Below are 44,983 nucleotides of genomic sequence, written 5' to 3' on the forward strand. Positions count from 1 at the left end.
TTTTGCTTCAAGGTAATGTTCCTATTTGGATGCTCAAGCTCACTCTGCTGGAACATCAACCAATCACCCAACTCAACACCCCTAAAATCAACACTCAACGACCTACATGACTCGTAGATGCTCATTATAAGGGTTACGGCACCATCAGCATACCTACGATTCGGAACAATTCCATAGGCTATTCCCCTAAACATATTCACCCAACCAATCTTGTTACCAGGCAAGACCTGCTGCTGTTTCGCCAAAGACAAAACCTAACTGTATCCCTGGAGTCCCGAGACCCGCAGGGCGAGGAACCCCTGGCGACAGGTGGGGAGCTGCTGCGGTGAGGGGGCTCAGGGAGACCGTCGAGAAGCAGCCGGTGGCAAAACCACCGACTGCGGAGAGACGGTCCCCGCTATATTACAGATGAGGTTAAGAGGTTAATGAGGGAGGCAATTAGGCAGATTAAGAATGGTGAATTTGCCAGGGAGTGGGCTCTTGAGAAAATGCTTGGTTATCCCGTGTTCAATAGGTTATGGGATGAGGTTATGAAGAGTAGGGCTTGGCAGGATGAAGACAAACTTTATAGATTGCTAGGCCGACGTAAGTGATCGCTAGTTTCACGTGATTATCGGCATTCCCAGTGCCATGGCTATTAATGATGTGGCGATCGGTATCGCCAGGTTATCCTCTAGGCCGTAAGCCTCGGCTAATGCGGCGGTTACTGTTATTGCTAAGGTGCCTATTAATTGTCCCGTGATTACGTACAATACCAGGGCTAGTGATAACATGCCAATAAGTGTTCCCTCCATGGTTGCATTGGTAAATGGCAACCTAACCCTACCTACCAGCACACCACCAAGTGCGCTCATTGTATCGTACACTATTATCGATATTATACCATATACGACGTAATTACCAGTCAATAATTGGCTTATTAACACGCCCAGGGCTCCCATGAGTATGCCTAAGTAACCGCCCCTCCTCTCGTAATCCCTCTCCACACTCTCGAGTAGGTCCTTAACCATCCTCTCAAGCCTTATTAATCCATCATCCAGTATTTCGAAGGGTATTGCGGAACTGATTGGTGACTTCATCATTTGTTGGAGTATTGATCTCCTTGCGCTGGTGAGTGCGTCAAGGAGCATTATTGTTATTATGGGTCTTTTGACCTGGATTACGTATATTACCGAAACTCCCAGGGTTATTATTGTGAAGTACAGCGTGTTTGTTAATCCGTATGTGCTTAGGTTAATTATGAATGGTATTACTAGGAATACGGATAATACCACGTGGATTAACTTCCTAAGGGCCATAGCCTTAAGTGCCTCTATCCTGCTCAAGGTCAACACCTACGATATAAACTAGTAAAGGTTCCCCCCTCTTTAACCTATCTACGAGCTCTCTACTTAAGCCCGCGGCAGCCTTACTGGCCCTTATCATCAGTGTTGCATCATCAACATACTCACTCCTCCTAATTATCAACTTCTCATCGCTACTCAACGTCAACCTTGAAGAACCCATGCCAACAACATAGTCGAAGTAATCACCAACAGAGAAAATCACAATCACAATAGACCCATCCTTACTGATAATACTTCTAAGTCCAGGATCGAGTTCTGACAATGCCTTGTCGGCTCTAATACCTACGATACAATCACCCCTCGGCGTTAGGTACTCATCCTTAGTTACCTCAATCGTAGTCTTATGCGTAGCCCTGACATTAGCATGACCCCATGCCTTTATTAAATCCACGGCGACATTAACCATCACTGCCCGCTTAATGTAAAATAAATTAAACCTTATTACGTTACTTACCGAAGCACGTTGTTTCGATAAATTCATGGTCTGCATCACAATAAAACTTATTATTTTAACCCTAATAGTGTTGGTGATGGATGTTGAGGAGAGGCTATCGTTAATAATGAGGTACCCCACGGAGGAGGTCCTCACGGTCGATGAGCTGAGGCAGTACCTGGAGAGCGGGGCTAAGTTGAGGCATTACATTGGCTTCGAAATAAGTGGTTATATACACATTGGTACTGGCATAGTGAGTTTATCCAAGGTTGTTGACCTACAAAGGGCTGGTGTGGAAGTATCAATACTCCTTGCCGACATTCACTCCTGGCTGAATAATAAGCTTGGTGGTGATTTAGACACGATAAGGAAGGTCGCCAACACATACTATGTAGAGACCTTCAAGAGGGTCATCGAATTACTTGGTGGAGATCCAGGCAGTGTTAGGTTCCTAATGGCCAGCGACTTATACCATAATAATGATGAGTATTGGTACTTAATACTCGACCTGGCCAGGATTACGAACCTGTCAGATATTAGGCATAGCCTAACCATACTGGGTAGAAAGATGGGTGAGTCGGTGCCGATGTCCTGGCTTGTGTACCCGCTGCTTCAGGTTGCTGATGTGTTCGTGATAGGGTCCCACATAGCCCATGGAGGTATTGATCAAAGGAAGGCCTATGTGTTGGCTAGGGAGGTTGCGCTAAAGACTAAGTTTTACCCATTGATGCTTAATGGTGAGAGGGTGAAGCCAATAGCACTATTCCACAGCCTAATCCCAGCGCTCAACATAACCGGCAGGGAGTCCAAGGAGGAATTGAGTGAGATGAAGATGAGCAAGTCCTTACCTGACACGGCAATTTTCCTACACGATGCGGCGGAGGAGATCAGGCAAAAGATACTGAAGGCCTACTGCCCACCAAGGGAGGTCACCATGAACCCAGTCATGGAGTTAGCCCACCTATTCGCATTTAGGGAGCGCAGGAGTAAACCGTTTGTGATAGAGAGACCGCAGCAGTACGGTGGTGGTCGTATGGAGTTCTGGACCTTTGAGGAGCTAACGAAAGCCTATAGCGAAGGTAAGGTTCACCCACTGGACTTGAAGAATGCGGTTGCTGAGGAGGTGATTAACTACCTAGACCCAATAATTAAGTGGTTTCATGGAGGTCCAGGAACTCGCCTACTAGAGGATATGAGTAACATTATGAGGATCACAAGGTAACCTTATTTCATTAACGACTTAAGCAACTCATTAATTCTACCAGGCTCTATCAAGGATAACTCCTGCGCAATACCAATCACGGCCTTAACGAAGGCCCCTGGTCTCTTAAGGGCTGCGGTCATTATGGCGTCTATATGGTTATCATAATCGTTCACAGTAACACCTAACCCACCTAATAGATTTAATGCGTAATCTAGGCTTTTGTCGATCATCATGTGTAGAATGTGCGATGCAGCACTCAAGGCCTTAACCTTACCTTTAACGTACCTTCTATATGCTTCGTCGTAAATCAGTAAAGCATCACTTATTGTTAAGCCCTCCCTAATTGCTTCGTATATGCTCTCCGAAAGCATTTTTGCGCTAAGCATGCCCATTACTATCCCACCACCTGTCATTGGTTTCACAAAACCCGCCGCGTCACCGATCACTGCTACATTGCCTGCAACAACATGTTCGGGGGAGCCGCCAATTATTATCCTGCCCCCAAATGGTTTATAGTGCTCTGCACCAACCATTTTTAGTAGCTCTGTGAACTTAACCCACGTGTTTGAGCTATCTGCAATGCCTACCCTGAACTCGTGGTAATCCCTCGGTACTATCCACGCAAAGAAATGCTCACTCAACTTCCTATCAAAAATAACCACGATCTCATCATCACCCCTAGGCATCAGGTCACTCGTAATGTATGATTTAGTGTCGGTTTGCACACCATAAACATAGCTGGGATTCCATGGAATTAACCCTCTACCTAATCTACCACTGGCTCCCTCTGCGATCACGGCGAGTTCATAGGGTAACTGCCTCGATTTGGTCCTTATATTCTTCGAATTAATTTCAACAACACCTTCACCAAGTACTAATGATGAACTACCCAACTCATCGGCAAGGTTATGCTCAAGACCGGGTCTATCGACCATGGCTATCACCCTCCTCTTAAAATCAAAGGTTATGCTATGGTTTTCAAGATCCGTTATTCTCACGTACCTATAGGTATTTATGATTGGCGGCGAAACATTAAGCACCTTTAGCGAATCGGTATTAACGAGGCCTGTGCAGTGCGGTGGTAATCCGAGCGCCTTATCCTCCTCAAAAACCGTCACGTTAATTACCCTACTTAATTCACGGGCTAGGTAGAGGCCGCTAGGTCCTGCACCGATTATGATTGCGTCGCTTATGCTCACTGGGCTTTGCCTAAGAATTAACAATTTAATAATAGTTTAGCCTTTAATCTCGAAATGACCCTCAACTATACAAAGGCCATTGCGGATCCGGTGCTTGGGTGGATTAGGCTTACTGATGATGAGGCTAGGTTTGTGGACTCCTGCAAGTACATACAACGACTAAGGTATGTGCATCAACTCGGGTTTACGTACATGGTATACCCATCAGCGCGTTATAGCAGGTTTGAGCACTCACTCGGTGCCCTGCAGGTTGTTACACTCATGTTTGAGAGGTTGATGAGGCAGGAAAATGTTCGTGGAATATTGATGGATCTTGGTAAGCGCGTGGGTCTTGACACAGAGGATGAGTTATTACTTCACATGAGGATCACGGCACTACTCCATGACCTCGGTCATCTACCATTCTCACACGTGTTCGAGGGCGTGTTTGGGCAGGGCATTGACCCATTAATAAGCAATTGCAGTGGGGATGCTCACGAGGCATCCCTGGGTATGGTCCTTAAGGGTCCCTTTAAGGAGCATGAGGTTATAACTTACTTCATACTCACGAATAATGACGAGTTTAGGAAGGTAACTAAGGAGATAATGCCCCATATAGACCTGCGCATCGTGAAGGCGTTACTACATATGGATATTGTGGGTAAATTGATGAAGGTGATGCCCCAATACGTAGAGGTAATTGGTCAGGAGGATAGGGAATTTCTTAAATCACTGGGTGAGGATGCGTTAAAGCCACTTAACATACTAAAGAGCCTAGTCTCAGGTGACTTAGATGCCGATAGGGTTGAGTACATACTCAGGGATTCATACATGACAGGGGCGAGTGTTGGTTCAACAATTAGTATTGGTGATGTGGAGAGGATATTCGATAATATGAAGATTGTGGCCAATGACGGTAATTACACAATAGCATTCGATGAGAAGGCTAGGGCTAACCTTGAAGGTTTCGTAATAGCTAGGTTCAACACGTACAAGCTCGTTTACCTGCATCATAAGGTTGTACTCTTTAATACGCTGGCTAGGAATTTAATGAGTGAGCTTCTGAGGCATTATGAGGAGCTTAATGATGAAATCAAAAACTACCTATGCCTCCTCTACCGTTTCTCCGTAGGGCTATTGAAGGGTTACGATGTTATGTACATAATAGATGATTACCTAATATCGTTATTACTGAGGAATAGGGAGTACCTGACTAATAAGATAAGGGGTATTTCCAAGTACCTAGAGCCCCTGGTTACTAGGAGCACCGTTTATAAGGCATTGTGGAAGAGGGACTTCGAGTTCATAGACCTGGTCAGTAGGCAAGGTATTAATCTCGAGTTAATAAACGATGTCCTTCCCTACCTACTAAGTAAGGGTGAGGTCAGGGATAAGGTTCTCCAGGCATTTTATGAAAAGCTACGTGAAAAATTGCGCGAAGCATCAATACCCTGCTTAAGCGGGTTCATCAATGATGATCTAACCTCCTCAATAATAATAGGCTATAGAACCTTCGAACCAGAAACCAGGTTGCACATAATGCATGGTAATAAATTGGTTAATATAAATAAGTTATCGCCATTGGCCGCATCCGTTACAGAAGCATGGAAGAGATCGCCACACATATTCGCGTTCATTGATGTAACAAGGATGAGAAATTGCATCAATAGTTATGATAGCACGGTCTTTGATAGCATTAAGAGTATAGTCATTGTCTCACTTAATGAATCGTTAAGGGAGCTTGGTGATGTCGTTAATAAGTATCTCGAAGGCTCTCAGGTAGCGAATACCATCCTCACTTAAGGTTATCTTATCTCCGTCAATAGCTACTATGTCAAGTAAGTAAATCATGTAGTTGTTTGCGTTGTTGGGGTAATTAACGGCATGTGTGTATTGCATAACCTTAGTGATTAAGTTGGGAAATTCCATTACGTTGATGCCTCCAGTCCTTTGGAGCTCTTTTGCGATCATGGCCTTGAGAATAAATAGGCTGGGTACGTTGTCTAGGCCCATCATTAGTAGATCACGGTAACCTGCTTATTAAGCTAATGATTAAGTAAGTGAACTAGTATTAGCCAAAGCTTTCATTTAATTAAAATAGATATACTGGATACTTACTAATTAGCCTTGGACCGCTCTCCGTGACCAATATCGTGTCTTCAATCCTAACACCACCAACACCCTTAATGTAAACGCCAGGCTCTATCGTTATTACAAAATTGGTTCTTAACTCTTCATTACTAGATGGTCCTATGACAGGTTTCTCATGAACTTCGATACCAACTCCATGCCCCGTACTATGTATATAATACGAGCTATACCCATACTCAGAAAGTACCTTCCTAGCTACTGAATCAACCTCGCTGGCCTTAACGCCAGGTTTCACATAATTAACAGCCTTCCTATAGGCCTCAAGTACCGCGAGGGCCATGTCTCTCAATTCCTTACTAACCTGACCAACAGCTATTGTTCGAGTCATGTCAGTACAGTACAGGTGGTACCTGGCGCCAACATCTATTGTCACAAATTCACTCCTCCTAATGACCCTATTCGTAAACACGTGATGCGGGTAGGCCCCATTAGGTCCTGAGGCCACTATGGGTTTAAAGGCGACATCATCAGCACCACCATCTATCATTTCCCTGTAGAGCATAGCCGCAATCTCATTCTCTCTCCTTCCCTCAAGGCCGACCTTAAGGACCTTATCGAGGGAGTCCTCGGTTATTTTGCTCGCCTCCTCAATAAGCCTTATCTCATCCTCATCCTTGACCTCCCTAACACCCAAAACCCTATCATTAATATTGATGGTCTTAATGCCAACGGACCCAAGCTCCTTAGCCACGGGCGAGTCAGTATTGTCAATACCAACAATATTATTAGGCTTAAGTCCAAGCTCCTTAAGCAAGTAATCACCTAATCCCTTCGATACAAACAACACCTCATCACTCCTTCTCTGTGGCACTTCAACAGTCGAGTAACCAATAAGTCTAGCCTCATTACCCACGATATCCTGAACCCTTTGGAAATCGAGCCTTGGAACTATCAATGTTGTATCCAGCGATCTATCAATCACAAGCATCAATCCACTATCAATCCCTGTGAAGTACGAAATATTGGTTCCGTCTAGTACTACGATGATGTCCAGACTTAACTCGTCAAATAAATTTGCTATTTTTCTAACCCTATTGTTGATCAAGCCCACGGCATAATTAAAAGTTACACATTTTTAAATTGCTTCCTTAAACTTAAAACCAATGATTAACTGGAGCCTTGAGTCTGAGGATGCTGTATTAAGCACGTATGTATATAGGTACTCAGTGCTTGGTAAGACTATAGAGGTTCGGGCGGTTCTTGATAAGGCAATTAATAAATTTAAGTTGAGGTTCGTATCAATAAAGCCATCGGATGAGAATGAGGTGTCGCTACTCACAATACTCACATCACACTTTAGGTTCACGATAGATTACATACCCAGTGATAAAATCGTAATGATATATCCAAGCCCAGAGACTGAGCTATTTGATGATCTTAGGTCAATAAGCACGTATATTGATTCGTTAATAGCGCTGATAATCGAGGTACTGAGTTACTCAAGTAATCCATTATTAAAATCAGAAATTAACTATGAATTACTATCGAGGGGTTGGATACTTGACCTAGGCGAATCGGCAACGAGCATGTTTAAGGTCTATGATACTAAGGTTGGGATAATGAGGGTTAATGTTGAACTTGAGCATCACCAATTAGAGCTTGGCAAGGTCAAGGTGGATATACTAATCAGAGCAATAACGGCGTTGAACTGCATAGTTAATTCCCTAGCTAATAAGGGGTTTACTGAATCTATAATTTACGATGATCTCGGTATCGCGCACCTTATCGGGGAGTTTCCAAGCCTTGGTATATTAACCCTGATAGCCGATAAGATTGACGGTATAATCAATGACGTTGTTAAATCCTGCTCTCAATGAGTAACCAGGATCTATATTATATGGCTAGGTATTATGTGCAGTGTAACTTATAAATAGTCTGGGTTCATTACTGTTAGGTATGGTTTTTGCAGGTTCCTATGATTACTACGTGGTGATCGCGATAGCCTTCATCCAATTAACAGTGCTGGCATCATTGATTTATCAAATATTCAGCGAATCGAGAAAACATATGGAGAAGGAGCAGGAATACCCTAAAAGCCCTGGGTCATCATCCGTGAGACAATTAGAATTTGATACACCCAATAATAAACTACAAAGGATCATAGACGTTAATACATCAATAAAGAACATAAATGAAGACGAGGTTAAGGTATTATCATTCTTACTAAGTAAGGGTGGTGAGGCGTATCAGGCGGAGATCGCTAGGGAGCTTGGGCTTCCTAAGAGCACGGTCTCTAGGATAATTAGGAGACTTTACGAGAAGGGCTTGATCACGGTTAGGAGGGTTAGTAGGTTTAGTTATGTCCAAGTTACGGACATAGATTATGTAAATGACATAGTCAGTAAACTACGTTACGATCAATCTTGAGCGTAGTCTATCAACGATATTGTCGACAACATCCCTACTTATGGAGCCATAAGGTCCTTCACCCATGGTCTTTGCCACAGCAACAGCGTTAGAGTAAATAAAGGACCAGGTTAAATCATCCCCCTTACCCATTAGGTGCGTCATTGTGCATGTAAGCACATCACCAGCGCCAGTGGGATCCTTAGCATCAACAATGCCACTAGTTAGAACCTGGATCTTTTTACCGTTATGCATCATTATTGAGCCACGGTGACCCATCGACAGTATAATCACCTTATTTGGAAATTTACTAACTATGGAGTTAAGTACCTGAAGGTCTGCATCGTCAATACTGATTTTAAGTAGGTCGGCATTTTCTAGTATTCTAATTAAATCATCCATGTTTATTGCCGTACTTACATAACCATCACTATCAAACACCCTAGTAAAACCCTGTAAATCAACACCCAGAGTGTCCACGTGCTCCCTGATATGTCTAAGCATGTCAATACTAACCTCCCTGGCAATCGGATTCACAGTCACAATGCTGGGTAAATCATCCAAATCCTCAAGCGTGAAATCCCTACACCTGGATAATAACCTCAATACTCTCTTACCATCATCGAGATACGTTATTTCATACGAGGTAGTATTGCAGTCATTGGTAATGCGAATTCTATGGGTAGGTATTTCCCTCTCGATATACTGGTTTATGTACTCATTGAAGTCCATGCCAGCAACGGTTATGGGCAGCACATCAATACCCACCTGCCTTAAATAAAATGAGCAGTATGTCGGAGCTCCGCCTGGCGATCGCCAGGACTTTAAACCCTTCCTTATCAAATCGATCGCCACATGCCCAATGACGCCAAGCACATTACGATTACAGCACTATATTAATAAGCATTAATATTGATGAAGCCCTAACGCACAGCGTTAGATGTGGCTATTCTTTACACCTAATGCTAGGTTGCTTGGTATGAAGATATCGAGTATGGTCTTCACAGAATGACCAATTCTACCTAGCCTAACATCATTTATAATCCTCGACATCCTCAATAATGACATTATCATCCCAACGAACTGCTCAACGGCCTCTATGGTCGAGATTAGGGAAATCCTAACCTCATCACCGCTAGTCTCCCTAATAATTACAATACCATCCCTAACATAGACTCTTACCCTACCTCTAACGTACTCCCTATACCCGGGTAACTTGATATTACCACTAACCACAAGCTTTAGATATGCAGTATAGATCATGAAGCTTGATCTAATGTAATTCCTCAACACAGACTCAGCCACACTCAACACGTCGCTAATCCCATTACCAGAAAGACTTATGCCTCTCAGGAATTCCTCATTAACACGATACCTAACATACGATGCCCTACCATCCCTAATACTTAATTCATAAAGTGCCAACTCATCACCAAGTAGGGCATATACGTCCATACTCAAGGTACCACCCCAGGTTATTGGTTCAATGGGCTTGTCACTCACATAAGCACCTTGGTGGGGGAGAATAATTACGTAATTATTCCCGCCCTCGCAAGACGCTAAAAAATCCAAATACTTACCCCTATGTACAATACATAAAGCATCATTACCCAACCTAAGAGTCAATAATGGATGCCTCCTTGTTAACAATAACTTAGGTAGCACGTATTATCATCTATACGATAAATAAATACTTAATACTTATAATCTAAGGAATTAGCCACTCGCGTAGAGACGGTGGAGAGGTCGATAATTTAAGCGATGGTTATTGGCCATGGAGTATAAGTCCTGGGTTATCAATTACGTGACCCGCTTAAGAAAAACTAATGATCCATACCTCTCGAGGATATCAGCTATTAGACCGAGGTAACCATCACTCCTGCTGGAAAAACCCACCACCCTAACGTCCTTATCACTCAATCTAATGTAATGATCAAGGTCAAACCTAATTATGACCTCCCTGGGCCCAAAGACCACCTTAAACTTGACCCTATTCTCAACAAGTCTCCTCACGGCATCCGCGGTCACGGATAACTGCTTAGGCGTTGGTTTACCCTTAGGGCTTCTTTTGCGTAGCTCGCTGAGCTCCTTCTTAGTCTCCTCATCCTTAATTTTCACGATACCTTTAACATCATCAACTAGTATGTAATCGCCCTGATAATCAACAACCTCGAAATTCTCTACATTATTAACCATACTTATCAACTCATTAATAGACACTTGCCTAGTCATTATTATTACGGGGAGGTGATAGGGTTTATATGCATTTCATTAACCTACTCCGACTTAATCAACGATAAGTAGCGCTTATACCTACTGTCATGAGTTGCCAAATGCCTAATCGCATCCTCCAAACTAAAGAATAGGGCGCCGCACTCCTTACCATCCTTACCCCTATACTTACACCTTATATGTGCAGCTTCGCCCTCATACACAATCTCAAGAACAGACCTTAAATCTCCAGGTATTTCTGGGAATGTACCACTCATACTAACCTGGATAATTACGATTTAGAACCTACTTATAAATGGTGTGTCTCGGTATTTACGGCCTTACATGCCTTTAATGATGTGATGTACGTGATTGGTTATCGTGCGTTGTTAGTTAAACATTTATTAATTAGTTACTTAATGATGTGATGACCTAGATGGTTAGCCAGAGGGATGTTAGGGATGTATTATTATCGGTACCCCATTATAGCCTAAATCCCTACATAAATAAGTGCCCTAGTTGTGGATCAATAATGCTAATTGACGGCGAGTGGGTTAGGGAGGATAATAGGCACAGGGTTAAGCTTATTGAGAGGTCACTAACATGCCCAAACTGCAAGGTTAGGATAAGGCAATACGTGTACCTACAGTAACGAGGGCACGCCCCTATGTACCCCGACGAGATACAACGATTAATGGATAGGGCCTCGTTGTACATGTTCATATCAGCCATGACGGCCTTAGTATCGGTAATACTAGTGGTTACGGCGGCAAATTTCCTATCAAATGAATTACCACCATCAATAGCCGTTAAGTACTTTCAAATACTCTCATTCCCCGGGTTGAATGCGGTGACGGGTCTCATAGCCCTATCCTCAATAATGGCCGTGATTGGCGGGTTCGTGGTTTACATGGCAAGGTCAAGCCTGAATAGGAGGGAGTTCAGAGGTTTAGTATCGATAATAACCACTGGACTTATCTTCCTGGCAATAGCGCTTCTCTCGTCAGTCGGCATTTACTTTGTTTATCAGTACTACGTAGGTTCACCTGTGATGCTAGGACCATTACTACTAGGTACCTCATCGCTATTCACATCAATAATACTACTAGCCACATCATTAGTACTGACGTACTTATCATTAACGATGTCCAAGGAGTTAGGAAGGAGGTATAAACCACGTGGGGTTAGGAGACAACGCCCACCACCTCCACCACCTCCAACCTAACTTATCCCTATATCAATATCAAGTAATAATTTAGTAAAGTGTTGCGTACGTACTCCGACGTTAAAAGATTTATATATCAATTTAAATTGGGCACGGTGTATGCCGAAATCCGTAGTTGTAATAGGTGATTCGCCAATACCAGATAGGCCGAGCAGGGACTTGGTTATTTACGCAAGAGACGCTGGTTTAAATGCAACCTATATGCCGATCTCGCGAATATCGGTCAAGGTTGACAAGGAGGGGTCATTCACCGTAATTAGAGATAAGCCGTTTAAGGTCGATGGGGTTTTCCTTAGGAGCCTGGGCGTACTTATCGACGTTGAGACATTCTTCAGGAGAGCCATAACAATCAGGATGCTTGAGGGTGGTGGTACAATCGTGATAAACCCACTAGATGGATTATTAAAGACTAGGAACAAACTGGAGACCACGGTTATACTCAAGAACAGGGGGTTACCCGTACCCGATACCGTAGGTACTGAGGACATATTGTACGCCTACGATGTTGCCAAAAGCATGAAGGAGGTCGTGATTAAGCCATTACAGGGATCAAGAGGTTATGGTGCAGTTAAGGTTGATGATGCCGATGTTGCGTTCCAAATAATGAGGACATTGCTCACGTTTAAGAAGCCGATATATCTACAAAGGTATATTGAGAAGCCAAACCGCGACATAAGAGTAATGGTCATTGACGGGGAAGTCTTTGGATGCATGGTGAGGGTTGCGCCGAATGGTCAGTGGAAGACCAATGTTGCCCAGGGTGCGGTGGGTAAGCCATGTGTTAATATCGATAGGGCGGTCATGGAACTCGCAATAAAATCCGTAGAATCCCTCGGCCTAATTTACGGTGGTGTTGACATTGGCGAGGGTAAGGACGGTTACGTGATATTCGAGGTCAACGGTTCACCTGACTGGGCAGAGTTAACCGCAGTGACCGGTAGAAACCCAGCAAAGGCCCTTGTTGCCTCGATGATTAAGAGATTGAAATCTTAATCGCGTAAGGTTTATTTTACCACCTAATTCGATAATTCTGCAGTGACTAGGTGGTTAATTCGTTGTGATAGGTGCGGTACGGAATCCACACTAAACGTAGGCTTCGACCTAACGAACCTAGGCAGTAAGCTGTACATATACTGTGAGCATTGCAGGAGGAATACTGAGCATACCGTGCTTGGTTATTACGATGACGACACCGGCGAGTTCACGCTCTTCGAGAAGGCACTATCAATTAAGTATAAGTCGTTATAGTTAGTAGCAATCTTTCTCGAGCTCCATCCTTAGGGAAAGCAATTCAGACCTGGTCTTCCTCAATTGGTTAAGTAGCTCCTCAATACCAGATAATTCCCTCTTCTCATCATCGCCGAGATCGCCAACCACCTGCTTAATCATTAACTCACCCTTCCTCTTCTCGGCATCGCCTATCTTCCTATCCAACTCCGCGATTAGGTCGTTTATAGAGCCAACCTTGTCGTTACACTGCCTTATCCACTTAACCCTCTCCCTCTCGAGCCTCTCCCTAATGTCCCTATACAAGTCCTCCTTAATACCACCCTGGAGAAGCAAGTCGCTGAGTCTATTCAATTTGTCCACTATGTCCCTAAGCCTCTCCCTAATACTGGCAACCTCATTCCTAAGGGTACTCACAATACTTGCATATTCGTCATTAAACCTCTGGAAAACCACCTTATCGGCCATAAACACGGCACCAACCTCATTAACGTTAAATTCCTTAGTACTGCCATCGCCCATTCTCACTATTATGGATATGGGCTTAAGGTCATTCTTACTAAGCTTTATACCGTCAACCGTACCGATGACTCTACCGTCACCTAGAGTAACTGGTTTACCCACGTACCTCTTAAACCTCTTCTCTACTGATTTCGGAGAATTAAAGAATTTAAATATCATCAATCTCACGACTAAACTACAATATAAATAGATAATCCATAATGCACTACTGTATTGAGATAGGTATTACATAATCACTAAGCAAGGTGCAATATAATCGATGAAAAAGTATACGTTGCTTCCAATAAACGAAACATTTTAACTATGTATTAATTGATGTACTTGTTTCTCATATCTTTACCCTTATTTCCCCACGGCTCTTTCCAAAGCGATATATTTATAAATATGCGTTCTGAAAATGTTTATGTATGGTGAAGTTAGAGGATCTGGCTAAGAAGGAATACGAAGTCGAAGGACACAAGTTGAAGCCTACGAAGGTTTGGAAGGTGCAGCCTAAGGGTAGGAAGGGTTTTGTGATGGCGTTGTTCAAGACGCCAGATGGTAAGACTGTTAGGAAGGTAATAGCGAAGGTAGACGAACAAGGAAACATAATAACCTAAACAAACAAACAGAAACAATCAAACTAAAAACAATTCCCTTTTTTATTTCAGCACGCCGATGTGCAGTTCTTGATGAATTGGGAGATATGCCAAGAAGTTCTTCTACGAGTACGGCAGTAAAGTGCCAAACGCTTGTTGATGCCTTGCCACGCCGCTGCCAAGCGTGGGGAAACCTATGGGAAGTATGGTAGGAAACTTAACACCACTACCTAATTAGGCTTAGTTTTTTAAGCATAATATAGTGTTTTACCTGGGTGCCTTGGGGCATGGATTACCTCACTATTGGGCTTTTGGTTGCTGTGTTGGGCTTGGTCGTTAGCACGCTGGGCATTGTCATTAGCCTAACGAGGAGCGTTGGTGAGTTGAGGGGTAGGCTAACTGGGGTTGAGAGGGATGTTGAAGCCTTGAGGAGTGAGGTAAGGAGTGGGTTCTCCAGGCTCGCCAACACTATCACAAGCGCCAATGAAATCACGATCGAGTACCTCGGGTTAAGAGGCGTCCTAAACCAGGGGGATGTGGGCTTCCTAAGGACTGTAATCAAGGGCCTGGCCTCTACCGCCACGACAAACCCACTCACGGAGACTGAGAGAAAGAGGCTTCTAGAGCTTGTTGATAAGGATGACCTAACAATCGAGGAGGCGGAGGAGCTCTATAGGCTGGCTAGGAAGCTCTATGAGGAGTACATTGATAAGACGCCTGATGCCTTCAAGGCGTTGCTCTATGCCGCCGCAATGCGAGGAATAACCTACAGGAAGTATGGGAGGAAACCACCCAACCTAGACCCAAACCAACCCACAAACACCCAATCCTAGGTGTTACACACCACACTAGTCGGTGCTGGGGATTAATACAGGGTGATTAGATTGCCAACAGTTCAAGCCAATCAATAAACGCATCCAGAACATCATACCTGGAAGCACTAGTAAGCTTTCTCAGACTTGTTGTTAATCCAAGCCGTAAAGTTCTTTAATTCTCGCGGCTATTTTATCGTATTCCTCCTTATCAAAATTCTCTGGTAACAATGAGTATTTCTTTGCTAGTTCTATGGCTTCCTTAGTTTTTTCATCCTTAAGCCTGTCAATTGCCTCTGACTTAAGGCTGCGAATCATGGATAAATAATACTCCTTCGCATCATAATCCCCCTCCTCTTTGGCTGAAAAATACGCGTTAAGAACCCTGTTGAATTTCTCTTTATCCTCAATATACTGTTGCAGTAGGTTGTCATTCTTTCTTATTACATCATAATCGGTATGTGAATGCCTGAAATGAGTAACGATCACAACAATTCTCGCCTCTTCCTTGTCTACCTCGTCCTCTAGGTATGCGTTCTTTGTGTATGAGTTCCTTTGTGGCCTGATGGTTTTGTTGCAAAGGGGGCAGAAAAAAAGATGCGGGAAATCTTTCTACTCCGTTCATAATACATCTTCCTCCTCTCAATCTCCTTTTCGGAATATTTCTCTATTTTTCGTATCTCGTCTAAATGCTCTTCCACCTCCTTAACGTTGAAAAGGTAGGAGTATTCGTATTTGTTATGAGGGTTCGGGACTTGCCTAACGTCCTTTAATATTCCCCTCTGTACGGCAACGTTTAATTGGTTGTCCGTAAGGTTAAACAATTTCTTAATGGTCGTCTTGTAGGCATACCGACGCCGTTGCTTTTGTTCTTCCATTGCAGTTCCCCTGTCTTCTTCGCCAGGGGAGGGCACAATATGAATTAAACATCCCCAGCTTTAAAACTAGCCTCCCCACCACCCACAACCGGTGCAGTGGCGCGTCCTTCGATGATTTAAATAGAATATTGAAAGACCCATCACTTTAGATTTGCATAGTCCTGAGCCGTAGGTTTTTGACGATTTCAATAGAATATTGAAAGAGTTGGTAAAATAAATATATGAAGTTATCAAAGAGCTAATTTTCACCAATTAATTTTAGCGTGCAGCAAAACGCGTACATCACTTACCGAATCAACGGCTGGGCTAGTTCGGATGCACTATAGCGACATAAAACAATAATCAAAAATCAAATATTAAATTCAAAATAAAAACATGAAATAACGCTCTTGGCGGCCCCGGTGGGATTTGAACCCACGACCTACGGCTCCGAAGGCCGCCGCTCTTCCTGGCTGAGCTACGGGGCCGTATTATTAGAGCTTTAGTGTTATTTTTGCTTTTGCTTAGGGTATTACCTCGGTTGAGTCGAGGATTGGGTCGTACATTAAATCCTCTTTTTTAATTATTCCTTTACTGATTAATTGTTCCATCTCAGGTATGATTCTTAGTATTTCCTTAATTGTTTCCTTAGTTACATAATCCACAATCTCCACCCCATCCTTACCCCAGTATTTTTCGCCTTCCATGATTGCATAGAGGCATCTGCCACCACAGTACCTCCTGTACTCGCATCTTTGGCAGGCCTCAGGTAGTCGTATCCTCATTGGTTTAAAGCCAACGTTTACGTGCCCAAGCACCGCCCAATCCTCCCTAACGGCTATTGGGCATGCCAGCACCCTCCCGTCTGTCGACACTGCCACGGCCCTGTACCCAGCACCGCAGGGTGGTCCTTCGTATGGCTTGAAGAAGTGGGCGCTCAGTATGCCTAGTATTGGTACTATGCCTAGTATCATACCTTTACGGGCCCTTTCCACGAATAAGTCAACAAGTTTCTTAATTCCGGGTAGGTAATTCCTAGTGGCCCAGTTAAGTACGTCCCACCTCTCGGTCCACACCACATTTAGCTGCCAATGTACATAATCAAAACCTAGATTAAGTAGGTGTGTGACGTCTTCGTAAATGTCAGTTAATTGTGTAACGGTCATTCTGGCTATTATTCGTTTAACACCGACACCCCTTAAGTAATTGAGAGCCTTAATGACGGCCCTATACACGCCAACGCCCCTATTCTTATCGGTGACTTCCTCCCTACCATCAATGGATAATAACACCACATCCATCCTCCTCCAGTAATCCCTCGGTAATAGATTCACTAGGGTGCCATTGGTCTGCGCACCAAACCTCCTAGCCCTTACGTTATCCATGACCCTCATTATAAAGCCAGGGTTGAGTAGTGGCTCCCCGCCGTAGAATATCACCACAGCCTCATCATCAGCCTCAATCAACCTCTTAAGCAATCCCAAGTCGTAATTCACCCTCCAAGGGAGTTGAGGACAGGTATGTGGCAAAACCTCCTCCTATTAAGCTCCCTCCTAACATCCTCCTCACTAACAGCCACACCAGCAGGTACACCATCAACCACAACACCAATGGCAACACCTGTGGTGGTTGTGTTCTCCGTACGTCTTCACGTTAGTACTACCTTCGGTAGTTTCTCTATCATTGTTTTTGGTGCGTGTTGTTGTGTTGGGTGTTTGTTGTGGTTGTAGTTGCTCTTCGCGAGTATTGCGTGCATCGTTGGTGTTGCCGTTTTGTGCCTGTGTTCGTAGTGCCTTATAAGCCTAGTTGATAAAATAACTGTTGGTGTGGGTTGGGGAGACTACGTAATAGCCTGGCTGATGACTTATGGAGGTGTTGATTGTAGGTTATGGAGCTTCGTTTATCAAAGGTGTATGAAGTCTGGGTTGTGTAGCGAATTAGCCAAGATACTCATGAATGAGTTAAGCAGGCATAGGTGCTTTGGCTATGCACCGAATTAGGTGCATCGCCGAGGGTGGGTTTAAAATCAACAACGGGCCGTCCACAAAGGACAAAGGCCCGATGAGTCAGGAAAACAACCTAGAAACAAGAGACGAAGCCTCCCTGCCCAAACCCACCCAGGCAGGGAGGATAGAGCTCTGCCAAGAAATGATTGAGGAAGCAATGAAGTGTCTAGGCGATGGTGATAAGAAGTGCGTATTAGAGAAAACCAGGGAGTTAATCGAAAACAACTGCCACAACGGCTATGCGGTGGGCAAGGAGGTTTCTAATGGGGTTAAGGATGTGGTTCATGAACTATGGCTAGTAAGCGATAATGAGGTGTGGTGCGGGCTGCTAAGGATGCTTAGAGACCTCGGCATATCGAAGAAATGGGTTAGGGAGGCGTTGAGACTGAGCACGAAGGACCTAAATAGATGGCTTGTTAAGTGCGGCATTGATTGGGAGAGCAAGGCGACGAGGAATGACATCGTTAAGGTCATCGAGGGCTTACTGAGGGAGAGGTTTGGTTGGAGCGAGGTTAGGATGTGTGAGGAGATGTTTCAATTCATCGGTGTCGACGTAAATGAGTTCAGAAGGTACGGCATAGAACCATGTATCTGGCTCGATGGCTTAGAGCTACTGAACAACTTGAGGAAACCCTATTGGCTTGGGCTGGCTAAGAGCGACCTAGTGGTTTGGAAATACGATGGAGGAATCAGGTTGGAGTTGAATACGACAAATGCTGTTGATGCCGTATTCTTCCTAAAGATACTAAGCATGATCAAGACACCAAGCCTAAAAATTAAGCGGGAAAGAGGAACACCAGGTATGAAATACGTACATGAACGAATAAGCTTGGGATACTACGTATACCTAGGCGTTAACGAGTGGCCATGGCCCATTGAGCTCAATACCAATGAGCTCGAGAGGGCACTCGACGGCTTCAGTGACGAGGAACTTGCGGAGTTCATAGCTGGCGAAATAGATGGGGATGGGTCAGTGTGGTATGACGATGAGAATGGCTATGTTGCTGCGGCAATTTCGGCTTGTAAGGCTTGTCCAAAGAGAATTGTCCTCGATGTGTTAAAGGAGGTAATTACTAAGAGGTTCGGCATCGTTGGAACTATCGACCATTTTGAAACAGCCGATGTCTTAGTGTTCCGCGGTGAAAAAGCCGTTAAGCTCCTCAGGCGTGTTGTTAAGTACATCCACCACCCATTAAGGAGGTTGAGAGTCGAGCTGATCCTGGCGCTTTACGATGGCAAAATAAGCAAGGATGTGTTCACGAGACTCTACAAACAAACAGAGTACGAACAAGGGAGGAATGACATCAAGAGGAACCACGGCTTAGATGTCCTCGCCCGAGCGGCCCCACAAACCCACACCCACGGGGGAACAAACAACCCATAAAAAGGAATTGAATGAGGGCGCCGCCGCTCTTCCTGCCTGAGCTATGGGGCCGTATTATTAGATTTTCGGCTCGAAAGAGCCGCCACAATACGTGCATCTAAGGTTGCAAGGCCCTGTTGTGAATAATAACCACAGCACAATGGGTCACCAAGGGCGGTTGTGCTCCCTATTTTTAATCATGATGCCGATGGTATTTTATGCTGGGTTAGTGCTGAGGAAGTGGTTGTGTTTTATTCAATGCTGTTGGCGTGTTAGGAATGTTTTTAAGCTAGACACTCGACGTTTTAATTGATGGACTTATTAGCGGTACTGCAGCAGGTATTGCTGCAGACGGGACTTGGGACAAGCCAGAGTAATGCCTGGTTAATATTCCTGTCTAACATAATCTGGATAGCTATGATCTTCCTATTCTTCTTCCAGGACTACGTAATGATCTGGAGATATGCATACACAGTGGGTAGCTTCCTAACGAACCTTAATAGGTTAATAACAAATAATGTTAACCTGGTTATAAACCATGTTGATCAACTACTCAGGTCAAACGGTTCTCCAAAAAACGTTAATAAGGACGCTATAGAAAAGACGATTAAGGACTTAATGGATTTCGTGGTAATCGAGCCGGTTAACGCCGAGCCTACGGGTTTAATGAGAACACTAAAGCTTTTGGTGACTACGTATAATGACAGGCTTGAGGATTCCATAAGATCCCTACTGCCAAGTATTGAGAGGACTCTTGTCCAGAATGTTGTGGATGCGGTGGATGGTTTAAGGGAGTTAAATTTCATATATAAGGTAATAATGCATTACTACAGGTTGAGTAATAAGTATAGGAACCCATACCTAATGATGCAGGTTTACATGTTGCTACCAATACTCAGGGAATACGTTAATGCACTCAATGGGGCAATATCGACATTCCTCAAGGGTCAACCCGTCGGCGATGCCGCCGGGCCACTCACAGCCTATAGATTCATGAGGAGTTGTTCAAGCGTTGAGGAGATAAGCCATAATGTTAAGGACACCTACATTGGGCTTTGTAATTTTGAGGGTAGGAGGGTTTACGTGGTTAAGGCGAGAGGCCCTGGAGGGACTGTTGGGAATCTCGATGATGGCATAGCGTACCTAGTGGAGAGGGTTAGTGTTAAGCCTAGGTTCATAATCACCGTTGACGCAGCCCTCAAATTAGAGGGTGAGAGGACTGGTTCCATAGCCGAGGGTGTTGGTGTTGCTATGGGCGGTATTGGTGTTGAGAGGTTCAACATAGAGAGGATTGCGAGTAAGTACGGTATACCGCTGTATGCCGTGCTCATAAAAATGAGCATGCCAGAGGCCTTATCAGCAATGCCTAAGGAGGTTGAGGGTGCGGTTAATGATGCTGTGGAGAGGGTTAAGAGGGTCATCAGGGAGGGCGTTAGGGAGGGTGAGGAGGTTATTCTCGTTGGCGTTGGTAACACAGGTGGCGTTGCGCAGTAGTTAGTAATTTATTTAAATAATGATTTAGGTACATGACGCAACCATGAGCTTTGAGTATTACTACATCACAGTGGTGGGATTGGTTATTTTCATAGTCGCAATCGTAATAGCCCTGGTGATGAATGAGAGGTACTTCAGATTAATTAAGAGCTATCTTTCGCAGACTAAGGAGGCTGAAGCCCATGGTGGAGGTCAAGCCTTAAGTGGTGAGGTTGAGGTACTGATGTGCCCACGCTGTGGGTTCACAAAAACAATCCCCTTCAGGCTTGGTGATTATGTTGGTAAGGTCACGAATGAGGCGTGCCCTAACGATGGTGAGAGACTAGTTGTTCACGCAATATATTATGCAGGGCCCTCTAGCCAAGGCTTGTGAAGGTAAGCTTTATATTGCCTTAACTGCCATAAATCCCGTGACCCATTTTAATGGAAAGTAAAGTTATGAGCATAAAAGATGTTTTTAGCCTAAGTGAGGGTACGGAGGTAACGATAAGGGGCTGGGTCTATAGGAAGAGGGAATTGAGGGATAAGATATTCCTCGTCATTAGAGACGGCAGTGGGATAATACAGACCGTGGTTGATAAATCCAACCAACAGGTGGCGGGCGTGGCTTCAAAACTTAACATAGAATCCTCGGTGGTACTAACCGGGACCGTAAGGAGGGAGCCTAGGGCACCAGGTGGCTCGGAGATCCATGTTAGGAGAATTGATTGGTACTATGTTGGTGAGGCATTTCCCATAAATGAGGATGCTGCCAAGGCGGATAGCGAGTACTTACTCGATGTCAGGCATCTGTGGATTAGGAGTAGGAGAATGTGGGCAGTACTTAGGGTTAGGCATACGGTATTTGGCGCAATACACGAGTTCTTTAGATCCAGGGGATACTACGAGGTTCAAGGACCCATGTTCGTATCAGCAGCCGTTGAGGGTGGTGCCACCCTATTCCCGGTTAAGTACTTTGATAAGGAGGGCGTTTACTTGACACAATCATCGCAGTTCTACCTGGAGGTTATGATATACGCACTTGAGAAGGTCTACACTATAGCGCCGAGCTTTAGGGCTGAGCCTTCGAGAACGAGGAGGCACTTAACCGAGTTCTGGCATGCTGAGGCTGAGGAGGCTTGGCTCCAATTTGATGGCTTGCTCAACCTGCTTGAGGACTTGATCACACACGTTGTTGATAAGGTTCTTGAGGAGAGGCAGGATGAGTTGAAACTGTTGAATAGGGATGTTAAGGTTCTAGAGAACGTGAAACCGCCTTTCTATAGGGTTAGTTATGATGAGGCTATAGGGATACTCCAGGGTAAGGGGTTAAAGATCAAGTGGGGTGATGACATTGGTGCTGATGAGGAGAGGGTATTAACGCTACAGTTTGATAAACCAATACTACTGCACCACTTCCCAGAGCAGGTTAAGGCATTCTACCACAGGAATGATCCAGCAAAACCCGAAACAACACTGAGTGTGGACGTCCTAGCCCCTGAGGGTTATGGAGAGGTTATTGGCGGTGGTGAGCGTATCTATGATTATGAGGAATTACTCAGCAAGATTAAGAGGTTTGGCTTAAGGCCTGAGGATTATGACTGGTATCTGGACCTGAGGAGGTTCGGTTCCGTTCCACACGCAGGCTTTGGACTTGGTATTGATAGACTGGTCATGTGGATCTGCGGTCTCGACCACATTAGAGATGCCGTGCCATTCCCGCGCGACATTCGTCGTATAAAGCCATAATGGGTAATGAGGATGGTTAGGTTATTAGTAACGGGTACCCCGGGGGTTGGCAAGACAACGATAGCTACAGGTCTTGCGAGAATTTATGGAGCAACAATAGTGGGTTTAGACGAGATAATAACTCCAGTACTTAAATGGGACCCAAAACTGCAAACTTACCATGTAACTAACGAGAATGAAGCTCGTAAACTAATAACGGAGAGACTTAAGACCCTTAATTCGTACATTATTGATACAGTTGCCGTAAATTTAATTGACGCCTCATTAATTGATTGGTGCGTAGTACTTAGGCTCGAACCCACGCAACTTATGGATAGGTTAACACGGAGGAATTGGCCTCATTGTAAGGTTGTCGAGAATGTGTTAGCTGAGATTGTTGGTTCATCATTAGTAATGGCCATAAACACGTTTGGAAGAGATAGGGTGATAGAGGTTGATACAACAAATAAGAATGTGGACGAAGTAATTAATTACATAACCAATAGGATAGCCTATGGAAGACCTGCGGTGGGTATTGTGGATTGGCTTGATGACGTGGATACGGATATCCTAATCAACCTAAGTAAGGAATTGGATGCGTGCTTATCGTGATTCCCTAATCCTGTTATCTATGGTAATCTGTATCGTGGAGTATACGATAATTTACAGACCTGGTTATTTAACGGTCAGTGTACTTAATGCTCCTCATCAGCTTCTTGATCTCAAACATGAATAACCTATTCCACCCAGCGTTCTCTAACCTCTTACTTACAATCCTCAGCGTACCTGTCCTAAGACTTACAAGTAATGCCTTACCAACGTGCTTACCCTGCATGAAGAACCTAACCAGCACAAGCCTCTCATTCTCATACTCAAAAACATAATCCTTAATAGTCCTGTACTTACCAAGGGTATCACCAAACTCCTCCTCAGCCATGTCCAGGTATGCCACCAGATCTGGGTCTATCTCCATGTACTCGAGCCTATGCAAACCGGCGTTCTCAAGGTCTAGGATGGCTACGTCAAGGTCTTTCTTAACCTCGAATATTGCAATACCATAAATGCGCATTTCAATCACCACGTGATCAATACTGTTATGGTTTAAAAACATTTTGTCCAATAACCACTGAAAAAACAGATTAACAACAATAAACCCACCCTAGGGTAAAGAGAATCAGATATGCGCATAACTTAACCATACATAATAAACTATTGCATTCATTATTGTTATTGGCACACCATACTTCATGAATTCCACAAACCCAAAACCCTCACCACCCCTCTTTTCGCTTGCCTCGCTGATTATTACGTTACTTGCAGCACCGATTAACGTTAAATTACCGGCTATCGTGCTTGATGCGGCAAGGCCGATCCATACCACGTAGTTACTTGGTGAAACGCCCAATTCCCTCATTAATGGTATGTATAGTGCAACCATCGGCACGTTACTAACAACCTGACTAAGGAGCAACCCCGAAACGAAGACCCCAAGGAGCGTTGTTAGTTGCGGTAGGTAATGGGATAGGGCATCGAGAACACCTGACAATAATGACCAAGTCTCGCCCTTTAGGGTGGGGTTGCCCTGCTACGTGGGGCTCAGTATCAGGTTTATAAAACCCTGCTTTGCTGGTTGGCTGGTGCCTGGGTTGGTGCCTCCGAAAGGGGGTTTAGCCTATTCGGATGAGTCGGTGGGTCGATTACCCACTGTTTTCACCAACCCGGGCACTCCCTCTTCTTCTAAGTCAAGTAATGTGCGTACGGTTAGGTTGAGGCTTCTGCCTAGTGGCACTCAGGAGAGGAGACTGCGAAGGCTAGCAGATGTCACTGCTAGGTTGTGGAATGGGTTGAATTACGCTAGGCTTATGCAGTTTAGGGAGAGTGGTGAAATAGACTTCAAGGGTACAGAGCATGAGTTCTACCATAGGTATAGGGATAGGCTTGGCGTAAACGCTGGTCAAGTGATTAATCTCAATAATTGGATGTGGAATTCCTTCTTTGAGTTGTCTAGGCTTTACAAGCAAGGCAAGCTGCCGAAGTTCATGAATAAGCCATCACCGCCGGGCTTCTGGAAGGATAAGGTGTTGGGGAAGAGGTTGTTGAGGATCCTAGTTAGGAATGACCGTTACTACCTAGAGCCAATCAACAATGGTGAGGGCTATTTAGTGCTTAAGGATTGGGGTTTGAAGATAAAATACGCTGGGAGGATTAAGTGGTCTGGCAAGCAAGGCACGCTTGTGATTAAGCTTGAGGGTAATAGGTGGTTCGCCTATGTTCCAATCACCGTTGGGGAGAAACCAGCAAAGAGCAACCCGAGGGGTTACGTGAGGGGCATCCACGAGAAGATACAAATCGAGAATCCTAGGGGTAGTAATAAGGCTTTCATAGACATCGGCTTGAACAACCTATTCGCCGTGGTCTTCAACCACAGTGACACCGCCATTTTAATCAAGGGTTCAACAATTAAGGCTGAGTATTACTACTGGAAGAGGGAAATAGGCACTTACCAAGCGATTAGGGATTGGTTGAGGAACCACGGATTCGAGTCTTGGCGCAAGTATCACACCTACTATCTGCATGCGATTTACAAGAGGAGGGAGAGGCTTAGGCATTACTATCGTACAGCCATTAGGTTCCTGGCGAAGACTTTGTGGCAGATGGGCATTGATGAGGTCTTCATTGGCTACCCATACATGGTCAGCCAAGACAACGGTAATGAGTTCAACACCAATATTTGGTGGTTCAACAAAATCACTAGGTGGTTGGGCGAGGTGTTGCAAGAATACGGCATTAAAATCAACGTAGTGAATGAGTATGGGACCAGTAAGCAATGTTCCATCTGTAACATGGAGCACGAAAACGGTAGGGTAAAGCGTGGACTGTACATATGCGAATTAACTGGAATAAAGATTAACGCAGACATAAACGCAGCAAGAAACATAGCAAAGAAGGCAGGCTACAAAACACCAACACCAAAGAAAATACTGAGTTATATAGTAACAACCAACGGCGTAAAACCAATAACCCCAAAAGAGGGGGTAACGGTCGAGACCTCCACGGTAGAAACCCCACCCTAAAGGGCGGGGAGGAGGTCATTCTAGCGCGCCTTCACTAACTATGAAGAGGCCTATGAAGAAGAGTATTGTTGTCCAATCCACATTATTGGCCACGCTCCTCCTATCAGCCCCGCTCAATAGGTAAATTACCGAGGCGCCCATGAAGGTGAGCGTCACCGGTGTTAGGTAGGGGCTAACATTTACTATGTCTGTTATGAAGTAAAGTGGTATTAGTATCATTAGTACCGTAAGGGCTGTGTAGGCTAATCCCTTATTAACAATCATCTCCTCAGGCCTTCTAAGCTCCGTTAATACAACATCATCCTTCGCACCATTACTAAAGAGTAGCAGTAATACTGGGTATGTGATCAATATGTTGATTATAGTTGGAGGAAGCAGGTAAAGCGCGAATACTACAAAGGGCTTGGGCATGCCCGATTCCAATGCAATGAGCAGATTCTGTGGGTTACCCACGGGTAAGGCGACGCTACCTATGGTCACGCCAAAGGCTAGGGCATACAATAACGGTTTCACATTAATTCTAGCCTGCCTTCTCATAGAGACAATCACCGGCGTGAAGGATCCGGCAATACCATCATTAGAGAGTGCAAGTGATAATAGTGCCGATAAACCAAACACCCTAAGTATCAAACTTCCCATACGGCGGCTACCCACGAGTAACCTATACGCTAGGTAGCTGAAGAAGCCGCTGACTTCGAGCGCGGAGGATATTGTGAACAGAGATACTAGGAATAATATCACGTTGAGATTTATGGAAGAGAGAGCCTGCTGTGGTGTTAGTACCCCAAGCACCACCGTAAGGGCAGCGCCTAGGAGCATCGCCGCCCAGGGCTGAACATCAATTCTCCCAACACCCCTAAGCGCTATTAATCCATACGTAATAGCTAATATCACTGCATCCTCTACGAATTTAGTCGACATCATAATTCATTGATACGGTTCATACAGAATTTATAGAGAATAAAAAGGCTTCCTCTCATTAACAGTTAAAGAAAAAGGGAATCTGAAATACAAAACTGGCAAGGAAACCTGGTCTTGCTAGGTTATGCCATAGTGCCTATGAAATGGTTAAACCCCTAACCATCATAATTCCTGCTATGGATCATCACAGTAAGTCTTGCTCTTTAGGGGGATTTAATGGCGAAGAAGACTACGATTAAATAAAATATAAAACTAGAAAGCCAAATCTTAAGAGGGAAATGCAATTTAACGATAATTGTAAAATCTAGGGGTTTATGATTCGAATGATGAGGCTCGAGAGGTATGAGAGGTGATGATAACGCAGGCCTTACTGATCGAATGAAATAATTTAAAGGCATGGGTCCAAGTCATGGCTTGGTGATTAATTATTAAACCCAACGATTTACTAGATGGTGTTAGGGCGGTAATCACGTTCTTTACTGTAATACCCATTGGCGGTTCCCATGACGTATCCAAAGCCTTTGAGTTTGTGTGGGCTTCAATACTAATCATACCGCCGATAACTGGTTTAATACCTGGCCTTGTTGGCTATTATGTATGGGACATAACGCGTAATGGCTTGCTCTCAGCATCTATGGCTTATGCATCTTTATTGTTGCTCACAGGGTTCAACCACATTGATGGTTTCTCCGACGTTGTTGATGCATTAATGGTTAGGGGCTCTGTTGAGGAAAGGATCAAGGTGCTTAAGGATCCTCATAGGGGCTCGGCTGCCATAGCCGCAGTCGTATTACTAGTAATTCTAACGATTTCAGCACTGATGGGTCTAACTAGCAGGATGTGGCAGTCACTATTCATTGCCGAAATAATTTCTAAATCATCCTGCTGCCTATCAGCATTGGTAGGTAGGGAACCACCGTATAGGGGGTTAGGTTGGCAATTAACAATTAACGCTAAACGAAATGCAAGCCCCATAATAGCCTCATCATTGGTGGGCTTGGTGATTACATACGTACTCTCGGGACTTATTGGTTTACTCTCGTTTATTCTCACGATGGTAATATGCATCTTTATGTTTATTGTAATCCAGGGGAAGCTTGGTGGTGCCGTCGGTGATTTGTACGGCTTCACACTAGAGGTTTCCAGAACAATCTCTCTCATGCTGATCTACTTATTATATATCATAATGCCATAAGAGCTCATGGGATATTGAATTTCAACGTATCAATACATGGGGTATGATTTTGATAATATAGTGAATGAGGATGCAACTTAAGTAACAAACAGCTTTAATAAGTCAATACCTATGGGTGTCTCAATGGGTGATGATCCAAGCGTCATAGTAAGCATAACACCAGACCTCGCGTTAGATAGGGGTTACACATACGCTGGTGGCCTTGGTGTACTAGAGGGTGACAAGTTCTATGGTGCGGCTAGGCTTGGGCTTAATTACTACGTAATAACTCTCCTCTATAGGAATGGTTATGTCGATTATGACTTCGACGAAAACGATAACCCAGTACCTAAGCCTCAACCCCAACCTAGGTCATTACTTGATGAGTTAAGGCTGACTGACACCTTTATCGTGAAACTACGGGGTGAGGATGTGGAGGTTAATGCGTGGGAGTATCGACTAGGTACTGCGCATGCCGTATTCCTTGAACCTAGAGGTCCTGATTGGGCGTTGAAGCTCGTGGATAGAATATACATAGAGGGTAGTGTTGAGGAGAAGTTCCTAAAGTACGTTTTCCTAGCCAGGGGCGCTGTGGAGTTCGTCAGGAGGAACATCGGTCTTGAGAATGTTAGATACATAGATCTTCAGGAGGCTTATGCGGCGATGGTTCCAATAATATTGAAGATACCAGGTAGGTATAGATTAATAATTCACACACCAGGTCCGTGGGGTCACCCATCATTTCCCAATAGACTCTTTGAGGAGGAGACTGGTTATAGGTTCATTGAGGATCCCGTGGTTTTAACGAGTATTGGTGCGGCTATGGCTTGGGAGGTGATTATGGTTTCCTCTAAGCATTATGACATAATGAGGAAGGTAATACCACACTTCATGGACAAGGCTAGGTTCATAACTAATGGTATCGACCTGGACAGATGGATGGACCCAGAGATTAGAATGCTATATGAGAGGGGTTCACTAACGACTAATGGTTTAAGGCTCATAAAGTCCAGGTTAAAGAATGAATTGCTTGGGTTAGTTAGGTCGTATAAGCCCATTGAGCTTAATGACAACACGCTCGTGGTTGCGTGGATTAGGAGAATGACGCTGTACAAGAGACCCCATTTTGTAGCCAAGTTAATAGAGGAGGGCGAGTTCAATGACGTGGTTTTCATACTTGGCGGTAAGTCCCACCCCATGGATAAGGATGGTTTGGTGTACATGAAGAAGTTTAGGGAGTTGCATAGGAAGTTCAAGAATGTGGTGTATGTGCATGATTACGACGTTATTAAGGCAAAAACAATACTCAAGGGTGTTGATACACTGCTTTTCACCCCATTCCCAGGTTGGGAAGCCAGTGGTACAAGCTTCATGAAGGCTGCGGTGAATGGCGTGCCAAGCGTTGCATCAAGAGATGGCGCAGTTGTTGAGTTGGTGATTGATGGTGTTAACGGCTGGTTGTTCGGTAGTGACATTAGGGATTTAATAGACTTCGTAAGCGATCCAAGGGGTAAGGAGATAGATGAGAAGGAGTATGATGAGTTCAAGGCTAAGTTCGCCCAAGTCTATGACTTATACAACTCAGATAAGGAGCGATTTTACCTCATCGGATTAAGCGCCATACTAACCTTCGTGCCCAGGGTCGACATTAGAAGGGTACTTCGCGAATACTACCCAGACCTCGTGAGGTCTGTTGGTTAAGAATGCCTATGATGATCACGTAAAGCCTTAGGTGAATCATGAACATCGAGGCAGCCATTAACCAACCCTGCCTTAAGCAATAAAGGTAATGTTTAAGAGCCTAACAAGAACCGTCCAAGAAGAGTGATATGCCAGCATGTAAATTATGTGGGCGTTCTTTCGATACGATAGCGGATTTATACGCGCATCTACGTAGTGAGTGCAGTAAAATGCCTAAATCAAGGAAGTGCCCAGTCTGTGGTGGTAAATACTACTCAATTCGCCTAATGAGGCTGCATCTAATAAATGAGGCGCTCTTTGATACGAGGCATATGAACTACCTAATTAGCGTATAGTGGCAAACCTTATTTCTAGACCAACTCTCAACACCTGTGGTTGAGGTAACGAGATCGGTGAGGATTCAAGCCGGTTGTAGGGATTGCATGGATTTGATCCTGAAGTCTCTATCGACAATTGATGGAGTATTACTAATGAAATTCTTTGATAATGATCTAGTGATCACTTACGATACGGATCGCATCAAATTCGGTGACATAGCCGAGTTCATACTATCAATGGGCATTGGATTATTCCTTAGAAAGGTAATACTCAACATAGGTGGTGAATACGTCAATGTGGATCAGGTATCGAGCATGATCGTGGATTCGGTGGATGGTGTCGTTTATTTACTCCGTGAATCAAACTCACCAAGGCTTTCCATACTGGCTCACCCAGACACCGACCTTAATGCCGTAATTAATGAATTAAGGGGTCTTGGGGTTAACGTACGTGGTATAGTTAATGATGAGGTTACCTATATCCTGATGGCACAATCATAACTATGGCGGTGTGGGGCGCACTAGATCGGTTGGTAAGTTTAATTGCCTAGCAACATTGGCCAAGTGCCTTAGGTAAATGGTTAATCCCCTATCCTGCCTTGCCCTATCCACTATGGCCTGTATTACATCAATGACGGCATCATAAACCTCCTTATTCACTGGGTATGGTGAGCCATCCTTACCACCGAGGGCGAAGGCGTACCTCCTCGGGTCTATGTTCGCTGGATCCTCCCAATCAACCCTATCCCTGTATACGAGCTCGGCTATCAATGCCAGGGCAAGCATCGTGCTTGGACCGAAACCCCTCGTGAGCAGCAGCTCCCTGAAGTCATTCGCATCCCTAGCCCTCCTGATTGCCTCCTCATTTATTGAAGCTGTGTATGGCCTAAAGATGCCACTGACGTACGGGTTGTAATACCTGGGTGCCTCTTTACCTAGGTACGTGAGTATTGATGCATTACCCTTAATCATCGCCTTAACCAAAGCCCAATCCCTAACCACCTTATTGGTGTCTTGATGCACGAGATCGAGTATCGTCCCCCTGGCCTCACCACTAATCCTACTAACCATATTGAGGGCATGTTCTCCCTTAATGCCCATAATACCCGTGTGCGGTTCGTTAAGTAGATCATTCTCCATCCAAATGTGGTACCTCCTAGCGTACCTATTCTTTTCATTAAGGCCTTGTTGTATCACAGTCCATGTACCGTCAGACCCAATAATCATGGCATGATGATAAAGCCTATATCCATCCTGCAGCGCGGTATTATCGATCTTAGCGGACAACCTAGACATGGTCTTGAGAAGCTCGGCATCGACATCCCACTGCTTACCCAACTCATCAATCTCTATGGGTACGTTGAGGGCATAAACACCCTTACCACCAACAACCCTAATACCAACATCCCTCTTAGATAATGAGTCCTTAAGGGCTGCGGTGGTTATTGTTGTGCTACCGCTTGAGTCCCAATCCATGCCTATTATATTGTTGAACGCCTGGAAGAAAATCGGGTTCGAGAACAACCTAATTGTCTCCCTAACCCCATGCTCATCAACCAGCAACTCAACTACCAACCCACTCAACTTAACCATCCTGCTGTAGAGCCACGGAGGCACATGCCCCGTGTGAAGCGGTAAATCGGCAATGCCGGAGACACTCACAGTATGAAATTGGTTATTTAGCTATATAGCCCTTTTGTTCATAAGCCATGTTAAGCATGGTAAAACCTAAACCATTGGGAGACAAAGTTACTAACAACCATTACGGTTATGCTTAATTACCCCCGTCCTCCTATTATCTACGTATGGTTGATTTCAATCTAAGTCGGGAGGAGATTCTATTTAGGGATTCAGTTAGGGAGCTTGGTGAACGTTACATAAAACCGCACTGGATCGATCTTGATGAAGGAAAATACTCACTACTCGACATAATACCAAGGCTTGCGGAGCATGGCTTAGTGGGATTGACAATAAGTTCCAAGTATGGTGGTTCTGACGGTTCATTCCTCATGGCGGCAATAGCCGCGGAGGAGTTGGCGTATGCGGATCCAAGCCTTGCGGTACCTGTTTACTTCCTGCTCGAGATCGCGTGGCCATTCATTGTGCAGAGGTATGCTAAGGATAGCGTTAAGGAGGAGGTTCTACCAAGGCTTACTAAGGGTGAGGCTTGGATTGGTATAGCATCCACAGAGCCCCAGGGAGGCAGTGACGTTGCAAGTGAGAGGACAGAGGCTAAGTACGTAGATGGCAAGTGGTTATTGACGGGTGAGAAGAACATGGTAACGGGCGTGTCAATAGCCCTCAGGTTGCCTTATGGTGGTGGCTTCGTGACGATAACCAGGACAGGGCCTATGGAGGCTAGGCATAGGTCAATAACAACGATGTTGTTCATGGTTAAGAGAAATGGTGTTGTTAATACAGGCTTTGAGACGGGGGATTATGAGGAATGGGGTAGGAGGGGTATACCAACTGGTTACTTAAGGCTCAATGGCGCTCCCGTTGATCCGGACTTCGTGCTTGGTGAAGTTAATGGCGGCTTTAAGATAGCCATGGAGGGCTTCAACGTGGCTAGGACAATAATTGGCGCAGCTGCCCTGGGTACTGCACGTTGGATGCTTGAGCAGGGTAGGGAGTGGATTAAGAGTAGGGTTGTGTTCGGTAAACCAATAGCCTCATACCAATCAATCAGTTTCAAATACGCGGAACTAAGCACGAGGCTTGAGGCTGCCAGGTTGATGATTTACAAGGCAGCGTGGTTGGCGGATAGGTTTTATGGTGGTGATAGTTCAGTATCAATATTGGACATCGCCAATGCAGGCGCTATGGCTAAGATGCTAGCTGTCGAGTTGGCAATCGATGTTGGTCTTGAGGTCATGAAGTGGTTTGGTGGCGTTAGCTACTATAAAGAGACACCCATAGCTAGGGCTTTACTTGGGGCATTGAGTTACTACGTTGGCGCAGAGGGCACGCAGAACGTGATGAGGTTAATCGTGGCGAGGAACCTAATAGGGAGGGAAGTCGAGTAAGTACCTTCCCTGTGAATAAGGTTTTTAAAGACACCAATCTTTTCAGTACCATATGAGCCAACAACCAGGGGCTACACCACGTACCGCCTACATACTCTCACTAATAGGTAGTGTATTCATGCTATTAAGCTCATTAATAGTCCTTGGAGTAGCGGCAATGATTAGTGCATACCCACATTATTTCGCATTTCATAGGTTTGGTTCCGGCCAAGTTCCCCTCGCCCTGCCTTAATACGCCCGTCTGGCTGGGTTAATGGGTTTGGCCCGGGCTAGCACCGCGGGGCTTTGCTATAGGTCGGCCTTCGCATTCTTCATGATGAGCCGTATAAGCGTTTATACTCCAGAAGCGATTCTGCGATTTATTTGAGTAATTTCTGCTTTATGTTAGTGTTACTTTTGGTAGTTTCTCTATTATTTGCCTTAGTGCGTGTTGTTGTGTTATTAGGTGTTTGTTGTGGTTGTAGTTGCTCTTAGCCGGTACTGCGTGTGCCATTTGTCCCCATCCTTGTTAGGCTTAATCCAAACCCTAGCCCTAAGCCTATTAAGACCAGCCCTTATCGCATCATCACGAACAATCCCAATCCTAAATAGTGAGTCTCATCGTGAGCGGCTTTTATTTTTAGTTGCTACTCTTTCTTGTGAATGCTACGTAGAGCTGTGGCTGTCGAGTTGGAGGTCACTAAGGAGCTCAATAAGTTGCTTTGCTCTGTTGAGGCCGCATACCTAAGCATTGTTAGGGAAGTTGCCGTATATGCTGTTATGAACAATGTTACGAGTGCGAATAAACTCCATAGGCTGTTTTATTACAGGTGTAGGAGTGAGTACCCAAGCCTTAACTCACAATTAATCATCCAAGCAATTAGGCAATCATCCGAAATCGCGAAGTCATTCGTTGAGAGGAGGAGGAAGGGCTTGGCGAGAAAGCCCTATCCGGAGGTTAAGGCTGTGTCCATTAGGTTCACCGAGTTCACATGGAGTTATGAACAATTTATCCGCTCAACAGCCCCAGTCAGGCTTGAGCTATCCTTACTTGGTGTTCGTAGGGTTGTTTGGTTGAGACCACACAAGCGCTTCTGGCAATACTGGTGGAGGGTATTGAGTGGTGAAGCCGAGCTCGCATCTACGCTAATGATTAAGCGTAGGGCTAACAAGTGGTACGCCATATTCATCTTCAAGCTGAAGCCCAAGAAGGAGGAGCCAGAATCAATTGTTGCCTTCGACATAAACGAGAACACCGTTGCAGTGGGCAGGATTGACATCAAAACCACTGTGGACAAAGTAGCGAAATGGAACAGGCAATACCTAACGCCACAGCTCTATACGATCAAGACTGATTTTGGTAGACTAGCCAGGAGGTATGAAAGGGTTAGGAACACAATCATTGAGAGGTTAAAACCACACTTCACATTACCAGATGGCAAATACGTGAATGTGACGAACACTAGGGAATACAGGAAGCGCGTGAAGAGGCTGCGTGAGAGGGGTAGGAAGGTTGGTCGTGTCAGGCAAATCGCCAACGAACTAACAAAAACACCAGCAATCATCATAACAGAGGAGTTGGGCAGTAACCCACAGGAGTCAATGATTGAGGATGTTGGGAGAAGCAAGTTGAGGCATAGGATCAAGCAAACACCATTTAAGAAGCTTGAGAAGGCTATCGAGGGTAAGGCTTTGGAGCGTGGATCCAAGATATTTCGTGTTTCCTCATACCGCAATAGTAGGGTATGCCCAATCCATTTCACAAGGCTTGAGAGTACCAATGATTGGCACATTCTCTACTGCCCAAAGGGCCACTACGTGCATAGAGACCATGCTTCAGTCATGAATATGGCCTGGAAGCTAACACCAGAAGCATGGACAAAGGGTGTTTGGTGGAACATGAAGAACCTAAACAAGAACATGAACTGGAGAAAGCACGAAGGAAAATCAAACACGATCATACCATACTTTATGGCAAAAATCCTACACACCACACTCAAGGAATTCAAGGCCAGCGAGGAAAGCCCCGCAATGCTGGCCCGGGGCAAACCCATGAACCCCACCGGAGAAGCCAATGAAGGTGGCGGCGAGGGGGACTTGGCCAGGGTTTCTTCATAGGCTTCATACTGTTGTTGGTTGGTTCGATCCTTGCAATTACGTGGAAGCCATAAATAGGGTGGGTGCGTATAAAAATTAATAACTATGGTTAGTAGGGCTGTGCTTAGGTACATAGAGGAGTTGTTGGACCCTTACTCCGGTTATTACTCGGATGGTTTCTTGAATAGTGAGGGTATGACGTTATTGAGGATTATTGCCAGGGAGGTGCTTAGGGAAAACCCGGCCTTAAAGCCAAGGTTTGCTAAGGCTAGGCGTAGGAGGGATTATGAATACGTGTCCCAACTGCTCAATGACGTAATCTCCTCTCTCTCGCAGACTTCCTGATAAAACTGATTGATTCGTCGTAAATTTTACTGATATTGAAGCCCCTACCCCTCATGATTATCATCATCATGAGTAGCGTGAGCAATACCGTAGACTTCACACGTTTGTAAAATCCGACAACCATCCCTGTGACGTTATTGATCATGGTGCCCTTAAATTATCACACTACACTTATATTTTAATCTGTTTGATTTATGGCGTGCCCAATGCAGCAATTGCGTTAGATATTGCTAGGAAGTGCTCGTCATACAGCGATTTAATGGGTGGTACACTGGCTGAGTATGAGTTCATACAATGGCTCCTTAACCAGGTAGACAATCCCATGCTTTCGTACGAGTTACAACCAGTGAGTGTGCTGGTTTGGAGGGATAGGTTCTCGAGGATTGTCCATGGTAATAACGAGTACAGGGCATTGGGCATGCCGTTGACGCTGGGCGGTTCGGGTAGGGGTAAATTAACCATGGATCTAAACGATGTCGAGGGCAAGGTATTACTCACCGATTTCCCGGAGGATATGGATGATGCCAAGTACGTGTATATAAAGGCCATGGAGAAGGGCGCACTAGCCGTGATATTCAGGGATAAGTATCCGGGCGTTGCCAGAAGGATAGTCGTCACAGCAACCCCAGACTACTCATGGGATAGGGCTCCACCACCAACAATGCCGGCCCTAGTCGTGTCTAGGGAAGTTGGTGATGAGTTGAGCAAGCACGTTGGTGAGGATGTAGAGTACATAAGTGATTCAGAGACGAGGCTAGGTACTGGGTATAACCTGATAATGAGTCTTGAGGGTAATAGGGAGGAGGTTGTGGTGCTCGCTGTCCACCATGATCATTGGCTAACGGGCTTTGCCGATGATTGCCTAGGCGTCGGCCTTGGCGCACAACTCCTTCTCAATGCCCTTAGGAGGAGGGGTGATTTGAAAAGGGGATTAAGTTTTATTTCGTTTACTGCGGAGGAGGCTGGTAACCCAGGTTTCGCAAGTCTCTATTGGGCCTATGGATCGACAAGGTACGTGGAGTACCTTAGCAGGAGGGGCTTACTCAACAATGTGTACGCGGTGTTGAACCTTGACGTTATTGGTAGGCAGTTCGTGATACACACAAGCGAGGATTTATCAATGCAACTAAGCCAGTTAGTGAGTGCGCAGTGGGAGCTGCCGAAGCCCTACTTTGACTCACTCAATTTTGAGATGAATGGGATACCCTCAATGACGGTATCGAGTCTCGACCATTACTGGGATGTGTACCACACAGATAAGGATATTGAGGAGAAGGCTAATGCTGAGGATATAGAGTCCTCGTTAAAAGTCTCGCAGCAATTGCTCGATTATTTACTAGTGAATGACCTGACCCCATCACCATACATATCAGTCCTAAACAGGGACGTAATAAGTGTGGGATTGGGTATTGAGCTTAGGGAGGATTGGGAGACGTATAGGCTCGTTAAGTACCTACTCTCCAAGTACATCGTTGAGTATAGGCGCGATGGCTCCGTGAAGACCGTGTACACAAACTCAATACTCTCCTACGTGAGGAGGTTCATCAACATAAACGACATAAACCAAGTACCACTTAAGGTGGAGGAGATGGGGACTGGTAGGGTAATAATGGACACGAGTACAATAAGAAACCTTCGGCAGCTCAGTGAGTACATAACCCAGGTGATAGAGTCGTTAACCGAGGAAATGAGTATAAACCTAGTCACCTAAACCCTTCGTTCCAGTCCTATCCCTAATCAACGTACTCGAAACCTTATTACCAAAACCATCCCTAATTATCGGCACAGCAATTATGTAAAGGGGTCTTAACCCCCTCTCCCTCCTTAGGTTATTTATCTCGATAGCCCTTGGCAATGTCTCGAGACTTACAACAATGGCGTCTATCGTTGGGTCAACAATCGTTGGACCATATGGATCATTTATAACGTCAATTATCACATCATTATCATTACCACCCAACTCCTTAACCAAGCTCCTTAGATTAAGCACCCTAATTTTCAGGGGCTTCACCTTGTATGTTTTGTAGGCCTGGGCAAACTCGTCACTGGTCACGCCAACCAAGACCTTACGCCCATAATTAAGTGCGGTAAATATCAACGCTGTATGCCCCGTATGTAACGTATCGAACGTACCACCCACAGCAACCTTCCTAAATTTAAGACCCCTCATGGCACTACCTCCAGTTATAAATACCCCGAACACTTAATAAATATTTGCGATTATATCGTAGTTCCTTTATCTGTGGAAGAATTATATATGTAGTGATTGGTTATATATAGTGGGTAGAATGATAATACCTTGGGCATAGGATTTTTATACCCAGTTACACCCTATAAACGTGTCGTCAATCTACAGGAGGGTTATTAGGATTGGGGAGAAGAGCATAGGCATTACACTACCCAAGCGGTGGCTCGACACAATCAATGTGGGTATTGGAGATGTTGTTGAGGTCAGCCTGATCGGTAAGGTTATTGTGGTTAAGCCAATAACCCAGGCCGGTGGTGAAACAAATGAGGTCAGTATATCGCTTAGTGGTGCAATAGACGAGACAACACGAATAATAATCGCAAGCTATATTGAGGGCTACGACAATGTGGAGATAATAGGGCATAAGGACACCATTAGGAAGGCGTTCTCAAGTGTTGAGCATAAATTACCAGGTTCACTGATGCTTGAGGGCGATGGTAACGTCCTAATAAAGGTCGCCACAAGCGAGGTGAACGTTGATCTTAATGAGGTAATCAGTAGCATGGCTAACATACTCAATTCAATGTTTGGTAAATTCATTGATTACCTAAATTCGAACAAGCTGGATCTGCTTAAGGAGGTCCTTGAGTTGGATGATCAGATGGATAAGTTGTACTTCCTAGCACTGAGAACGATTAAGAAGTTATCGTTCAAGGACCCGAAGAGGGCCATTGACGATACCATAGTGGTTAAGAACCTGGAGCATGCCGCAGATGCCCTGGATAGGTTATCTAACGCCTTCATGAGGACGCAACCAGCACAATGCAGGCGTGAAATTAGTGAGAAGCTTAAGGATGTCTGGTCCTACGTAATGAAGGCAGTGTATGCGTACCTCGATAACAACATAAACAATGCCCTAAAGGTGCTCCTGGATAGGGAGCGTATGCTCAATAGCATGCTGGAGCTTGCAAACATGGGTTGCATGGGCCTAAGCGGCCTATTAACCGCTTCAATACATGAGGGGCAGTTGATAGTGGCCTTAGCCGCTGATATTGCCGAGGCGGCTTTCAGTAGGCATGTTAGGAGTATAGCGAAACCTGCAAAAATACCCACCAGCGAGGAACTAGGTGCTGAGGAGTAATGAATGGTTTGTGATGACCACGTCGGTAGCTGATTGGTGAGGATGGTCAGAGGTGCTGAAATACGCAGGTTGAGGGACCTGGAACTCCTAATTCAGGGTATCCCAAACTATACAGCACCAAAGCTTGAGCTTGAGCAGTACGTGACCGACGCCAACATCGTTGCAGTGGCTGTTTGGGACGCCTACATGAGAAACGACCTAAACAATGCAACAGTGCTTGATCTAGGCTGCGGAACCGGGCGATTCTCAATTGCAGCTGCAATCATGGGTGCGAAACACGTGGTCTGCGTGGATGTGGACCTGGATGCGGTATCCATAGCTAAAGCCGTATCAGGCAAATTCGAGCTCCAGAACGTGGATTTCGTAGTAATGGACGCCAGGAGAGTGGGGCTTAGGGGTAGATATGGCGTGGTATTTCAAAACCCACCCTTCGGTATATGGTCAGGAAAGGGGCTAGACATCGAGTTCCTAAAAACAGCCACTAATTACAGCGATACCATATACACAATACACAAACTGACCACGCTAAATTATGTCGAGGAAAAGGTCAGGGAGTGGGGCTGCACAATGAACATACTAGACAAGGTCACAATAGCAATACCACCCATGTACAAACACCACAGAAAGAGACTGCATAAAGTCGAGGTCTTTCTAGCTAGAATTGAATGTAAGCAGGGACATAACGACCTAGTAAAGTTAAAAACACCGCAGTTTAAGCATTAATCCGGCGGGGGTGACCGAGCTGGGTTAAGCGTCTTAATCCTTGGTGGCTTTGTTGTTGATGGGTTGTGTGAATGGCATCCTACTAACATGTGGTTGGTAGATTACTAGGAATGTATAGCACTAGGGTTTTCAGTGGTGTGGGATTCAAACCCACGCAGGCCTTTCTCGCAATGATGCTTAGTTTTACGGTGATTATGCCTCCTGTGGTCCTCACGTTAATACCACCTTCACTAGTTTCTCCATGGTTTGCCTTAGTGCGTGTTGTTGGGTGTTTGTTGTGGTTGGTGTTGCTGTTTTGTGCCTGGTCAAGGGTGGCTTCTTGAGTTTGTCGATGACGATTAGCTTGTGTATGGCGTGCAAATAGGCAATGTTCCTAAGCGCTCCAAACAATCACGCATTCCAGAACCCATACTTAACCACCAGGATCCGTACCCAGGGTTATCCTCAAACTCAAAGCCCCCACAACCAACTTACCAAGCCTTTGGTAGACACCATCCTTAATGCTCACCATCCTGTACCTAACCACGTTATGAAAAAGCCAGGGCTTAAAGGGTAAATGCATTATGGTGAGTCAATAGGCACCGGTGCATTATGATGCATTAAGGCTATCCCGAGAAACCACGCCAATAGCGACCTACCTTTATCAAAACTTTATCTACGTCCCGATATTAATCATCGAGGTACCTAAGGATGGGGATGTTAGGAAGCCCATATTTATAGTAAGGACTGCATCAACATGCCACTGCACGCAACACATAGACCAAGAAACCACCGACCTGGAAGCTGGTTACTTAAGGCTTAGGGTCAGGAACACGGGCTTGGCTGCGGCTGAAAGCTGTGTTTTCCAGGTTAGGGTGGTTTGGCGGCCATGCTCTCCTAATTGCTCTTCATACTGCTATGTGCCGAGTGATGAGTACCTCGATTGGCAAGATGTTATGTAGTCTGATAGGAAGTGGAAAATAGTAATCAGACCAAACGATGTTAGGTACGCAATAATAACCATAATGCCCCTTCAGTATAAACAAGCATACCTAAAGGTATCTGAATGGCACTGCGCTAATAAGTACGGGCAAGTAATGGCTTAGATTACTAAGAAGGCCTTTGAAATGGACTGTGAGAATAAACCCCAAGACGGCCTAATCGCTGGTAAGTACGAGATTGAAGTCCAAATCACGCACAGGAATAGGCGATCAAAGCCCAAGAAATCGAAATTAAAGATCGATGAAATTCGGGATAATGCGGATGTGAATGAAATTTGAAGTATTTATTTACTCGACTTAAATCTTAAATAACTCCATAATAACTCCATCAACGTTCGATGGCTGTGGTTAAGGAGAACATTGTGGCTGGGATCAAGATTAGTGCAATAATTTACGTCGCAATAGTCATATACATCGTAATGAGTACCAAGAAGGTGACGCTGCAAATTATGTCCTCAACACTTCCAGCCATAGCACTACTCGCAGATGGCGTAAACTATTTAATATCGGCAGCAGCCCTCGAACTTGAGCGTGACGGTATTAATATTAAGTGCCAGAATGATGATTGCAGTAAGGGGCGGATAATTATCCGCGTTAAGAACAACAGCAAAAACGTTGCTAAGAACGTTAACGCCCTCATAAGTACTGAGAAGGGGTATCCTGGTATTGAGGATGAGTTACTGCTATGGTTACCATCCTCTGAGTCTGAGAGACCTGACACCGAAGTCTCAATAAAACCAAAGCATAGCCGTAAGTTGTTGATTTTTGAGTACGAGAGGGCACAGAGGGCACCCGGCGGTTACGTCATTAAGGTTCTGAGCAAGGGCAGTGTAGATAAGCCCAGAGCTCGCCTACGGCTTGATTTCTACACTAATTTCTACACTAAGTACGTATTTCGCATAAAAGTTGATGGGGAGAGAGTGAGGTCGCCCCTGGATATTAAGCTTTACATAACCATGAATAAGCTCGACGCAATAACATCATCTAAGACGATGTTTAAGAAGGCATACATCAATGAGAATGTACCCAATGTTGCTAGGAAAGTATTTAACATAGTACTTAGAGAGTTGGGTAATGATAGAGGTATTGCTGAACGCGCCGCCACTTTGCGCAGGAGGATTCTCATCTCAAAATCAAGCAATATAAAAGGGTACCTCAGAATCGCAAACGGGTTTGAGACTCTATATAACGAATTGATGAATCAATTTAGGTTGCTTGCTGAGTACTTGGGCTTAGTCTTTGGCGTCTCATACGAGTACGCGGTTTACCTGGCCCTAGCCAAAAGATGGGATGAGCTCACCCCCCTTATAAAGAGTATTCGCTCCCGCCTCCTCTCTCTCTCCCGTAATGATGATGTCTATATCATGACAGAGCTCCTGCTCAACCTAATAATAACTGATGAGGAGTTTAGAAAGAAATTTAGTGATTGGCTTACTAGCGGCAATATTTATGATACACTTAAGTATTACGTACCTAACCACCTCAGACCAGCCTTGGCGCTCCTCCTCAACTATGGGCAAATCACTTGCAAATCTGCATGTGGAATTAACGAAGAGGAGAAGTGCTCAAACCAATGTTGTAAAAATTGCAAACGTATACTTAACGCGCTCAACGGCAACGAGAATATGGTGAAGGAAATCGCCTCGGATTTAGACTCGGTATTGCGGCGCCATTGGGTGTATGAAGACTGGGTAGGGGGATCATCGGAGAAGTCGGCACCTCCGGCGTTGATTAAAGAAATCATTGATTACGTACGCAATAATGAGAAGCCTCAGGATTGGGGGTTCTTCAGTAGGGCCGTTGTGGAGTTGAGGTTACCAACAACATCTCGGCTACGATTCATACTCATACTCCACGACCTACTCAGGGCCAGGGAAGAATTCGAGAAAGGCAACATTGATGAAGCCATCAAATTCGTGGACTTAGCAGAGGCACATGCCATAATCGGGACTGCAAAATTCGATCCTTTAAGTTTCACTAGCCACTTTTTTAATTTATTTGAATTATTCGCTTCGGATCTTAAGAGCAAGCTCAAAGGGAGCAGAAGGTTCGAAATTTCAGATGTAGACGTATTAGAACTACTCCGGCTTTACCACTACCACGTAGAGACAAACATAGCCGAGACTTGGCCATAGATTTAGTACTGAATTAATATCGGCACAAGACTTCTAAAAGTCTTGAAATACCCATAAGCAATGGAGAAATTATTGTGAGGCATATTGCTAGACCGAGGGTTAACGGGCTCGACATATAGACGTAACATAAACTTAATTAACCCGTATACGCATCATTACTGTGACGTTTAGGTTTCGTGCATTAATTGCCCTCGTGGCGCTCACTGCCTTATCCCTAGCCCTCCTTATCCATGCCCAGGAGTGTGTTTGTTACCCAACGGATGTCTTGTTCACAAGCCCATTTGGCCCCCTTAAGAGCTTGAGGTTCGTGATCAACGTCAATGGCTCGGAGATTACCGGCTTTGGTGCCGAGGCCTCCCTAGTCATCCCCGAAACCCCGGTCAGTCTCGATATCCATGTTGATTCCTGGCTAGGCATACCGCTCAACTACAACTACCACTACGTACTAACCCAGTACAACAAGACCATGCCGATATACGTAAACATACCAGCCGCCGAATTAATAATAACGCCACTATCAGCAAGCGGTATGCCACTAACTACGCTGGCATTAATCAACGTCACATGCGACAACCACTTCGTTGACTTGGGCGTCGGCCCACAGGTCGTTGTTGTCCCAATACCGAGTAGCGGCTCAATAATGTGCAACATAACCGGCTACTCATACGGGGCAATAGCTAGGAAAGGCGTAATACTGACGATGGAGAAGTCAGGGCAGGTAGTACCAATAACACTGACAATACCTGTCAGCGGTTACTACATACCTGGTGTTGGCTTTGTGCCGACGAGCACGTTCATACTGCTGGCTTTTGTAATGATAATCTACACAATAGTGATAGTAATACTATTGATCGAATATGCCTTCTGGAGAGGTAGGGTGGGACCACGAGGTCCACCTAGGAGTTACAGATTCTAAAATTGAAATTGACATAAATACTTAATATTCATCGTTCCTTATGGCTTTTACCGTATCCTCAATCCTCTTTCTAACATCCTCCAGCTCCTCATTGCTTAACTTACCCACCAACGAGCCCCATGCGTATATCAGCATGTTTATGGCTAGTCTCGTATACGCTAATGCTCCGTAGAAGACCTTGGGTACTCTGGCGTCGCTTTTACACTCATTGGGTGGCAGTAATATAGTGTTAAAGAGAGGACGCCCAGCGCGAGACTGCCGCACTCAGTTGCTGGGTGTATCGTCTTGGAGAATGGGTTGTAAACCCCACGATATCGCCATATCAATATTTTTTATAAGGGAATGTAGGTAGGGCGTAGTAATGAGCATGCCTCAAAGGACTGGGAAAAAGCGGCCGGTAGTCCTAATACTTCCAGTAGTCCTAATACTTAGTGGCCTGGCTATAGCCATGGCAATCGCATTTCTAGCATACTATCTTTATATTTTATCAATGATCATAATTTATTTTTCGATAATTCTAATTTTCAGCGCAGTTTTCATCGGTAGACCTCGGGTTGTAATCAATTCCCTTAAGTCCTATTCTGGTCACTTTTTCCCTCCTTTCATGATTTTAACGGCACTTGGCTTTACGTTTTCACTATCCGACCTCTTATATACGTTTTTACTATATATGCCAAGTCTACTACATACGTCAACTATTAATGGGCTATTACAGTTCTATCCCATGTTATTCGCTGGAGCCATTACTTCAACATCAATAATGTTCGCAGTAACCTATTGGGTCGTTAATAGGGCAGAAAATATTGCAGAGCTGACTAGAATAATTCAATTTATTAAGATGTTTGCAGTGATTACCTACGTTGCGGCACTTTTATCAATCTTTATCTCATTATCTAACATATATTCACACTTTACATCCTCTACATTATATGGAACTAGCATTCTTTTATCGTACCCCTTCGGTTTAACAGCCGGCATGATTATAACATCGATAATTCTCGATATCTTAGCCGATACCTTAAGGAAGGAGCTGAGAAGGCAATGATAAGCACCTGAAAAAGGCAGCTAAAAGCCTATTGACTTTAACTTGGGAGTGGGTGGTTAAAGCCGTAGAGGAGTATTATCAGGGGTTGTCGATCAGGGGCTAAGTTGTGGCTCCGGGGGGTTGGTGATGTGGTTGACTTAGTCGTCTGGGCTCCCTATGTCTGGGTACGCTAGGAAGAGTATTAGGGACTCCTCACCGGCAATGTCGACACCGTCTGCATTGCCCCAGGCCCAGACGCTTGGTGATCCGTGGACCTGCCTATCCCCATCGTAAATCCCCACCCAACCCCTCGAATTCCTCGCAACAAACCTCTCACCGAGATTCCAGTGGTATTTTACCCTAAACCTGGCAGCACACTGGAGGTACTGTGTTGTCCCATACGGAACTAAGTTCCCGGTTATGCCTAGGTACTCAAACCTCGGCTTAGACACGATACCAAAGACGTAACCACCAGCAAACCCAGCCGCAAGGCCACCTAAGAAGCTGCCCACGGCAGTAGCAATGATTCTTCACCAACCCATTGAGACTTTGTTCATTTTCGCGGCTTTAAGCATTGCCTAC

At 44.9% G+C, this 44,983-nt stretch carries 56 protein-coding genes, 1 tRNA gene and 2 pseudogenes; 34 read left to right on the forward strand and 25 right to left on the reverse strand.

Annotated elements, in window-relative coordinates:
* Positions 1–194: pseudogene (locus B7L70_RS03100) on the reverse strand (hypothetical protein); the annotation flags it as partial.
* 183 nt (positions 195–377) lie between these two features.
* Here B7L70_RS03100 and B7L70_RS03105 point away from each other — a divergent pair.
* Entirely contained in the window at positions 378–593 is a 216-nt protein-coding gene (locus B7L70_RS03105; protein ID WP_255408836.1) for a hypothetical protein, read from the forward strand.
* A gap of 9 nt (positions 594–602) precedes the next feature.
* Here the strand turns inward: B7L70_RS03105 and B7L70_RS03110 are convergent, their stop codons facing one another.
* On the reverse strand, positions 603–1,334 hold the full coding sequence (locus B7L70_RS03110; RefSeq protein WP_081226440.1) for a phosphatidate cytidylyltransferase: 732 nt from the start codon (positions 1,332–1,334) through the stop codon (positions 603–605).
* On the reverse strand, positions 1,303–1,752 hold the full coding sequence (locus tag B7L70_RS03115; protein ID WP_081226441.1) for a DUF371 domain-containing protein: 450 nt from the start codon (positions 1,750–1,752) through the stop codon (positions 1,303–1,305). Before B7L70_RS03115 ends, B7L70_RS03110 begins: the two co-directional genes overlap by 32 nt.
* Before the next feature lie 124 nt (positions 1,753–1,876).
* Between B7L70_RS03115 and B7L70_RS03120 the strand changes: the two genes are divergently transcribed.
* Positions 1,877–3,001 (forward strand): tyrosine--tRNA ligase, encoded by a 1,125-nt coding sequence (locus B7L70_RS03120; protein WP_081226442.1) that lies wholly within the window; start codon positions 1,877–1,879, stop codon positions 2,999–3,001.
* Positions 3,002–3,003: 2 nt separating this feature from the next.
* Here the strand turns inward: B7L70_RS03120 and B7L70_RS03125 are convergent, their stop codons facing one another.
* Positions 3,004–4,182 carry an NAD(P)/FAD-dependent oxidoreductase gene (locus tag B7L70_RS03125; protein WP_081226443.1) on the reverse strand — a complete coding sequence of 393 codons (1,179 nt, stop codon included), beginning with the start codon at positions 4,180–4,182 and terminating at the stop codon, positions 3,004–3,006.
* Positions 4,183–4,236: 54 nt separating this feature from the next.
* Between B7L70_RS03125 and B7L70_RS03130 the strand changes: the two genes are divergently transcribed.
* On the forward strand, positions 4,237–5,964 hold the full coding sequence (locus B7L70_RS03130; protein WP_081226444.1) for an HD domain-containing protein: 1,728 nt from the start codon (positions 4,237–4,239) through the stop codon (positions 5,962–5,964).
* Here B7L70_RS03130 and B7L70_RS12970 read toward each other — a convergent pair.
* A complete protein-coding gene (locus B7L70_RS12970; protein WP_143701512.1) occupies positions 5,893–6,177 on the reverse strand; it encodes a hypothetical protein in 285 nt (94 codons plus the stop codon). The two genes, B7L70_RS03130 and B7L70_RS12970, sit on opposite strands and share 72 nt — an antisense overlap.
* A gap of 76 nt (positions 6,178–6,253) precedes the next feature.
* On the reverse strand, positions 6,254–7,363 hold the full coding sequence (locus B7L70_RS03135; RefSeq protein ID WP_081226445.1) for an aminopeptidase P family protein: 1,110 nt from the start codon (positions 7,361–7,363) through the stop codon (positions 6,254–6,256).
* A 52-nt stretch (positions 7,364–7,415) separates the two neighbouring features.
* Between B7L70_RS03135 and B7L70_RS03140 the strand changes: the two genes are divergently transcribed.
* Both B7L70_RS03140 and B7L70_RS03145 read left to right on the forward strand, forming a co-directional pair.
* A complete protein-coding gene (locus B7L70_RS03140; protein WP_081226446.1) occupies positions 7,416–8,129 on the forward strand; it encodes a hypothetical protein in 714 nt (237 codons plus the stop codon).
* A 79-nt stretch (positions 8,130–8,208) separates the two neighbouring features.
* A complete protein-coding gene (locus B7L70_RS03145; protein WP_081226447.1) occupies positions 8,209–8,679 on the forward strand; it encodes a MarR family transcriptional regulator in 471 nt (156 codons plus the stop codon).
* Here the strand turns inward: B7L70_RS03145 and B7L70_RS03150 are convergent.
* The 4 genes from B7L70_RS03150 to B7L70_RS03165 form a co-directional block, all read right to left on the reverse strand.
* Positions 8,659–9,534 (reverse strand): PfkB family carbohydrate kinase, encoded by an 876-nt coding sequence (locus tag B7L70_RS03150; protein ID WP_081226448.1) that lies wholly within the window; start codon positions 9,532–9,534, stop codon positions 8,659–8,661. The two genes, B7L70_RS03145 and B7L70_RS03150, sit on opposite strands and share 21 nt — an antisense overlap.
* Positions 9,535–9,594: 60 nt before the next feature.
* Positions 9,595–10,161: a hypothetical protein gene (locus B7L70_RS03155; RefSeq protein ID WP_238376074.1), complete on the reverse strand. Its 567-nt coding sequence runs from the start codon at positions 10,159–10,161 to the stop codon at positions 9,595–9,597.
* A gap of 297 nt (positions 10,162–10,458) precedes the next feature.
* A complete protein-coding gene (locus B7L70_RS03160; protein WP_081226450.1) occupies positions 10,459–10,890 on the reverse strand; it encodes a hypothetical protein in 432 nt (143 codons plus the stop codon).
* A gap of 44 nt (positions 10,891–10,934) precedes the next feature.
* On the reverse strand, positions 10,935–11,147 hold the full coding sequence (locus tag B7L70_RS03165) for a hypothetical protein (protein WP_081226451.1): 213 nt from the start codon (positions 11,145–11,147) through the stop codon (positions 10,935–10,937).
* A 158-nt stretch (positions 11,148–11,305) separates the two neighbouring features.
* On the opposite strand from B7L70_RS03165, the gene B7L70_RS03170 reads away from it, so the two are divergent.
* The 4 genes from B7L70_RS03170 (at position 11,306) to B7L70_RS03185 (ending at position 13,342) form a co-directional block, all read left to right on the forward strand.
* Entirely contained in the window at positions 11,306–11,521 is a 216-nt protein-coding gene (locus B7L70_RS03170) for a hypothetical protein (protein WP_081226452.1), read from the forward strand.
* A gap of 15 nt (positions 11,522–11,536) precedes the next feature.
* Positions 11,537–12,094, forward strand: a complete 558-nt coding sequence (locus tag B7L70_RS03175; RefSeq protein ID WP_081226453.1) for a hypothetical protein — start codon at positions 11,537–11,539, stop codon at positions 12,092–12,094.
* Between the two features lie 99 nt (positions 12,095–12,193).
* Positions 12,194–13,087, forward strand: coding sequence for a RimK family alpha-L-glutamate ligase (locus B7L70_RS03180; RefSeq protein WP_081226454.1), 894 nt, complete (start codon positions 12,194–12,196; stop codon positions 13,085–13,087).
* A 42-nt stretch (positions 13,088–13,129) separates the two neighbouring features.
* Entirely contained in the window at positions 13,130–13,342 is a 213-nt protein-coding gene (locus tag B7L70_RS03185; RefSeq protein WP_081226455.1) for a hypothetical protein, read from the forward strand.
* Here B7L70_RS03185 and B7L70_RS03190 read toward each other — a convergent pair whose 3' ends face one another.
* Complete coding sequence (locus B7L70_RS03190; RefSeq protein WP_081226456.1) at positions 13,343–14,002, reverse strand: hypothetical protein; 660 nt, start codon at positions 14,000–14,002, stop codon at positions 13,343–13,345.
* A 248-nt stretch (positions 14,003–14,250) separates the two neighbouring features.
* Between B7L70_RS03190 and B7L70_RS03195 the strand changes: the two genes are divergently transcribed.
* Both B7L70_RS03195 and B7L70_RS03200 read left to right on the forward strand, forming a co-directional pair.
* Positions 14,251–14,442: a chromatin protein Cren7 gene (locus tag B7L70_RS03195; protein ID WP_081226457.1), complete on the forward strand. Its 192-nt coding sequence runs from the start codon at positions 14,251–14,253 to the stop codon at positions 14,440–14,442.
* A 266-nt stretch (positions 14,443–14,708) separates the two neighbouring features.
* Complete coding sequence (locus B7L70_RS03200) at positions 14,709–15,254, forward strand: hypothetical protein (protein WP_143701513.1); 546 nt, start codon at positions 14,709–14,711, stop codon at positions 15,252–15,254.
* Between the two features lie 132 nt (positions 15,255–15,386).
* Here B7L70_RS03200 and B7L70_RS03205 read toward each other — a convergent pair whose 3' ends face one another.
* From B7L70_RS03205 to B7L70_RS12975, 5 genes and pseudogenes are all read right to left on the reverse strand, one after another.
* Positions 15,387–15,722 (reverse strand): hypothetical protein, encoded by a 336-nt coding sequence (locus tag B7L70_RS03205; protein ID WP_081226459.1) that lies wholly within the window; start codon positions 15,720–15,722, stop codon positions 15,387–15,389.
* 35 nt (positions 15,723–15,757) lie between these two features.
* Positions 15,758–16,147 (reverse strand): hypothetical protein, encoded by a 390-nt coding sequence (locus B7L70_RS03210; protein ID WP_081226460.1) that lies wholly within the window; start codon positions 16,145–16,147, stop codon positions 15,758–15,760.
* 354 nt (positions 16,148–16,501) lie between these two features.
* A tRNA-Arg gene (locus B7L70_RS03215) sits at positions 16,502–16,578 on the reverse strand.
* 36 nt (positions 16,579–16,614) lie between these two features.
* On the reverse strand, positions 16,615–17,586 hold the full coding sequence (locus B7L70_RS03220) for a TIGR04084 family radical SAM/SPASM domain-containing protein (RefSeq protein ID WP_202908672.1): 972 nt from the start codon (positions 17,584–17,586) through the stop codon (positions 16,615–16,617).
* A gap of 11 nt (positions 17,587–17,597) precedes the next feature.
* Positions 17,598–17,702: pseudogene (locus tag B7L70_RS12975) on the reverse strand (chorismate synthase); the annotation flags it as partial.
* A gap of 214 nt (positions 17,703–17,916) precedes the next feature.
* Here B7L70_RS12975 and B7L70_RS13195 point away from each other — a divergent pair.
* The 6 genes from B7L70_RS13195 (at position 17,917) to B7L70_RS03245 (ending at position 23,272) form a co-directional block, all read left to right on the forward strand.
* Positions 17,917–18,090 (forward strand): hypothetical protein, encoded by a 174-nt coding sequence (locus B7L70_RS13195; RefSeq protein WP_162009080.1) that lies wholly within the window; start codon positions 17,917–17,919, stop codon positions 18,088–18,090.
* A complete protein-coding gene (locus tag B7L70_RS03225) occupies positions 18,077–19,480 on the forward strand; it encodes a hypothetical protein (RefSeq protein WP_143701515.1) in 1,404 nt (467 codons plus the stop codon). Before B7L70_RS13195 ends, B7L70_RS03225 begins: the two co-directional genes overlap by 14 nt.
* Before the next feature lie 291 nt (positions 19,481–19,771).
* On the forward strand, positions 19,772–20,953 hold the full coding sequence (locus B7L70_RS03230) for a DUF1512 domain-containing protein (protein ID WP_081226462.1): 1,182 nt from the start codon (positions 19,772–19,774) through the stop codon (positions 20,951–20,953).
* Positions 20,954–20,996: 43 nt separating this feature from the next.
* Positions 20,997–21,326 (forward strand): hypothetical protein, encoded by a 330-nt coding sequence (locus B7L70_RS03235; protein ID WP_081226463.1) that lies wholly within the window; start codon positions 20,997–20,999, stop codon positions 21,324–21,326.
* A gap of 65 nt (positions 21,327–21,391) precedes the next feature.
* Complete coding sequence (gene asnS / locus B7L70_RS03240) at positions 21,392–22,681, forward strand: asparagine--tRNA ligase (RefSeq protein ID WP_081226464.1); 1,290 nt, start codon at positions 21,392–21,394, stop codon at positions 22,679–22,681.
* 12 nt (positions 22,682–22,693) lie between these two features.
* Entirely contained in the window at positions 22,694–23,272 is a 579-nt protein-coding gene (locus B7L70_RS03245; protein WP_081226482.1) for an adenylate kinase family protein, read from the forward strand.
* 67 nt (positions 23,273–23,339) lie between these two features.
* On the opposite strand, the gene B7L70_RS03250 is transcribed toward B7L70_RS03245, so the two are convergent.
* Positions 23,340–23,729, reverse strand: a complete 390-nt coding sequence (locus B7L70_RS03250) for a hypothetical protein (RefSeq protein WP_238376079.1) — start codon at positions 23,727–23,729, stop codon at positions 23,340–23,342.
* A 105-nt stretch (positions 23,730–23,834) separates the two neighbouring features.
* Positions 23,835–24,206: an SLC13 family permease gene (locus B7L70_RS03255; RefSeq protein ID WP_081226466.1), complete on the reverse strand. Its 372-nt coding sequence runs from the start codon at positions 24,204–24,206 to the stop codon at positions 23,835–23,837.
* 91 nt (positions 24,207–24,297) lie between these two features.
* Here B7L70_RS03255 and B7L70_RS03260 point away from each other — a divergent pair, with 91 nt between their 5' ends.
* Positions 24,298–25,734 carry a transposase gene (locus B7L70_RS03260; protein WP_238376075.1) on the forward strand — a complete coding sequence of 479 codons (1,437 nt, stop codon included), beginning with the start codon at positions 24,298–24,300 and terminating at the stop codon, positions 25,732–25,734.
* Between the two features lie 15 nt (positions 25,735–25,749).
* Here B7L70_RS03260 and B7L70_RS03265 read toward each other — a convergent pair whose 3' ends face one another.
* The gene (locus tag B7L70_RS03265) at positions 25,750–26,658 is read right to left on the reverse strand and encodes an SLC13 family permease (protein ID WP_238376076.1); all 909 of its coding nucleotides are present in this window, start codon (positions 26,656–26,658) and stop codon (positions 25,750–25,752) included.
* A gap of 463 nt (positions 26,659–27,121) precedes the next feature.
* Between B7L70_RS03265 and B7L70_RS03270 the strand changes: the two genes are divergently transcribed.
* The 4 genes from B7L70_RS03270 (at position 27,122) to B7L70_RS03285 (ending at position 30,348) form a co-directional block, all read left to right on the forward strand.
* Positions 27,122–27,850, forward strand: coding sequence for an adenosylcobinamide-GDP ribazoletransferase (locus B7L70_RS03270; protein ID WP_255408837.1), 729 nt, complete (start codon positions 27,122–27,124; stop codon positions 27,848–27,850).
* A 123-nt stretch (positions 27,851–27,973) separates the two neighbouring features.
* The gene (locus tag B7L70_RS03275) at positions 27,974–29,530 is read left to right on the forward strand and encodes a glycogen/starch/alpha-glucan phosphorylase (protein ID WP_081226468.1); all 1,557 of its coding nucleotides are present in this window, start codon (positions 27,974–27,976) and stop codon (positions 29,528–29,530) included.
* Positions 29,531–29,658: 128 nt separating this feature from the next.
* Positions 29,659–29,865: a C2H2-type zinc finger protein gene (locus tag B7L70_RS14250; RefSeq protein ID WP_081226469.1), complete on the forward strand. Its 207-nt coding sequence runs from the start codon at positions 29,659–29,661 to the stop codon at positions 29,863–29,865.
* Positions 29,866–29,901: 36 nt separating this feature from the next.
* Positions 29,902–30,348, forward strand: a complete 447-nt coding sequence (locus B7L70_RS03285; protein ID WP_238376077.1) for a hypothetical protein — start codon at positions 29,902–29,904, stop codon at positions 30,346–30,348.
* Here B7L70_RS03285 and B7L70_RS03290 read toward each other — a convergent pair whose 3' ends face one another.
* Complete coding sequence (locus B7L70_RS03290; RefSeq protein WP_081226470.1) at positions 30,349–31,509, reverse strand: DUF763 domain-containing protein; 1,161 nt, start codon at positions 31,507–31,509, stop codon at positions 30,349–30,351. It lies immediately after the preceding gene.
* Between the two features lie 143 nt (positions 31,510–31,652).
* Between B7L70_RS03290 and B7L70_RS03295 the strand changes: the two genes are divergently transcribed.
* From B7L70_RS03295 to B7L70_RS03315, 5 genes are all read left to right on the forward strand, one after another.
* The gene (locus B7L70_RS03295; RefSeq protein ID WP_081226471.1) at positions 31,653–32,873 is read left to right on the forward strand and encodes an acyl-CoA dehydrogenase family protein; all 1,221 of its coding nucleotides are present in this window, start codon (positions 31,653–31,655) and stop codon (positions 32,871–32,873) included.
* Positions 32,874–32,925: 52 nt separating this feature from the next.
* On the forward strand, positions 32,926–33,105 hold the full coding sequence (locus B7L70_RS03300; protein WP_081226472.1) for a hypothetical protein: 180 nt from the start codon (positions 32,926–32,928) through the stop codon (positions 33,103–33,105).
* 410 nt (positions 33,106–33,515) lie between these two features.
* A complete protein-coding gene (locus tag B7L70_RS03305; RefSeq protein ID WP_081226473.1) occupies positions 33,516–34,970 on the forward strand; it encodes a zinc ribbon domain-containing protein in 1,455 nt (484 codons plus the stop codon).
* A gap of 84 nt (positions 34,971–35,054) precedes the next feature.
* A complete protein-coding gene (locus B7L70_RS03310; protein WP_081226474.1) occupies positions 35,055–35,294 on the forward strand; it encodes a hypothetical protein in 240 nt (79 codons plus the stop codon).
* 199 nt (positions 35,295–35,493) lie between these two features.
* Positions 35,494–37,005, forward strand: coding sequence for a M28 family peptidase (locus B7L70_RS03315; RefSeq protein WP_238376078.1), 1,512 nt, complete (start codon positions 35,494–35,496; stop codon positions 37,003–37,005).
* Here the strand turns inward: B7L70_RS03315 and B7L70_RS03320 are convergent.
* On the reverse strand, positions 36,994–37,464 hold the full coding sequence (locus B7L70_RS03320) for a pantetheine-phosphate adenylyltransferase (protein ID WP_081226475.1): 471 nt from the start codon (positions 37,462–37,464) through the stop codon (positions 36,994–36,996). The two genes, B7L70_RS03315 and B7L70_RS03320, sit on opposite strands and share 12 nt — an antisense overlap.
* Before the next feature lie 169 nt (positions 37,465–37,633).
* On the opposite strand from B7L70_RS03320, the gene B7L70_RS03325 reads away from it, so the two are divergent.
* Together B7L70_RS03325 and B7L70_RS03330 are read left to right on the forward strand one after the other, a co-directional pair.
* Positions 37,634–38,623 carry a phosphate uptake regulator PhoU gene (locus B7L70_RS03325; protein ID WP_081226476.1) on the forward strand — a complete coding sequence of 330 codons (990 nt, stop codon included), beginning with the start codon at positions 37,634–37,636 and terminating at the stop codon, positions 38,621–38,623.
* A 42-nt stretch (positions 38,624–38,665) separates the two neighbouring features.
* Entirely contained in the window at positions 38,666–39,346 is a 681-nt protein-coding gene (locus tag B7L70_RS03330) for an METTL5 family protein (RefSeq protein WP_081226485.1), read from the forward strand.
* An 82-nt stretch (positions 39,347–39,428) separates the two neighbouring features.
* Here B7L70_RS03330 and B7L70_RS14090 read toward each other — a convergent pair whose 3' ends face one another.
* Complete coding sequence (locus tag B7L70_RS14090) at positions 39,429–39,560, reverse strand: hypothetical protein (RefSeq protein ID WP_255408835.1); 132 nt, start codon at positions 39,558–39,560, stop codon at positions 39,429–39,431.
* Positions 39,557–39,736 (reverse strand): hypothetical protein, encoded by a 180-nt coding sequence (locus B7L70_RS12980; RefSeq protein WP_143701516.1) that lies wholly within the window; start codon positions 39,734–39,736, stop codon positions 39,557–39,559. Before B7L70_RS12980 ends, B7L70_RS14090 begins: the two co-directional genes overlap by 4 nt.
* A 194-nt stretch (positions 39,737–39,930) precedes the next feature.
* On the opposite strand from B7L70_RS12980, the gene B7L70_RS03335 reads away from it, so the two are divergent.
* From B7L70_RS03335 to B7L70_RS03345, 4 genes are all read left to right on the forward strand, one after another.
* The gene (locus tag B7L70_RS03335) at positions 39,931–40,287 is read left to right on the forward strand and encodes a hypothetical protein (protein WP_081226477.1); all 357 of its coding nucleotides are present in this window, start codon (positions 39,931–39,933) and stop codon (positions 40,285–40,287) included.
* A gap of 165 nt (positions 40,288–40,452) precedes the next feature.
* Positions 40,453–40,605, forward strand: coding sequence for a hypothetical protein (locus B7L70_RS13200; RefSeq protein ID WP_162009081.1), 153 nt, complete (start codon positions 40,453–40,455; stop codon positions 40,603–40,605).
* 59 nt (positions 40,606–40,664) lie between these two features.
* Positions 40,665–42,461 (forward strand): hypothetical protein, encoded by a 1,797-nt coding sequence (locus tag B7L70_RS03340; RefSeq protein WP_081226478.1) that lies wholly within the window; start codon positions 40,665–40,667, stop codon positions 42,459–42,461.
* Between the two features lie 160 nt (positions 42,462–42,621).
* Complete coding sequence (locus B7L70_RS03345) at positions 42,622–43,377, forward strand: hypothetical protein (RefSeq protein ID WP_081226479.1); 756 nt, start codon at positions 42,622–42,624, stop codon at positions 43,375–43,377.
* A 21-nt stretch (positions 43,378–43,398) separates the two neighbouring features.
* Here the strand turns inward: B7L70_RS03345 and B7L70_RS12985 are convergent, their stop codons facing one another.
* Positions 43,399–43,641: a hypothetical protein gene (locus tag B7L70_RS12985; RefSeq protein ID WP_143701517.1), complete on the reverse strand. Its 243-nt coding sequence runs from the start codon at positions 43,639–43,641 to the stop codon at positions 43,399–43,401.
* A 97-nt stretch (positions 43,642–43,738) separates the two neighbouring features.
* On the opposite strand from B7L70_RS12985, the gene B7L70_RS03350 reads away from it, so the two are divergent.
* Positions 43,739–44,422, forward strand: coding sequence for a hypothetical protein (locus B7L70_RS03350; RefSeq protein WP_081226480.1), 684 nt, complete (start codon positions 43,739–43,741; stop codon positions 44,420–44,422).
* A 137-nt stretch (positions 44,423–44,559) separates the two neighbouring features.
* On the opposite strand, the gene B7L70_RS03355 is transcribed toward B7L70_RS03350, so the two are convergent.
* Positions 44,560–44,913 (reverse strand): hypothetical protein, encoded by a 354-nt coding sequence (locus B7L70_RS03355; protein ID WP_081226481.1) that lies wholly within the window; start codon positions 44,911–44,913, stop codon positions 44,560–44,562.
* Positions 44,914–44,983: the final 70 nt, after the last annotated feature.

The organism is Vulcanisaeta sp. EB80 (genome assembly GCF_002078205.2).

Bases quoted from the DNA above. Each gene is read 5' to 3' on its own strand.
- B7L70_RS03115 (WP_081226441.1), bottom strand. From the start codon at position 1,752: ATGGTTAATGTCGCCGTGGATTTAATAAAGGCATGGGGTCATGCTAAT.
- B7L70_RS03120 (WP_081226442.1), top strand. From the start codon at position 1,877: ATGGATGTTGAGGAGAGGCTATCGTTAATAATGAGGTACCCCACGGAG.
- B7L70_RS03130 (WP_081226444.1), top strand. From the start codon at position 4,237: ATGACCCTCAACTATACAAAGGCCATTGCGGATCCGGTGCTTGGGTGG.
- B7L70_RS12970 (WP_143701512.1), bottom strand. From the start codon at position 6,177: ATGATGGGCCTAGACAACGTACCCAGCCTATTTATTCTCAAGGCCATG.
- B7L70_RS03140 (WP_081226446.1), top strand. From the start codon at position 7,416: ATGATTAACTGGAGCCTTGAGTCTGAGGATGCTGTATTAAGCACGTAT.
- B7L70_RS03145 (WP_081226447.1), top strand. From the start codon at position 8,209: ATGGTTTTTGCAGGTTCCTATGATTACTACGTGGTGATCGCGATAGCC.
- B7L70_RS03160 (WP_081226450.1), bottom strand. From the start codon at position 10,890: ATGACTAGGCAAGTGTCTATTAATGAGTTGATAAGTATGGTTAATAAT.
- B7L70_RS03165 (WP_081226451.1), bottom strand. From the start codon at position 11,147: ATGAGTGGTACATTCCCAGAAATACCTGGAGATTTAAGGTCTGTTCTT.
- B7L70_RS03170 (WP_081226452.1), top strand. From the start codon at position 11,306: ATGGTTAGCCAGAGGGATGTTAGGGATGTATTATTATCGGTACCCCAT.
- B7L70_RS03175 (WP_081226453.1), top strand. From the start codon at position 11,537: ATGTACCCCGACGAGATACAACGATTAATGGATAGGGCCTCGTTGTAC.
- B7L70_RS03180 (WP_081226454.1), top strand. From the start codon at position 12,194: ATGCCGAAATCCGTAGTTGTAATAGGTGATTCGCCAATACCAGATAGG.
- B7L70_RS03190 (WP_081226456.1), bottom strand. From the start codon at position 14,002: ATGATATTTAAATTCTTTAATTCTCCGAAATCAGTAGAGAAGAGGTTT.
- B7L70_RS03195 (WP_081226457.1), top strand. From the start codon at position 14,251: ATGGTGAAGTTAGAGGATCTGGCTAAGAAGGAATACGAAGTCGAAGGA.
- B7L70_RS03200 (WP_143701513.1), top strand. From the start codon at position 14,709: ATGGATTACCTCACTATTGGGCTTTTGGTTGCTGTGTTGGGCTTGGTC.
- B7L70_RS03225 (WP_143701515.1), top strand. From the start codon at position 18,077: ATGCACCGAATTAGGTGCATCGCCGAGGGTGGGTTTAAAATCAACAAC.
- B7L70_RS03230 (WP_081226462.1), top strand. From the start codon at position 19,772: ATGGACTTATTAGCGGTACTGCAGCAGGTATTGCTGCAGACGGGACTT.
- B7L70_RS03235 (WP_081226463.1), top strand. From the start codon at position 20,997: ATGAGCTTTGAGTATTACTACATCACAGTGGTGGGATTGGTTATTTTC.
- asnS (WP_081226464.1), top strand. From the start codon at position 21,392: ATGAGCATAAAAGATGTTTTTAGCCTAAGTGAGGGTACGGAGGTAACG.
- B7L70_RS03245 (WP_081226482.1), top strand. From the start codon at position 22,694: ATGGTTAGGTTATTAGTAACGGGTACCCCGGGGGTTGGCAAGACAACG.
- B7L70_RS03250 (WP_238376079.1), bottom strand. From the start codon at position 23,729: ATGCGCATTTATGGTATTGCAATATTCGAGGTTAAGAAAGACCTTGAC.
- B7L70_RS03265 (WP_238376076.1), bottom strand. From the start codon at position 26,658: ATGATGTCGACTAAATTCGTAGAGGATGCAGTGATATTAGCTATTACG.
- B7L70_RS03275 (WP_081226468.1), top strand. From the start codon at position 27,974: ATGGGTGATGATCCAAGCGTCATAGTAAGCATAACACCAGACCTCGCG.
- B7L70_RS14250 (WP_081226469.1), top strand. From the start codon at position 29,659: ATGCCAGCATGTAAATTATGTGGGCGTTCTTTCGATACGATAGCGGAT.
- B7L70_RS03295 (WP_081226471.1), top strand. From the start codon at position 31,653: ATGGTTGATTTCAATCTAAGTCGGGAGGAGATTCTATTTAGGGATTCA.
- B7L70_RS03300 (WP_081226472.1), top strand. From the start codon at position 32,926: ATGAGCCAACAACCAGGGGCTACACCACGTACCGCCTACATACTCTCA.
- B7L70_RS03305 (WP_081226473.1), top strand. From the start codon at position 33,516: ATGCTACGTAGAGCTGTGGCTGTCGAGTTGGAGGTCACTAAGGAGCTC.
- B7L70_RS03310 (WP_081226474.1), top strand. From the start codon at position 35,055: ATGGTTAGTAGGGCTGTGCTTAGGTACATAGAGGAGTTGTTGGACCCT.
- B7L70_RS03320 (WP_081226475.1), bottom strand. From the start codon at position 37,464: ATGAGGGGTCTTAAATTTAGGAAGGTTGCTGTGGGTGGTACGTTCGAT.
- B7L70_RS03330 (WP_081226485.1), top strand. From the start codon at position 38,666: ATGGTCAGAGGTGCTGAAATACGCAGGTTGAGGGACCTGGAACTCCTA.
- B7L70_RS13200 (WP_162009081.1), top strand. From the start codon at position 40,453: ATGGACTGTGAGAATAAACCCCAAGACGGCCTAATCGCTGGTAAGTAC.
- B7L70_RS03340 (WP_081226478.1), top strand. From the start codon at position 40,665: ATGGCTGTGGTTAAGGAGAACATTGTGGCTGGGATCAAGATTAGTGCA.
- B7L70_RS03350 (WP_081226480.1), top strand. From the start codon at position 43,739: ATGAGCATGCCTCAAAGGACTGGGAAAAAGCGGCCGGTAGTCCTAATA.